Origin of the sequence: Collimonas humicola, assembly GCF_018304945.1 — a bacterium.
GTDB lineage: Bacteria > Pseudomonadota > Gammaproteobacteria > Burkholderiales > Burkholderiaceae_D > Collimonas > Collimonas humicola.
This window is the reverse complement of record NZ_JAGQEE010000007.1, coordinates 1-56,630: the sequence shown is the minus strand read 5'-3', so window position 1 is coordinate 56,630 and position 56,630 is coordinate 1. Positions and strand designations below refer to the sequence as shown.

The 56,630-nt window shown below is 59.8% G+C and carries 51 protein-coding genes and 1 tRNA gene; 18 read left to right on the top strand and 34 right to left on the bottom strand.

The features are described 5' to 3' along the window. Positions 1 to 28: 28 nt before the first annotated feature. The 6 genes from KHU30_RS19400 to KHU30_RS19375 form a co-directional block, all read right to left on the bottom strand. Positions 29 to 1,654, bottom strand: a complete 1,626-nt coding sequence (locus KHU30_RS19400) for a GMC family oxidoreductase (RefSeq protein ID WP_211444259.1) — start codon at positions 1,652 to 1,654, stop codon at positions 29 to 31. Continuing rightward, a complete protein-coding gene (locus KHU30_RS19395) occupies positions 1,654 to 2,898 on the bottom strand; it encodes a mandelate racemase/muconate lactonizing enzyme family protein (RefSeq protein ID WP_211444258.1) in 1,245 nt (414 codons plus the stop codon). Before KHU30_RS19395 ends, KHU30_RS19400 begins: the two co-directional genes overlap by 1 nt. Further along, entirely contained in the window at positions 2,895 to 4,193 is a 1,299-nt protein-coding gene (locus KHU30_RS19390; protein ID WP_211444257.1) for an MFS transporter, read from the bottom strand. The genes KHU30_RS19395 and KHU30_RS19390 overlap by 4 nt, the downstream gene beginning before the upstream one ends. Positions 4,194 to 4,243: 50 nt before the next feature. Next, a complete protein-coding gene (aldA, locus tag KHU30_RS19385) occupies positions 4,244 to 5,668 on the bottom strand; it encodes an aldehyde dehydrogenase (protein ID WP_211444256.1) in 1,425 nt (474 codons plus the stop codon). 66 nt (positions 5,669 to 5,734) lie between these two features. After that, complete coding sequence (gene fae / locus KHU30_RS19380; protein ID WP_211444255.1) at positions 5,735 to 6,238, bottom strand: formaldehyde-activating enzyme; 504 nt, start codon at positions 6,236 to 6,238, stop codon at positions 5,735 to 5,737. Between the two features lie 33 nt (positions 6,239 to 6,271). Next, on the bottom strand, positions 6,272 to 7,267 hold the full coding sequence (locus KHU30_RS19375) for an aldo/keto reductase (protein WP_211444254.1): 996 nt from the start codon (positions 7,265 to 7,267) through the stop codon (positions 6,272 to 6,274). Positions 7,268 to 7,553: 286 nt separating this feature from the next. Between KHU30_RS19375 and KHU30_RS19370 the strand changes: the two genes are divergently transcribed. From KHU30_RS19370 to KHU30_RS19355, 4 genes are all read left to right on the top strand, one after another. After that, positions 7,554 to 9,005: an NAD-dependent succinate-semialdehyde dehydrogenase gene (locus KHU30_RS19370; RefSeq protein WP_211444253.1), complete on the top strand. Its 1,452-nt coding sequence runs from the start codon at positions 7,554 to 7,556 to the stop codon at positions 9,003 to 9,005. 116 nt (positions 9,006 to 9,121) lie between these two features. Then, on the top strand, positions 9,122 to 10,150 hold the full coding sequence (locus tag KHU30_RS19365) for an ABC transporter substrate-binding protein (RefSeq protein WP_211444252.1): 1,029 nt from the start codon (positions 9,122 to 9,124) through the stop codon (positions 10,148 to 10,150). Positions 10,151 to 10,280: 130 nt separating this feature from the next. After that, complete coding sequence (locus KHU30_RS19360) at positions 10,281 to 11,153, top strand: ABC transporter permease (protein WP_211444251.1); 873 nt, start codon at positions 10,281 to 10,283, stop codon at positions 11,151 to 11,153. 3 nt (positions 11,154 to 11,156) lie between these two features. Continuing rightward, a complete protein-coding gene (locus KHU30_RS19355) occupies positions 11,157 to 12,005 on the top strand; it encodes a quaternary amine ABC transporter ATP-binding protein (RefSeq protein ID WP_211444250.1) in 849 nt (282 codons plus the stop codon). On the opposite strand, the gene KHU30_RS19350 is transcribed toward KHU30_RS19355, so the two are convergent. Next, the gene (locus tag KHU30_RS19350) at positions 12,002 to 12,967 is read right to left on the bottom strand and encodes a LysR substrate-binding domain-containing protein (protein ID WP_211444249.1); all 966 of its coding nucleotides are present in this window, start codon (positions 12,965 to 12,967) and stop codon (positions 12,002 to 12,004) included. The genes KHU30_RS19355 and KHU30_RS19350 overlap by 4 nt on opposite strands. Positions 12,968 to 13,253: 286 nt before the next feature. Here KHU30_RS19350 and KHU30_RS19345 point away from each other — a divergent pair, with 286 nt between their 5' ends. Beyond that, entirely contained in the window at positions 13,254 to 14,258 is a 1,005-nt protein-coding gene (locus KHU30_RS19345) for a porin (RefSeq protein ID WP_230427478.1), read from the top strand. Between the two features lie 224 nt (positions 14,259 to 14,482). Next, positions 14,483 to 15,199 carry an outer membrane lipoprotein gene (locus tag KHU30_RS19340; protein ID WP_211444248.1) on the top strand — a complete coding sequence of 239 codons (717 nt, stop codon included), beginning with the start codon at positions 14,483 to 14,485 and terminating at the stop codon, positions 15,197 to 15,199. 72 nt (positions 15,200 to 15,271) lie between these two features. Here KHU30_RS19340 and iscX read toward each other — a convergent pair whose 3' ends face one another. From iscX to iscR, 9 genes are all read right to left on the bottom strand, one after another. Continuing rightward, on the bottom strand, positions 15,272 to 15,466 hold the full coding sequence (gene iscX / locus KHU30_RS19335; protein ID WP_211444247.1) for a Fe-S cluster assembly protein IscX: 195 nt from the start codon (positions 15,464 to 15,466) through the stop codon (positions 15,272 to 15,274). A gap of 14 nt (positions 15,467 to 15,480) precedes the next feature. Beyond that, a complete protein-coding gene (fdx, locus tag KHU30_RS19330) occupies positions 15,481 to 15,819 on the bottom strand; it encodes an ISC system 2Fe-2S type ferredoxin (protein WP_211444246.1) in 339 nt (112 codons plus the stop codon). Between the two features lie 55 nt (positions 15,820 to 15,874). Beyond that, positions 15,875 to 17,740, bottom strand: a complete 1,866-nt coding sequence (hscA, locus tag KHU30_RS19325; protein ID WP_211444245.1) for a Fe-S protein assembly chaperone HscA — start codon at positions 17,738 to 17,740, stop codon at positions 15,875 to 15,877. A 58-nt stretch (positions 17,741 to 17,798) separates the two neighbouring features. Further along, positions 17,799 to 18,419 carry a LysE family translocator gene (locus tag KHU30_RS19320; protein WP_211444244.1) on the bottom strand — a complete coding sequence of 207 codons (621 nt, stop codon included), beginning with the start codon at positions 18,417 to 18,419 and terminating at the stop codon, positions 17,799 to 17,801. Positions 18,420 to 18,461: 42 nt separating this feature from the next. Then, positions 18,462 to 18,977, bottom strand: a complete 516-nt coding sequence (hscB, locus tag KHU30_RS19315; RefSeq protein WP_211444243.1) for a Fe-S protein assembly co-chaperone HscB — start codon at positions 18,975 to 18,977, stop codon at positions 18,462 to 18,464. 152 nt (positions 18,978 to 19,129) lie between these two features. Further along, a complete protein-coding gene (gene iscA / locus KHU30_RS19310) occupies positions 19,130 to 19,453 on the bottom strand; it encodes an iron-sulfur cluster assembly protein IscA (RefSeq protein WP_014007106.1) in 324 nt (107 codons plus the stop codon). A gap of 84 nt (positions 19,454 to 19,537) precedes the next feature. Continuing rightward, positions 19,538 to 19,936 carry a Fe-S cluster assembly scaffold IscU gene (gene iscU / locus KHU30_RS19305; protein ID WP_211444242.1) on the bottom strand — a complete coding sequence of 133 codons (399 nt, stop codon included), beginning with the start codon at positions 19,934 to 19,936 and terminating at the stop codon, positions 19,538 to 19,540. Positions 19,937 to 19,996: 60 nt separating this feature from the next. Next, complete coding sequence (locus tag KHU30_RS19300; protein WP_211444241.1) at positions 19,997 to 21,250, bottom strand: IscS subfamily cysteine desulfurase; 1,254 nt, start codon at positions 21,248 to 21,250, stop codon at positions 19,997 to 19,999. A 17-nt stretch (positions 21,251 to 21,267) separates the two neighbouring features. After that, positions 21,268 to 21,762, bottom strand: coding sequence for a Fe-S cluster assembly transcriptional regulator IscR (gene iscR, locus KHU30_RS19295; RefSeq protein WP_211444240.1), 495 nt, complete (start codon positions 21,760 to 21,762; stop codon positions 21,268 to 21,270). Between the two features lie 328 nt (positions 21,763 to 22,090). Here iscR and KHU30_RS19290 point away from each other — a divergent pair, with 328 nt between their 5' ends. Beyond that, entirely contained in the window at positions 22,091 to 22,864 is a 774-nt protein-coding gene (locus KHU30_RS19290; protein WP_211444239.1) for a TetR/AcrR family transcriptional regulator, read from the top strand. A 57-nt stretch (positions 22,865 to 22,921) separates the two neighbouring features. On the opposite strand, the gene KHU30_RS19285 is transcribed toward KHU30_RS19290, so the two are convergent. Both KHU30_RS19285 and uvrB read right to left on the bottom strand, forming a co-directional pair. Continuing rightward, a complete protein-coding gene (locus tag KHU30_RS19285; protein ID WP_211444238.1) occupies positions 22,922 to 23,713 on the bottom strand; it encodes a uracil-DNA glycosylase family protein in 792 nt (263 codons plus the stop codon). A 92-nt stretch (positions 23,714 to 23,805) separates the two neighbouring features. After that, the gene (gene uvrB, locus KHU30_RS19280; protein WP_230427477.1) at positions 23,806 to 25,887 is read right to left on the bottom strand and encodes an excinuclease ABC subunit UvrB; all 2,082 of its coding nucleotides are present in this window, start codon (positions 25,885 to 25,887) and stop codon (positions 23,806 to 23,808) included. A gap of 126 nt (positions 25,888 to 26,013) precedes the next feature. On the opposite strand from uvrB, the gene KHU30_RS19275 reads away from it, so the two are divergent. The 4 genes from KHU30_RS19275 to KHU30_RS19260 all read left to right on the top strand — a co-directional run bounded on the left by KHU30_RS19275 (position 26,014) and on the right by KHU30_RS19260 (position 28,897). Continuing rightward, positions 26,014 to 27,231, top strand: a complete 1,218-nt coding sequence (locus tag KHU30_RS19275; RefSeq protein WP_211444237.1) for an amino acid aminotransferase — start codon at positions 26,014 to 26,016, stop codon at positions 27,229 to 27,231. 109 nt (positions 27,232 to 27,340) lie between these two features. Then, positions 27,341 to 27,416 (top strand) — tRNA-Asn (locus KHU30_RS19270). 231 nt (positions 27,417 to 27,647) lie between these two features. Further along, the gene (locus tag KHU30_RS19265; protein WP_211444236.1) at positions 27,648 to 28,517 is read left to right on the top strand and encodes an AraC family transcriptional regulator; all 870 of its coding nucleotides are present in this window, start codon (positions 27,648 to 27,650) and stop codon (positions 28,515 to 28,517) included. 20 nt (positions 28,518 to 28,537) lie between these two features. After that, a complete protein-coding gene (locus tag KHU30_RS19260; protein WP_211444235.1) occupies positions 28,538 to 28,897 on the top strand; it encodes a nuclear transport factor 2 family protein in 360 nt (119 codons plus the stop codon). A gap of 92 nt (positions 28,898 to 28,989) precedes the next feature. On the opposite strand, the gene KHU30_RS19255 is transcribed toward KHU30_RS19260, so the two are convergent. Then, entirely contained in the window at positions 28,990 to 29,187 is a 198-nt protein-coding gene (locus tag KHU30_RS19255) for a hypothetical protein (RefSeq protein ID WP_211444234.1), read from the bottom strand. 178 nt (positions 29,188 to 29,365) lie between these two features. After that, complete coding sequence (locus tag KHU30_RS19250) at positions 29,366 to 30,223, bottom strand: hypothetical protein (protein WP_211444233.1); 858 nt, start codon at positions 30,221 to 30,223, stop codon at positions 29,366 to 29,368. A gap of 706 nt (positions 30,224 to 30,929) precedes the next feature. Here KHU30_RS19250 and KHU30_RS19245 point away from each other — a divergent pair. Both KHU30_RS19245 and KHU30_RS19240 read left to right on the top strand, forming a co-directional pair. After that, positions 30,930 to 31,223: a GYD domain-containing protein gene (locus KHU30_RS19245; RefSeq protein ID WP_211444232.1), complete on the top strand. Its 294-nt coding sequence runs from the start codon at positions 30,930 to 30,932 to the stop codon at positions 31,221 to 31,223. A 708-nt stretch (positions 31,224 to 31,931) separates the two neighbouring features. Continuing rightward, positions 31,932 to 32,681: an MgtC/SapB family protein gene (locus KHU30_RS19240; RefSeq protein WP_329956586.1), complete on the top strand. Its 750-nt coding sequence runs from the start codon at positions 31,932 to 31,934 to the stop codon at positions 32,679 to 32,681. Positions 32,682 to 32,732: 51 nt separating this feature from the next. Here KHU30_RS19240 and KHU30_RS19235 read toward each other — a convergent pair whose 3' ends face one another. From KHU30_RS19235 to KHU30_RS19225, 3 genes are all read right to left on the bottom strand, one after another. After that, positions 32,733 to 33,377 carry a dihydrofolate reductase family protein gene (locus KHU30_RS19235; protein WP_211444231.1) on the bottom strand — a complete coding sequence of 215 codons (645 nt, stop codon included), beginning with the start codon at positions 33,375 to 33,377 and terminating at the stop codon, positions 32,733 to 32,735. A gap of 215 nt (positions 33,378 to 33,592) precedes the next feature. Next, a complete protein-coding gene (locus KHU30_RS19230) occupies positions 33,593 to 35,422 on the bottom strand; it encodes an alkaline phosphatase family protein (protein ID WP_211444230.1) in 1,830 nt (609 codons plus the stop codon). A gap of 170 nt (positions 35,423 to 35,592) precedes the next feature. After that, complete coding sequence (locus tag KHU30_RS19225; protein ID WP_211444229.1) at positions 35,593 to 37,458, bottom strand: phospholipase C; 1,866 nt, start codon at positions 37,456 to 37,458, stop codon at positions 35,593 to 35,595. Between the two features lie 484 nt (positions 37,459 to 37,942). Here KHU30_RS19225 and KHU30_RS19220 point away from each other — a divergent pair, with 484 nt between their 5' ends. Next, positions 37,943 to 39,388, top strand: a complete 1,446-nt coding sequence (locus tag KHU30_RS19220) for a cytochrome-c peroxidase (protein ID WP_211444228.1) — start codon at positions 37,943 to 37,945, stop codon at positions 39,386 to 39,388. 6 nt (positions 39,389 to 39,394) lie between these two features. On the opposite strand, the gene KHU30_RS19215 is transcribed toward KHU30_RS19220, so the two are convergent. Together KHU30_RS19215 and KHU30_RS19210 are read right to left on the bottom strand one after the other, a co-directional pair. Beyond that, on the bottom strand, positions 39,395 to 39,784 hold the full coding sequence (locus KHU30_RS19215) for a RidA family protein (RefSeq protein ID WP_211444227.1): 390 nt from the start codon (positions 39,782 to 39,784) through the stop codon (positions 39,395 to 39,397). 77 nt (positions 39,785 to 39,861) lie between these two features. Then, positions 39,862 to 40,824, bottom strand: a complete 963-nt coding sequence (locus KHU30_RS19210) for a threo-3-hydroxy-L-aspartate ammonia-lyase (protein ID WP_211444483.1) — start codon at positions 40,822 to 40,824, stop codon at positions 39,862 to 39,864. A gap of 110 nt (positions 40,825 to 40,934) precedes the next feature. Between KHU30_RS19210 and KHU30_RS19205 the strand changes: the two genes are divergently transcribed. Then, positions 40,935 to 41,861, top strand: a complete 927-nt coding sequence (locus KHU30_RS19205; protein ID WP_211444226.1) for a LysR family transcriptional regulator — start codon at positions 40,935 to 40,937, stop codon at positions 41,859 to 41,861. A gap of 114 nt (positions 41,862 to 41,975) precedes the next feature. Here KHU30_RS19205 and KHU30_RS25585 read toward each other — a convergent pair whose 3' ends face one another. After that, the gene (locus KHU30_RS25585; protein ID WP_329956699.1) at positions 41,976 to 42,164 is read right to left on the bottom strand and encodes a helix-turn-helix domain-containing protein; all 189 of its coding nucleotides are present in this window, start codon (positions 42,162 to 42,164) and stop codon (positions 41,976 to 41,978) included. 210 nt (positions 42,165 to 42,374) lie between these two features. Here KHU30_RS25585 and KHU30_RS19195 point away from each other — a divergent pair, with 210 nt between their 5' ends. After that, positions 42,375 to 43,166 carry an oxygen-binding di-iron domain-containing protein gene (locus KHU30_RS19195; protein WP_211444225.1) on the top strand — a complete coding sequence of 264 codons (792 nt, stop codon included), beginning with the start codon at positions 42,375 to 42,377 and terminating at the stop codon, positions 43,164 to 43,166. Positions 43,167 to 43,244: 78 nt separating this feature from the next. Here KHU30_RS19195 and KHU30_RS19190 read toward each other — a convergent pair whose 3' ends face one another. The 8 genes from KHU30_RS19190 to KHU30_RS19155 all read right to left on the bottom strand — a co-directional run bounded on the left by KHU30_RS19190 (position 43,245) and on the right by KHU30_RS19155 (position 54,058). Further along, a complete protein-coding gene (locus tag KHU30_RS19190; RefSeq protein ID WP_230427476.1) occupies positions 43,245 to 44,363 on the bottom strand; it encodes an alpha/beta hydrolase in 1,119 nt (372 codons plus the stop codon). A gap of 446 nt (positions 44,364 to 44,809) precedes the next feature. Then, positions 44,810 to 46,048 carry a glutamate carboxypeptidase gene (locus KHU30_RS19185; RefSeq protein ID WP_211444223.1) on the bottom strand — a complete coding sequence of 413 codons (1,239 nt, stop codon included), beginning with the start codon at positions 46,046 to 46,048 and terminating at the stop codon, positions 44,810 to 44,812. Between the two features lie 89 nt (positions 46,049 to 46,137). Further along, entirely contained in the window at positions 46,138 to 46,350 is a 213-nt protein-coding gene (locus KHU30_RS19180) for a hypothetical protein (protein WP_211444222.1), read from the bottom strand. Positions 46,351 to 46,506: 156 nt separating this feature from the next. Beyond that, a complete protein-coding gene (locus tag KHU30_RS19175; protein WP_329956698.1) occupies positions 46,507 to 47,364 on the bottom strand; it encodes a hypothetical protein in 858 nt (285 codons plus the stop codon). A 197-nt stretch (positions 47,365 to 47,561) separates the two neighbouring features. After that, entirely contained in the window at positions 47,562 to 48,203 is a 642-nt protein-coding gene (locus KHU30_RS19170; protein WP_211444221.1) for a LysE family translocator, read from the bottom strand. Between the two features lie 117 nt (positions 48,204 to 48,320). Then, on the bottom strand, positions 48,321 to 49,724 hold the full coding sequence (locus KHU30_RS19165; protein WP_211444220.1) for an efflux transporter outer membrane subunit: 1,404 nt from the start codon (positions 49,722 to 49,724) through the stop codon (positions 48,321 to 48,323). Further along, entirely contained in the window at positions 49,724 to 52,867 is a 3,144-nt protein-coding gene (locus KHU30_RS19160) for an efflux RND transporter permease subunit (RefSeq protein WP_211444219.1), read from the bottom strand. The genes KHU30_RS19165 and KHU30_RS19160 overlap by 1 nt, the downstream gene beginning before the upstream one ends. A 9-nt stretch (positions 52,868 to 52,876) precedes the next feature. After that, a complete protein-coding gene (locus tag KHU30_RS19155) occupies positions 52,877 to 54,058 on the bottom strand; it encodes an efflux RND transporter periplasmic adaptor subunit (protein WP_211444218.1) in 1,182 nt (393 codons plus the stop codon). 189 nt (positions 54,059 to 54,247) lie between these two features. Here KHU30_RS19155 and KHU30_RS19150 point away from each other — a divergent pair, with 189 nt between their 5' ends. Then, positions 54,248 to 55,657: an ATP-binding protein gene (locus KHU30_RS19150; protein ID WP_329956697.1), complete on the top strand. Its 1,410-nt coding sequence runs from the start codon at positions 54,248 to 54,250 to the stop codon at positions 55,655 to 55,657. A 9-nt stretch (positions 55,658 to 55,666) separates the two neighbouring features. Beyond that, a complete protein-coding gene (locus KHU30_RS19145; RefSeq protein WP_211444217.1) occupies positions 55,667 to 56,383 on the top strand; it encodes a response regulator in 717 nt (238 codons plus the stop codon). The last annotated feature ends 247 nt before the right edge of the window (positions 56,384 to 56,630 follow it).

Genomic DNA, 56,630 nt, shown 5'->3' with positions numbered 1-56,630 from the left:
CGGAAAAATTAGGGGTAGAGTGGAATGCCTACATTCCACGCTGGCGATAATCGGTCAATATCTGCTCTGCACCCTTTTCCGCCACCATCATCACCGCCGCATGGATATTCCCCGAAGTGATGTTGGGGAAAACCGAGGCGTCGATCACGCGCAGGCCTTTGACGCCATGCACTTTCAGCGTGCTGGAGACCACCGACTTTTGCTGGTCCGGGCCCATCGCGCAAGAGCCGCACAGGTGGTAGATCGAACCCGCTTGCTCGCGGAAGAATTGCAGCATGCTGGCATCGTCGCTCACCGCCGCGGCAGGCGACATCTCTTCCACGATAATCTTCTTGAAAGCCGGCGCCTGGATCAGCTTGCGTATCAGGGCGCCGCCCTGGATTGCTTCGTCCTGATCCTTTTGCGTGCTCAGGTAGTTCGGCATGATCCTGGCCGGCACGACGACATCCTTGCTGGCGATTTCAATTGCGCCGCGGCTGCTGGGACGGCACGAATTGAAGAACAGCAGGAAACCGGAATAAGGATCCGGTTTCAGCTTTGCCAGCGGATTCTTGGGAATCTGGTAAGACAGCGGATTGAAGTACAGCTGCAGGTTGGGATGCGGCTCCTCAGCGCTGCCCTTGAAGAAACCGCCGGCCTGGTTGACGCTCATCGCCAGCGGGCCGCTGCGCCTGAACAAGTATTGGATGCCAGCCCTGGCCTGGCCCAGCAACGAACCCAGCTCGTCGTTGAGCGTCTTCTTGTTGGCCTTGAAATAGAACGACACGCACAGATGATCCTGCAGGTTCTTACCCACTCCCGGCAGATGCTGCACCAGCGGGATGCCGTGCGCGGCCAGCAGTTCTGCATCGGCCACGCCCGACAACTGCAGCAGCTTGGGCGAGTCCACCGCGCCAGCGGCCAGGATCACCTCCTTGTTGGCCTTGAACACACGGCGCAAGCCGTTCTGCATGACCGCAACGCCGGCCGCGCGCTTGTCCGGATCGAACAGGATCTGCTCGGCCTGGGCATGGCACTCCAGCGTCAGGTTGGGCCGCTTCAGCGCCGGATGCAGATAGGCGTAGCTGCTGGAATCGCGCTTGCCCTTGCGGATATTCGCTTCGTAGATGCCGGCGCCTTCGAAGCTGGCGCCGTTGAAATCATCGTTCAGCGGATAACCGAGCTCCCTGCACGCCTGCAGATAATCCTGGCAGATCGGATGGGCGCCGTGCTTCATCTGGGTAACGCCGATCAGGCCCTTGCTGTTGTGATAACTGGTGTCGCCGAGCGGATGGGCTTCCAGCTTCTTGAAGTAAGGCAGCACATCCCGATAGCCCCAGCCCGGGTTGCCCGCCGCTTCCCAGTCGTCGAAATCGCTGGCCTGGCCGCGCACGTAGATCATGGCGTTGATGTTGCCTGAGCCGCCCACCACCTTGCCGCGCGGCGCATACAGCCGGCGCCCGGCCATCTGCGCTTCCGGCTCGCTGTAGTACATCCAGTTGTAGTCGGGATTGTAGTAAGTGCGGGCGAAACCGACCGGTATCTTCAGCCACCAGGAATCGTCCCTGCCGCCGGCTTCCAGCAGCAGCACGCTGTACTTGCCGCATTCGCTCAGCCGGTTGGCCAGGATGCAGCCGGCCGAGCCGGCGCCGACGATGATGAAATCAAAAGCCATTATTTACTCTCTGCGCGCCAACGGTTTTTCCAGCTGTCCGAGGATTGATGCTTGACGTCGAACGGCTTGGGGTCCATGGAAATGTGCAGCTTGTCGCCGGTATACGGTGAGTTGGCCGCCACCACCTCCATGTTCAACTCTACCCCAAGGCCGGGTTCGGTCGACGGGATGATGAAGCCGTCCTCCCAGGCGATCGGCTTCTTCAGGATTTCGGAATGGAAGCCGTCCCAGTTGCGGATGCTTTCCTGGATCAGGAAATTCGGCGTGGCGGTCGCCAGCTGGATGCTGGCGGCGGCGCCGATCGGGCCGTTGTACAGATGCGGCGCGATCTGCGCGTAATACACTTCGGCGATGGCGGCAATTTTCTTGGCTTCCAGGATGCCGCCGACGCGGCCCAGGTTCATCTGCAGGATCGAAGCGCCGCCACGGTTCAGCAGGTCGAAGAACTCGTACTTGGTGGTGAGGCGTTCACCGGTGGCGATCGGAATGCTGGTCTTGCCCGCCACCACCGCCATGGCGTCGGACTGGCCCGGCGGCACCGGCTCTTCAAACCACAGCGGGTCGTATTTTTCCAGGCGCTTGGCCAGCCGCACGGCGGAAGCGGTCGACATCTGGCCGTGAGTGCCGAACAACAGATCGCATTTGCTGCCGACCGCGTCGCGGATCTTGCGGCAGAATTCTTCCGACTTGTCCATCACTTCCAGCGACAGATGGTGGCCGGAATAAGCACTGTATGGACCCGCGGGATCGAACTTCACCGCGGTAAAGCCCTGCTTCATCATGTCCACCGCGCATTCCGCCGCCAGGTCGACGTCGTCATAGTCGTACTCGCCCTTGCTGTTCTTCGGATACAGGTAGGTATAGGAACGCAGCCGTTCGTGCACGCGGCCGCCGATCAGTTCATAGACTGGCTTGTTGGCCGCCTTGCCGATGATGTCCCAGCAGGCCATTTCCAGGCCGCTGACGATGCCCATCATGGTCAGGTCGGGACGCTGGGTGAAACCGCTCGAATAGGCCGAACGGAAAAAACGCTCGATGTGGTGCGGATCATGGTCCAGCAGATGGCGTTCGAAAACATCGGCGATGGCCGGCACCATGACCTTGGGATGAAAGGTCGAGGCATATATCTCGCCGACGCCTTCAATGCCGCAGTCCGTCTTCAGCGTCACGAAAATCCAGTACATGCCGCCGAAATACGGCGGCGGCACGGCGACAATATGGGATTGCATTGATACTATTTTCATGGCTGCGCCCTTTCCTTCTTGGTAGATTTTTTAAAATAGAACACGCCGGCGGCGCCTAGCACGCCGCACAGGACGATATAGCCGTAATACACTTTGAAGCCGCCCAATCCCGGATACATGCCCAACAGTGCGGCATTGATCTTCGGCAGGAAGATATCCGGCAGGTAGCCGATCATGGACACCACGCCGATCGCCAAGCCAACCACAGATGCCGGCACCTGGCATTTGTCCAGCAGCGCCCAGTAGAGGCCACGTATGGTGTAAGTCATGGTGCCGATCAGCATCACGAGCGCAAGCAGCGCATAGGTATTGGCATGCTGCGGCAAGATCATCAGGCCGATCAGTCCTGCCGTTGCCAGCAGCATGGCGACTGCCAGCACGTTTTCATTGGAAAACCGGTTGCCCAGGAAGCCGCCGCCGATACCGCCTATCGGCCGCATCCATAATTTGATGACGGTGATGGTGCCGGCCGCCATGGCATCCATGCCGTGTCCCTGACGCAGGAAGGAGGAAAAAGAATAAGTTACCCAGAAAAGCTGATAGCCGGTAAAGATGACGAAGGCCATCAGCCACAACTGGGGAATGCCGAGCAGGATGCGCAGGCCGGCAAACAACCCGACTTTATCTTGCCTGGCGGCGCTCTCATCCGCAGCCTGGCCGCGCTTTTCCAGGAAAACAAAGATCAGCACCGCAATCAGCAGGCAGCCGGTCGAATACAGGCGAACGATAGGTTGCATCGCCTCCCGGCTGGAAGCCGACTGATGCGTCATGTAGGCAAAAATGCTGAGCGCTGCGGTGGCCAGCAAGGCTTCGATCAAACCACGGCCGCCATCGAGGATGCCGAAGAAGCGTCCCTGTTCCTCACGCTTTGCCAGCATCTTGACGCTCTTGATCAGCGCTGCCCAGAAGGTCAGTCCGGCGCCTATGCCCCAACCAGCGAAGATCAGCGGCAGGAACTGCCTGTCGGGAAAAGTGGCGAACCATAATCCCAGCACGCCGACCAGCGTCAGCGAAAACGGAATCAGGATGCGCACCGATATCTTGTCGGCCAGCCAGCCGCTGGGGGCGTAGGAAATCACATAGATCAAGCCCAGCATGGCATAGCTGTTTTCCAGTTCTTCCTTGCTGATGCGAAAGGCATCGAGAATGGTCAGTTCGTAATTCTGCCGCAGATACAGCATCGGATAGATGGTGCCTGCGGCGAGCAGCAACAACGCAAACTGAAAATAGCGCTTCAAGTCTTGCTTCTTCTGCAGCACGGGCGTACCTGCTGCTATTGCAAAGGTATCTATCATGTCTCCTCCGGTAGACCGGCGCGTTTCTGCGAACGCTGTGCCGGCAAAACTCAATACTTCACTACCACCAGGCGGGTCTGGGTGAACTCCAGCATGCCGTGCTTGCCGTCGTCGCCGCCGAGGCCGGAACGCTTCCAGCCGGCGTGATAGCCCTGGTAAGGATCGGCCGGAATCCGGTTGATGTAGAGCTCGCCGGCTTCGATGTTGTTGGCGACCTGCATCGCGGTCCGATAATCGGCGGTGTAGATGATCGAGGACAAGCCGAACTGATGATCGTTGGCCAGCTCCAGCGCCTGCTCGACGCTGTCGTACTCGATCACGCACAGCACAGGGCCGAACACTTCTTCCTGCACGATCTCCATCTCCTGGCGGCAGTTGCTAAGCAAAGTCGGCGGATAGAAAAAGCCCTTGCCGGCCGGGATTGCGCCGCCGGTTTCCAGCGTGGCGCCGGCGGCGATTGCCCGCTCCACCATGCCATGCGTATTGCTGCGCGCCGCCGCATTGATCAGCGGCCCCATGTGCGACGGCTGCTCGGCCCGGTTGCCGCATTGCCGCTTGCTGAATTTTTCCCTGAGCAACGCAATCAGCTTTGCCGCCACCTTGCGATTCACATACACGCGCTCCACCGCCGTGCAAAGCTGCCCGCAGTTGGTGGTCTTGGAAGCAGTGATTTCATTCGCCGCCAATTCCAGGTCGGCATCCGCTTCGACAATCACCGGCGTTTTCCCGCCCAGCTCCAGCGAAGACTTGGCGATATTCGCCTTGGAATATTCCAGCACCTGGCGGCCGGCGGCTACGCTGCCGGTCAGCGTGATCATGCCCACCTTGGGATGGGTGCAGACGCTGGCCGCCACCTCGTGCTGCATGCTGAGGATGTTGATCACGCCCGGCGGCAAGCCGGCATCCAGCACTGCCTGCGCAATTTCAAAAGCCGAGCACGGCGTGTTGTTGCTGGGACGGACCACCACCGTATTCCCCGCGATCAAGGCAGGAGCAACCTTGCGCAGCAAGGTGTAGACCGGATAGTTGAATGGAATCAGGCAAGCCACCACGCCGATCGGCTCACGCATCAGCAGCAGGTTTTCCGATGGCGAGTCGCTGGGAATGATTTCTCCCTCGATCCGGCGCGCCCATTCGGCGTGATAGCGAGTGATCTCGGCAGCGTAGATGGCTTCATTGCTGGCGTCCTCCAGGCTCTTGCCGGATTCGGCGGCCAGCGCCTGGCCGATCTCGCCGGCGCGCGCCACCAAAGCATCGGCCAGCTTGTGCAGATGCCTGGCGCGTTCCACGGCCGGCAATTTGCGCCATGATTTTTGGGCGACGGCGGCGGCATCGACCGCCGTCCGCGCCTGCTCCGGCGTGGCGGCGGCGACCTGGCCCACCAGTTGTTCGGTGGCAGGATCGCGCACGACGATGACTTCATCGCTGACTGCGTCCACAAACCGGTTGCCGACGAAATTCTTATAGGTGCGCATGACAGACTCTCTGAAAATGAAGGGACCGGCCCAAGATAGCAGCTTCTCGGACTGGTCCCTGGAACGCTATCTTTTCGGCGTATAGAAGGGATTGGAAATGCTGCCCAGCGCATCCGCCAGTTCCTTGCGGCTGGGCCAGCCCCTGGCCAGCGCCCGCTGCGCCGCCAGGTAGGCAGCTTCGCAATTGTTGGCATACACCTGGTCGGCGTCGTCGGCCAGCGGGTTGACCCACACTGCCGCCACGGCGATCCATTCGTCTTCCGCTTCCGGCGGCAGCACGCCGTCCAGCAGGGCCTTGGTGACGCCGTGGGCGACGCCGGCCTGGGCCGGGCCCCAGGTCATGTTTTCATGGTTCGGCGTGGTCAGCACGGCCTTGCCGATGAAAACGGTGGTGGGCTTGACCGGCATGTTGGGCTTGAGCACCGCCTGGAACGGGATATGTCCCGGCCCCGGGCTGCTGGCTGCGGTCACGGCAGCGGTTCCCATGGGACCGTTTTTCGGGCCGAGGAAGAGATTGATGTGTGCCGCATTCGGGCCGCTGCCGCAAAAACCTTCGCCAATCTTGATCATCTGGATTCCTTGTCTCGTTAAGTTGTTATGTATTCAGGATTTGTAACTGCGTGGACGACGTACTTCGTTGTAATCGTTGATCATGTCGCGCGGCCGGTAGGCCTGCTCCAGGTACTGGCGTTCCTCGGCGCTGAGCACGATTTCGCCGGCCTCCACCGCCAGGCGCAGCTGCTCCGGACTGTCGGCGCCGATGATGGGCACGGTCGAATTGCTGTTCTGCGCCACCCAGGCCATGGCGACCTGCCCGGGCTGCACTGCCCGGTCGGCGGCGATCTTGACCACGCGGTTGGCGATCTCGACGTCGATCTCGTCGCCGAAGAACTGCGACAGGAAGGGATCGTGCTCGGTGCGCGCGCTCTTTTGCACGCCGGTCAGGTAGCCGCGCGCCAGCGGGCTGAAAGTCGACACCGCGATGCCCTTGTCCTGGCAGTAAGGCATCATCTCGCGCTCTTCTTCCCGATACAGCAAGCTGTACTGGCATTGCATGTTGACGAATTCAGTCCAGTTGTTTTCACGCGCAATCGCATTCATCTCGGCGAATTGCCAGGCATACATGGTGCAGGCGCCGATATAGCGCGCCTTGCCGGACTTGACGATGTCGTGCAAGGCTTCCATGGTCTCGGCCAGCGGCGTGTGCGGATCGAAGGCGTGCAGCAGGTAAAGGTCGATGTAGTCGGTGCCGATGCGGCGCAGCGAACGGTCGATCGAGGCCATCAGGTGCTTGCGCGACGAGCCCTGGTCGTTGGCATCCTCGCTCATGGCGTAGAAGGCCTTGGTGGCCAGCACCAGGCTGTCGCGCTGCTTCAGCTTGAGCAGCGTGCGGCCGACCACTTCTTCGTTGGCGCCGTTGGAATACCAGTCGGCCATGTCGAAAAAATTGATGCCGAGATCGAGCGCGCTCTTCAGGATAGGCGCGGTCTTGTCTTCATCCAGCACCCAGCCCTTCCACTTCGATGAACCCATCGACATGGTGCCAAGGCAGAAACGCGAGACTTTGAGGCCGGTGCGGCCGAAGCGGACAGTTTGCATGAGAAGTGTTTTGAAATGGGTGGATGAGCAGCCATCGTAGGAGCAGGCAGCGGCTGCCGACAAACATCAAATACAGATTGCGTCATCTAAAAAACGCATAACAGTCCGCAGGCCCGGAACCGGCAAAACCCAGGCTGCGTTCACTGTCCGCTGCCTGGGCGCAAGCCATATCTTGCGCAACCGGCCATGCATCACAAATTTCGATAGCACCATCTAATTATTGTGCTGGGCGGGATTGTCCTTTGCGTCGAATATATGCACAGACCAAACGCTTTCCAGGAATCTTATGCAATTGCAAAATCCCCAGCTTCTCCGGCAACAGGCCCTGATCGGCAACGAATGGCAGGATGCAGACAGCCAGGCCCGCTTCGATGTCGCCAACCCCGCCAGCGGCGCAGTCATCGCCAGCGTGCCGGACATGGGCGCCGCCGAAACCCGGCGCGCCATCGCTGCCGCCGACGCTGCCTGGCCTGCCTGGCGCCAGCGTACCGCCAAGGAACGCAGCAACATCTTGCGCAAATGGTACGAACTGGTGATGTCCAGCCAGGAAGACCTGGCCCAGCTGATGACAGCCGAACAAGGCAAGCCGCTGGCCGAAGCCCGCGGCGAGGTCGCCTATGCCGCCTCCTTCATCGAATGGTTTGCCGAAGAAGCGCGGCGCAGCTATGGCGACGTGGTGCCGTCACCGGCCAATGACCGCCGCATCGTGGTGATCAAGCAGCCAGTCGGCGTGACCGCCGCCATCACGCCGTGGAATTTCCCGCTGGCGATGGTCACCCGCAAGGCCGCTCCGGCGCTGGCGGCGGGTTGCACCATGATTCTCAAGCCGGCCGAGCAAACTCCCTTGTCTGCCTTGGCGCTGGCCTACTTGGCGCAGCAGGCGGGCGTACCTGCCGGCGTGTTGAACGTGATCACCGGCGACGCCGTGCAGATCGGCGGTGTCCTGACTGCCAGCGACGTGGTGCGCAAGCTGTCGTTCACCGGCTCGACCGCGGTCGGCCGCCTGCTGGCGCGGCAATCGGCCGATACCCTGAAGAAACTATCGCTGGAGCTGGGCGGCAATGCGCCATTTATCGTGTTCGACGACGCCGACCTGGATGCCGCCGCCGATGGCGCGATGGCATCGAAATTCCGCAATACCGGGCAGACTTGCGTATGCGCCAACCGCATCCTGGTGCAAGCCGGCGTGTACGACGCCTTCGCCGCCGAGCTGACGGCGCGCGTGGCGGCCTTGAAAGTGGCTCCCGGCACTACGGACGGCGCCACCCAGGGGCCTTTGATCGACAGCGATGCCCTGCGCAAAGTGGAGGAACACGTAGGCGACGCCCTGGCCAAGGGCGCCCGGCTGGCCATCGGCGGCGCCCGCCATGCGCTCGGCGGCACCTTTTACCAGCCGACCGTGCTGCTGGACGCCACGCCAGAGATGCAGCTGGCGCAGGAAGAAACCTTCGGTCCGGTGGCCGGCCTGTTCCGTTTCGACAGCGAAGCAGAAGCGATCGCGCTGGCCAACGCTAGCGAGTTCGGCCTGTCCGCCTACTTCTACAGCCGCGACATGGCGCGCGTATGGCGCGTGGCCGAAGCGCTGGAAGTCGGCATGGTCGGCATCAACACCGGCGTCATCTCGCATGCGGAAGCGCCGTTCGGCGGCGTCAAGCAATCCGGGCTGGGCCGCGAAGGCGGCAAATACGGTATCGACGAATACCTGGAATTGAAGTACCTGTGCATGGGGGGTTTGTAAGACCATGCAAGCGCTGAAGCCAAAGCGCAGTCCAGCGCTTTGGCCAGGCAGCAACAACCAAGTCCACGGCTGGCGACAGATACAGTGGATATGATAAAAAACCAAAGGAGAACACTTTGCAAAACATCATCAACAAATGCGCCGGCGCCCTGCTGCTGACGCTGGCAGCCGGCGCGGCGCAAGCCACCGCCACTCCGCAATGGTGCACAGAAGGCAAGCCGGTCAAGTTCGCCGGCGTCACCTGGGAGAGCGCGCAGTTCTTCACCGAAATCGCCAATTTCATCGTCGCCAACGGTTACGGCTGCAAGACCGAGAGCGTCACCGGCAGCACCGCGGTGACCGAGACCGCGCTGGTGTCGAACGATTTGCAGGTCTGGGTCGAGCAATGGGACCGCACCAACGTCATCAAGAAGGGCCGTAGCGACGGCAAGATCGAACTGGTCGGCAATATCCTGGCCGGCGGCACCCGCGAAGGCTGGTTCGTGCCGGACTACGTAGTCAACGGCGATCCCAAGCGCGGCATCAAGGCGGTCGCTCCTGGCTTGAAATCGGTGGCCGACCTGCCGAAATACAAAGACCTGTTCAGCGACGATGAAGATCCGGCCAAGGGCCGCTTCCTCAACTGCCCTGCCGGCTGGGATTGCGAGCGCATCAACAACCAGAAATTCAAGGCGTACAAGCTGGCCGCCAGCTACACCAACTTCCGTCCCGGCACCGGCGGCGCGCTGGACGCCACCATTTCCTCGGCTTACGAGCGCGGCAAGCCTATCCTTTTCTACTACTGGTCGCCGGCCGGCCTGATGGGCAAGTATAAATTTGTCCAGCTGCAGGAGCCGGAATTCACGGAGAAATGCTGGAAGACCGTGCAGAACAGCACCACCGACGATGTCTGCGGCACCGGCACGCCGTCCTTCAAGCTGACCATCGGCGTCTCTACCCCGTTCATCAAGGGCGCGCCGGACATCATCGCCTTCTTCAGCAAGCTCTCGGTGCCGGCCGACATCGTCAACCATGCGATCACCGAAATGGGCGAGCGTAAGGTCGGCGGTTCCGTGCTGGCCAAGGAGTTTCTGCAAAAGAACAAAGCGCTGTGGACGCAGTGGGTGCCGGCCGACGTCGCGCAAAAAGTCGAAACCAAGCTGTAAGCAACTCCCCCTCAGGCCTGCTGCTGCGCTATGCTGGCAGCGGGCTTGATCCCGCCTCTGGCCATCTCATCGTATTCGCCGCACCCGCTCGCCATCGGCTTGCAACATCGTGCTTTCAGAAGGAATCAGCATGTCTGTCGAATTCTTTATCCCGATTTCATTTTCCGAAGTCTTAAATTCCGGTATCAGCAGCATCGTCCAGAAGTACGGCGACGGCCTGCATGACATTTCCACCTTCATGCTGCGCTACCTGATGGTGCCGCTGGAAAGTTTCCTGCAATCGATACCGCCCTGGCTGGTGCTGGCGGCGGTCGGCCTGATTAGCTATCACGCCCTGCGCCGGGTGCGCCTGAGCCTGGCTTTCGTGCTGGCGTTGTATTTCATCGGCTGCCTGGGCTTGTGGGAAAAGACCATACAGACGCTCAGCATCATGCTGGTCTCCATCATCATTTCGCTGGTCATCGGCATCCCCATCGGCATCATGATGGCGCGCAGCAAGCTGCTCTCGCGCCTGCTGCTGCCGCTGCTGGATGTGATGCAGACCTTTCCCATGTTCGTCTACATGCTGCCGGCGGTGATGCTGTTCAGCATCGGCAAGGTGCCTGCAGTGCTGGCCACCGTGATCTACGCGCTGCCGCCGCTGATACGCCTGACCGAGCTGGGCATCCGCCAGGTCGACCAGGAAACCCGCGACGCCGCCTGGTCCTTCGGCACCACCAAGTTCCAGCTGCTGATGTGGGTACAGCTGCCGCTGGCGCGCCCCAGCATCATGGCAGGCATCAACCAGACCACCATGCTGGCGCTGGCCATGGTGGTGGTGGCTTCGATGATCGGCGCGCGCGGCCTGGGCGAGGATATCCTGCAAGGGCTGACCAATCTCGATTTCGGCAAGGGCGCCCACGCCGGCGTAGCCGTCGTCATCCTGGCGATCGTGATCGACCGCATCACCCAGGCCTACGGCATGAACCGCCGCCAGCGCTCGCAACTGACCAAGCCGGAATAAATCATGAATCAAGCACACACGACTCCAAGCAAGATTTCAGTACGCAACATCTACAAAGTGTTTGGCGCAGATTGCGCAACCGCGCTGGACCTGCTGCGGCAGGACAAGAGCAAGGCGGAAGTCCTGCAGCAGACCGGCTGCAATGTCGGCCTGCGCGATATTTCACTGGAGATTCCGGAAGCGAAGATCTCCGTCATCATGGGCCTTTCCGGGTCCGGCAAGTCGACCCTGGTGCGGCATTTCAACCGCCTGATCGATCCGACCCGGGGCGAAATCCTGATCGACGGCGAAAACATCCTGACGCTCGATGCCGACGGCTTGCGCCAGCTGCGCCGCAACAAGATCAGCATGGTGTTCCAGAGTTTCGGCCTGCTGCCGCACTGGTCGGTGCTGGACAATACCGCCTTTGCCCTGCTGACGCGCGGCGTGAAAAAGAAAGAGGCGCATGAACGGGCCCAGGAGTGGCTGGAACGGGTCGGCCTGAAGGGCTATTCCAAGGCCTATCCGGACCAGCTGTCGGGCGGCATGCGCCAGCGGGTCGGCCTGGCGCGGGCGCTGGCGGCCGATACCGACATCATCCTGATGGACGAAGCCTTCAGCGCGCTCGATCCGCTGATACGCGCGGAAATGCAGGACCAGCTGCTGGTGCTGCAGGAGCGCTTCAACAAGACCATCGTCTTCATCACCCACGACCTGGATGAAGCGATCCATATCGGCGCCCAGATCGCCATCTTGCGCGACGGCGTATTGGTGCAGGTCGGCAGCGCCGACGACATTCTCAACCGCCCTGCCGACGATTACGTCAGGCGCTTCGTCGAACGGCGCTCCAGCGGCGGCAGCCAGCCGGCCTAGGCCTGCGCCGCGGCGGCAGGCAGGCCGGTGCGCCGCACCAGGTGCTGCAGCTCCAGCGAAGAATTGGCGAAGCGCTGGATCATCCAGGAGCGGAACGAGGCAATCGTTTCGTCCAGCAGATCGTCGGAATGGGTCAGCAGGTAGTAGCCGTAGCCGTCGTCGACCCAGGCGTCGAACGGCTGCACCAGCGCGCCGCTGCACAGCTCGTCCTGGAACAGCAAGGGATCGAGCAAGGCGATGCCGGTGCCGCTCATCGCATACTGCGCCGCCAGGTTGGCGGTCTCGAACACCAGGCCGCGATCTACCGATACCTTGGGCAATTCCGCCTGCCGCACGAAACGGTCCCACAGGCGATGCCGCGGCTGCCCTTCCAGGATCACGTGCACGATCTCGTTGCCGGCCACGAAGTCCGCCAGGCTGGCGGCGTTGGCCGCCTGCAGCAGGCAGGGATGGCATAGCGGCGTCAGCCGCACATGCCAGAGCAGGTCGGCGATCAGGTCGTTGACTTCAGGCTTGGAATACACCACCGCGATATCGCTGTTGATATCCGGCATGCCGACCTTGTTGGGGATCACCAGGTCCAGCATCACGTCCGGAAAGATATTCCTGAATTCGCGCAGGATCGGCACCGCCAGGTTATGCGCAAAGGTCGACGGCATCTGGATGTGCAGCACGCGGCGCGACTCGGCGCCGTCCTTGAGAATGTCTTTCAGCACATGCTCGATGCGGTCGAAGGACTTGTTCACCACCGGCAGCAGCGCCCGCCCTGCTTCAGTGAGCTCCAGGTGCTGGTGCTTGCGTTCAAACAGCTTCACGCCGAGCAAGGCTTCCAGCGTCAGGATATGGCGGCTGACGGCGCTCTGCGAGACGAACAGGCTGTTGGCCGCGGCGGTCACGCTCAGGTGCTTGCCGGCCGCCTCGAAAGCGCGCAATGCATTTAATGGCAGGCAGCGACGGTCCATGGGTATCTCCTGTGATGTAGTTATCTTGGCAGCGCGTTGTCTGTATTTCATGCACTGCTGTGCCTGACATTCTACTGGCAAATCCCTCCGGAATTCCTTTCTCTGCACACGCTGTGGACGGCGCGCCGCCGCCATCCGGCCGCTTGCCCATGCGCCTGTAGGACTTATCTGAATATGCGATGGGCCCATCTAATAATTGCGTTGGGAAACATCCGCGTTATCACAGAAGATAAGCCGGCTCGCAGCGTGCGCGCTCAAAAAACCTATAACGACACGGAGACAAAACATGATAAATCTGAATCGCGCCGGCAGCCGGCACATGCACTGCCGCGCGCTCACATTGGGACTTGTCCTGCTCGCGGCGGCGGCATCGCCGGCGCAGGCGCAAACCAGCGTGACCATGTATGGCAACCTGGATGTATCGATCGGCAAGGAAAGCGGCGGCGCTGTCGTCATGGGACGCGGCTACAACAACTGGCTGGGCTTCAAGGGCCAGGAAGACCTGGGAGACGGCCTGGCCGCCATTTTCAATCTGCAAACCCGCTTCATACCGGGCACCGGCGCCCAGGAACGCCCCACTACCTTCTTCCAGGGTGAAAGCACGGTCGGCCTCAAAAGCAGCGCCGGCAGCCTGCGCATCGGCCGCGCGGTGACGCCCTTGTGGAACAACATCTGGCTGTTCGAGCCCTGGTACAACAGCGGCTTCAACGGCTCGCTGGCCAGCTACCAGACCGGCAGCTACAGCAGCGACGGCATCAGCGACGCCGCCCTCGGCTACGCCAATTTCGCCCGCATCAGCAACGGCGTGTTCTACGATTCACCGGATTTTTCCGGCTTCCGCTTTGCAGTGGCCGGCGAGGTTGAAAGAAATCCGCTGGCTAAAACGCGCAATCTCGGCATTTCGCTCAACTACGGCAAAGGCGCGGCAGGCGCCATGGTGTCCTATGAGCGCAATGACAATAACGACAATATCTACTTCCTGGGCGGCTCCTACGGTTTCGGCGGGCTGGTGATCATGGGCTCCTATGCCCGCACCAAGCTGGTCGGGGTCAACGCGGCAGCAGCCGGCAGGAGCAGCGAACGGCTGACGGTGCTGGCGGCCACCTACGCCGTCGGCGCCGACACCATCAAGGCCGGCTACGGGCGCAACCAGGACAGCGGCAGCCACAAGGTCAGCGTGGGCTATAGTCATCCGCTGTCCAAGCGCACCAGTTTATACAGCGATCTGTACCGCGAAAAAATCAAGGCCAATGTCACCGGCTATGCGGTCGGCATGAGTCATACCTTCTAATCTCGCCTGGCGTTCCAGCCCGGGCCGGCACAGCCTGGCCCGTGGTTAAAACGCCGCATATGCCGATTTCCATCCGGCAACCCCATTTCCCCCAGTAAAATGTTTCCTTCAGGCGTAAAATCGTTACATAAGGATACATCTGACACATTATCAACCTAGTGTTCAGCCTGTGAAGCTTTGATAATGACATTACTCAACAAACAAAAGATTTTCTGGAGGTAATAATGGACAACCCGAAACCAAACAACCGCATTCACCCGCTGGTCGCTACCGCGGCCGTGGCAGTAACGCTGGCCAGCCTGGTTGGCGTGGCCGCGATGACCGGCTTGTTCCCTAGCTCGCAGTCGACGCCGGCCTCTGTCGCCGCGCTGGCGCCAGGCTCTGCCGACTACAACCAGCAGCAACAACAAGCGCAACAACAAGCGCAACAACAGCCTCAGCAGCAGCAGCAGCAGCAGCAGCCGATGAACAACGGCATGCAGCAAGGCGGCCAGAACGGCAATTACGCGCAGCCGCCGATGCAAGCCCAGCAGCCGCAACAGCAGCCCGTCCAGCGTCCTGAATATGCACAGGCGCCGCGCCAGTCCGCGCCGTCGCAGCCAGCCATCTGCCATAGCTGCGGCCAGGTTGAATCGATCCAGGCGATCCAGCACGCAGCCCCGCCTAGCGGCCTGGGCATTGCAGCCGGCGCGGTATTGGGCGGTGTGCTAGGCCACCAGGTCGGCCACGGCAACGGCAACACGCTGGCAACTGTCGCCGGTGCTGTCGGCGGCGGCTTTGCCGGCAACGAAGTGGAAAAACGCACCCGCACCAACACCACCTATCAGGTCGTGGTGCGCATGGAAGACGGCAAGGTCCGTACTTTCCCGCAATCCAGCCAGGGCTGGCGCGTCGGTGATCCGGTCCGGGTGGTCAACGGCCATCTGGAAGGCCGCGGCTAAAACCGCTGCCCCAAATAAAAACCCGCTGTCGCTATTGATGTAGCGACAGCGGGTTTTTTATCGGGCCGGCGTTTATCGGGCTTCTTCTATCCAGGCTGCTTGTATCGCTTCCAGGATTTTCTCGCCGGTATGCTTGGGATCATCGTCGAAATCGTCCAGCTCCAGCACCCAGTTGTGCAAATCGGTGAAGCGGATCTTTTCCGGATCGACGTCCGGGAATTTGTCGTACAGGGCTTCCGCAATCTGTTGCGAGTCTATCCATTTCATGGCGCTGCTCCCGCTTAGTGGTTTTCGCTGGCGTGGTTGATCGTGTACTTGGGAATCTCGACCACTAGGTCTTCCTCGCCGAGGATGGCCTGGCAGGACAGGCGCGAAGTCGCTTCCAGTCCCCATGCCATGTCCAGCAAGTCTTCTTCCTTGTCCTCCAGCTCGCCGAGCGAGGCAAAGCCTTCGCGCACCACGACGTGGCAGGTAGTGCAGGCGCAGGATTTTTCGCAGGCGTGCTCGATCTCGATGTCATGGTCGAGCAAGGCATCGCAGACCGACTGTCCGCGCGGGGCTTCAATCACAACGCCCTCTGGGCAATAGGTAGGATGGGGCAATACGACGATTTGGGGCACTTGGTTTACCTCGGGAATAAGTTGGGTCTGCTATCTGAAATTATTCTGCAATTATTTACGACACCTGGTCCAGCGTCTTGCCGGTCAATGCATCGTGGACGCTGCGGTCCATGCGGCGCGCGGCGAATTCCTCGGTGCCGTGCGCCAGCGCATCGACCGCCGCCTTGATGGCCACGTGGTCGCTGCCTTGCGCTTGTTCGCGGACAGCCGCGATCAAGGCTGCAATTGCGTCCTGCTCTGCCGCCGACAACAGCGCGGCATCGCTCTGCAAGGCCGATTCCGTGGCCAGCACGATGCGTTCGGCTTCCACCTGTTCTTCTTTCAAGGCGCGCACCTGCATGTCGACATCGGCTGAGGCAAACGACTCTTGCAGCATGCGGGCGATGTCGTCGTCAGCCAGGCCGTAAGACGGCTTGACGCTGATCGATGCTTCCACGCCGGAGCGCAGTTCGCGCGCCGATACCGACAGCAAGCCATCGGCGTCGACCTGGTAAGTCACCCGAATGCGTGCGGCGCCGGCCGCCATCGGCGGAATCCCGCGCAGCTCGAACTTGGCCAGCGAACGGCAATCGCTGACCAGCTCGCGTTCGCCTTGCAGGACCTGGATCGCCATTGCGGTCTGGCCATCCTTGAAAGTGGTGAATTCCTGGGCGCGGGCGCAGGGAATGGTCGAGTTGCGCGGAATGACCTTCTCCACCAGGCCGCCCATGGTTTCTATGCCCAGCGACAAAGGAATCACATCCAGCAGCAGCCAGTCGTCGCCGGGAGCGCGGTTGCCGGCCAGCAGATTGGCCTGGATCGCCGCGCCCAGCGCGACCACTTTGTCAGGATCGATATTCGCCAGCGGCGTAGTCTGGAAATAATCGCCGACTGCCTTGCGGATGCTGGGCATGCGCGTGGCGCCACCGACCAGCACGACGCCATCGACATCATCGACGCTCAGTTCGGCATCGCGCAACGCCTTGCGGGTTGGCGTCAAAGTCTTGACCACCAGATGCTGGGTGATCTCGTCGAATGTTTCAGAGGTCAGCACCAGGTGCACGCGCTCGCCGGAATTCAGGACGGCGTCGATGGTCACCTCGGCCTTGGTCGACAGCAGCTCCTTGGCTTCGCGCGCCTTGACCATCAGTATCCGGGTATCCTCATCGGACAAGGGCGCCAGCGCGGCTTCCTTGCTGATCCAGCAAATCAGCCTGTGGTCGAAATCATCGCCGCCCAGCGCCGAATCGCCGCCGGTGGCCAGCACTTCAAACACGCCCTTGGTGAGCTTCAGGATAGAGATATCGAAAGTGCCGCCGCCGAGGTCGTAGACCACGTAGACGCCTTCCGAGGCGTTGTCCAGGCCGTAGGCGATCGCCGCCGCCGTCGGTTCGTTCAGCAGGCGCAGCACGTTCAGGCCGGCCAGCTTGGCTGCGTCCTTGGTGGCCTGCCGCTGTGCATCGTCGAAATACGCCGGCACGGTGATCACGGCGCCGACCAGGTCGTCGCCCAGCGCGTCTTCCGCCTGCTGGCGCAGGGTCGCCAGGATTTCCGCCGAGATTTCCACCGGGCTCTTGACCCCTGCCACTGTCTTGAGCTGCACCATGCCAGGCACATCGAGGAAATCGTAAGGCAGGTTTTCGGCGTAGGCGATGTCCTTCAGGCCGCGTCCCATGAAACGCTTGACCGACAGGATGGTGTTCTTGGGATCGGTGGTCTGGGCTGCCTGCGCCTTGTAGCCGATGTGGGCATTGCCGTTCGGCAGATAGCGCACGATCGACGGCAGCAAAGGCCGGCCGGCTTCGTCGTTGAGCACTTCGGGAATGCTGTTGCGGACCGTCGCCACCAGCGAATTGGTGGTGCCCAAGTCTATCCCCACCGCCAGCCGATGCTGATGCGGTGCGGTGGACATGCCAGGTTCTGAGATTTGCAAAAGTGCCATAGGGGGTGTCTTGCTTTTCGTTGATTGCTGTTGATTGCTGTCGATTGCTGGCGATTGCTTATTGCGGCAAAGCGATGCGTATGCCGAGTCCGATAAACGCACCGCCCGCCAAACGGTTCATGATGGCCGCGGCCGATTTCTTGCGCTGGAAGAACGCGCCGACCATGCCGGAAAACAGAGCGACCACGCTAAAAATGGCCAGCGCCTGCAGGATGAATATTGCCGCCAGCAGCAGCATCTGCGCCGGAATATGGCCGGCGCCTGCATTCACGAACTGCGGCAGGAAGGCGATGAAGAACAGCGTGACTTTCGGATTCAGGATATTGGCGATCACGCTTTGCCAATAGATGCGCGACAGCTTCATCGGCGCCGCAGCAGCGCCGCTGTTGAGCTGGATGGCCGAGTGCGAACGCAGGGTGCGCACGCCGATATAGATCAGGTAGCCGGCGCCGGCATAGCGCAGCAGCGAATACGCCAGCGGCGAAGCCTTGATCAGCGCGGCGAAACCCAGCACCGCCAGCATGGTATGGAAAATCAGGCCCGAGCTGAAGCCCAGCGCCGACACCAGCCCGGCCTTGCGGCCCTGGGCGATGCCGCGCGTCAGCACATAGATATTGTCCGGCCCAGGCGCCAGGGTCAGTGTCATTGCAGCGATCAGGAACAACCAGATTTCGGGCATGCTATTACTCGGCGAAGGATGAAATTGAAATAAACGGATTAATCAGGATTCAAGGATGGCGAAGGCATTGCCGATTTCGTTGCCGAACTTGTCCAGGAACATCAGCTGCCGCACCAGTTGCGCCGCCTTCTCGAAATCGCCGGCATCCAGCAGTTTGCCGATCTCCAGCAGATCGGCCCTGCGGGCGGCGCGCAATTCGCGGTCCAGCTGCTCCAGCGCTGCCACGTTCTTGACGGCGCGCGCATCGTCCAGCGTTTCGCGCCACTCCATCTGCTGCATCAGGAAAGCCGCCGGCATGGCCGTGTTCGACTCCGCCTGCAGCGCGACGCCGTTCAGCTCGCACAGGTAGGCGGCGCGCTTGAACGGGCTTTTCAGGACCTGGTAGGCTTCATTGGCGCGCGTGGTCCATTGCATCGCCACGCGCTTTTCGGCGGCAGTGGCGTTGACGAAGCGGTCCGGATGCGTCTGGTTCTGCACCTCGTGGTAGGCCTGGTCCAGCGCCGTCATGTCCAGCGTGAAGTGTTGCGGCAGTTGGAACAGTTCGAAGTGATTTTGCATGGTTTTCAAGTAGCCTGGGCTGGCGTCGCCTGGCCCGAAGTGGCCGGCCATCTGCATGGGTCCGGCTATAAAACAAAAGCCTGTCGTACATCAACAGGCTTGGTCGTCCATCTAATCCAGCGTGATGCAACCCGGCGGCTAGTGCGCCGGCGTCAGATACGGAAACTCTCGCCGCAGCCGCACTCGTCCTTGACGTTCGGGTTATAGAACTTGAAGCCTTCGTTCAAGCCTTCGCGGGCAAAGTCGAGCTCGGTACCGTCGATATACGGCAAGCTCTTGGGATCGACAAACACCTGGATCCCGTGCGATTCGAACACGGCGTCTTCATCCGTCTTCTCATCCACGTATTCCAGCTTGTAAGCCAGCCCCGAGCAGCCGGTGGTGCGCACGCCGAAACGCAGGCCGATGCCCTTGCCGCGCCGCTCGATATAGCGGTTGATATGCTTCGCCGCTTTTTCCGTAAGTGTGATTGCCATATGCCGTCGATCTCTTTTCTGGTGTTCACTCGTTCCCTCGGCTGTCCTGTTCGGGACAGCCGAGGGAACGATAACAGCTGGTAATTACGCCGCTTGCTTCTGCTCGCCGTGCTTGGCCTTGTAATCATCGACCGCGGCCTTGATTGCATCTTCCGCCAGGATCGAGCAGTGGATCTTGACCGGCGGCAGCGCCAGTTCTTCGGCGATCTGGGTGTTCTTGATCGACATGGCTTGATCCAAGGTCTTGCCCTTGACCCATTCGGTCACCAGCGACGACGAAGCAATCGCCGAGCCGCAGCCGTAGGTCTTGAACTTGGCGTCCTGGATGATGCCGTCGGCTCCGACCTTGATCTGCAATTTCATGACGTCGCCGCAAGCAGGCGCACCGACCATGCCGGTGCCTACAGTCTCGTCGCCTTTTTCAAAGGCGCCGACATTGCGTGGATTCTCGTAGTGGTCCAAAACTTTTGCTGAGTAAGACATTTTGTTGCTCCTTGTATGATGCTGCGGCGCTGAAGACTCAACCAGCCGCAGAGAAATAGCTTAGTGCGCCGCCCATTGGATCGTACTGATATCGATCCCGTCTTTATACATATCCCACAGCGGCGACAGCTCACGCAGTTTCGCAACCTTGGTCTTGATCAGTTCAATCGTGAAATCGATGTCTTCTTCGGTCGTGAAACGGCCGATGGTGAAGCGGATCGAGCTGTGCGCCAATTCGTCGCTGCGGCCCAGCGCGCGCAATACGTACGACGGCTCCAGGCTGGCCGAGGTGCAGGCCGAGCCGGACGAGACCGCGATGTCCTTGATCGCCATGATCAGCGATTCGCCTTCAACATAGTTGAAGCTGACATTCAGGTTGTGCGGCACGCGGTGCGCCATGTCGCCGTTGACATACACTTCTTCGATCGTTTGCAGGCCGGCCGCCAGGCGGTCGCGCAGCGCCTTGATGCGGACGATTTCTTCATCCATTTCTTCACGGGCGATTTCAAAGGCCGCGCCCATGCCGACGATCTGGTGGGTAGGCAAAGTGCCCGAACGCAGGCCGCGCTCGTGGCCGCCGCCGTGCATCTGCGCTTCCAGGCGCACGCGCGGCTTGCGCCGCACATACAGGGCGCCGACGCCCTTCGGACCGTAAGTCTTGTGCGCTGTGAAAGTCATCAGGTCGACTTTCCATTTTTCCAGGTCGATCACGACCTTGCCGGTGGCTTGCGCCGCGTCGCAATGGAAAATGATGCCCTTCTGGCGGCACAGTTCGCCGATTTCTTCTATAGGCTGGATCACGCCGATTTCATTGTTCACCAACATGACCGAGATCAGGATGGTGTCCGGGCGGATCGCCGCTTCCAGCTGTTCCAGCGTGATCAGGCCGTTGTCCTGCGGTTGCAGGTAAGTCGCCTCGAAACCCTGGCGCTCCAGTTCGCGCACCACGTCCAGCACCGCCTTGTGTTCGGTCTTGACGGTGATGATGTGCTTGCCCTTGGTCTTGTAGAAATTGGCCGCGCCCTTGATCGCCAGGTTGTTGCCTTCGGTGGCGCCGGAAGTCCAGATGATCTCGCGCGAATCGGCGTTGACCAGCTTGGCGACCTGCTCGCGCGCGTCTTCGACGGCTTTTTCAGCGGACCAGCCATACATGTGGCTGCGCGAAGCCGGATTGCCGAACTGCTCGCGCAGGTAGGGAATCATCTTGTCGGCAACACGTGGATCGATCGGCGTGGTTGCCGAATAATCCATGTAAATCGGGAAGTGAGGCGCCTTCAATGTGTCTATCAGGCTTTTTTCCAAGGGTGCGTTCATACTATTTTGAGCTCCAATCAAGCAACCAGGTGGGACCGGTGCATCACCACCACATTTTGTTCCAGGGTCTTCTTTTGCTGCGCGTGCTGCTGCGCATGTTGTTGATCCACCAAATCCTTCAGCGACACCGAATCCAGATATTCGACCATCTTGGCGTTCAGGGTCGACCACAGATCGTGCGTCATGCAGCGGCTGCCGCCTTCGTGGTCCGGGCTATGGCAATTTTCCTTGCCGCCGCACTGGGTCGCATCCAGCGGCTCGTCGACCGCGATGATGATATCGGCCACAGTGACGTCTTCCGCCTTGCGCGCCAGGTTGTATCCGCCGCCTGGCCCACGTACGGATTCGACAATCTGGTGACGGCGCAACTTACCGAACAATTGTTCCAGATACGATAGGGAAATCTCTTGCCGCTCGCTGATGGCGGACAAGGTCACAGGACCCTTGCCCTGGCGCAATGCCAAATCGATCATCGCAGTTACCGCAAACCGGCCTTTTGTCGTCAGACGCATGTAATCTCCGCTCTTAAACCTATCTATCCGCGCCTTCCGTTCAGGAAAAGCGAAGTGTGACGACAGTATACCAAACTTGAGTGAATCCGTCAGGTATTACCCGATTCCCGGAATCCCGCGCCAGCCATGGCTTTCAAGGCGATTGCCATTTAATCAACCACGGAAATGCGGGGTATGCCGAAAAGCCCTGATTTCAGGGAAAAATGAGGCATTTCTTATAGAGCGGCAGCAGGGAAAAATCGTTTCCTGCAAAAAATTTATGCAAGGAAGCGACGCTTAAACCTATAATGTCGACCCTCCCGCACAGTACTCTTTCGACACGCTTAGCATGGCCATCCGCAAATCCAAGACACCGCAATCACCGACCCAGAGAGCCGACCAGAAGCGCGTCGACATCCTGAAGTCCGCCGGCAAGTGTTTCCGCAAGAACGGCTTCCACCAGACCTCGATGCAGGAAATCTGTACCGAAGTAGGCCTGGGACCAGGCGCGGTGTATCGCTATTTCACCAGCAAGGATGCCATCATCGCGGCCATGGCGGAGGATGAGCGGCGCCAGGCGCGCACCATGCTGTCGGAATTCCACGACACCGACGACCTGCCGCAAGCCTTGTCCGCCATCACCCGCGCTTTCGCCCAGCGTTACGCGGCGGTCAGCGACGCCGGCCTGATGACGGAAATCTATGCCGAAGGCTTGCGCAGCAAGCGCGTCGGCGCGGTGATCAAGAAGGCGGAGACGGAATGGGTGGACGGCCTGGCAGACATGCTGCGCACCGCCCAGGAACGCGGCCAGATCGACACTGCGCTCGATGCCCAGCAGGCGGCGCTGCTGCTGACCGCGATGTGGGACGGCATCGTGATTCGCCAGGCTTATACCCAGGAAGTGCCGGAAGGAATGCTGGCGCTGTTCGACGACATGCTCAAGCGCTGGCTGTCCACTGCCGCGGTGGGCAGCAAGCGGGTCAAGCCGGCGCCCGCCCCTGCACCGAAAAAGGCGCCTGCCGCTCCGCAGTTCGACTTTGCGCCGGAACCGGAAGCGGAGCCAGAGGCGGACAAGACCGCTGCCCAGGCCGAAACCGACCTGCGCCAGATGAGCCTGATTTAATTTAATTATTTAATGATTTAAGCCTGGGCCAGCCCGGGCTAGCATCGTGAAGCGCGCCTACTGCGCGCGCTTCAGCAACCGCATCGGCCCGAACAGGGCTTGCATGCCGACGTTGCCGATAAAGCTGAGATTGTAGGGATGCTCGGCGACCGCCTTCGGGAACTGCGCGGTGACCGCATAGGCATTCAGCTGCTCGGCGATTTTCCCCCACAGCACCAGCGTCGGCAGCGCCGCGCCACGACCTTCGGCAGCGGCCGCCAGACCCTGCAGCACCGCCTGCATGAAGGGCTGCCAGGCCTTGGCATCCTTCACCGGCGGCACGTCGGAGCGGAACACCAGCGACGCATTCAGCAACAGGAATCCTTGCCCCACCATGTTGTCCTGCAAGTCCGCCAGCAGCTGGATCGCCGGCGAGCCGGGCAGTTGCGCCTGCTGCGCCACGCCGGACATCGCATCCCCGGTGGTGCTTTCGATGGCCAGCTGGCCATCGGCCACCAGCAGCATCTTCATGAAATTGCGCAGCGAGGTAGCGCGGTTCACCTGCTTGGACAAACCCTTGTCGGACCACAGGGAGCCGACCGCGCCGTCCATGAAGCAGACGCCGGTGGCGCTGGCGGCGCGCGGATAGGGACCCTCGCCTACCAGCACATAACGGACCGCCTGCAGCGGCTGGGTGAAGGCGGCAAACATGCGGCCTTCGGTCGGCAGGTAGTCGGCCGCGGCCAGATCCTGCAAGTACGTCGGACTCGCTTGCGCCACGGCGCGCAGGCCGGTTTCCAGGATCGCGAGCCAGGAGGGATGCACGCCATTCAAGGCGGCGCGGATTGAAGCGGGTAGAAAATCAGTCATAAGCCATTAAAAAAATACAGTTTAAACACACAAAGCAACAAGTTGCTCCGCATGCGCGGGGCGACGCACCAACTCACTCAACAGCGCTGGCGTTACAGCGCAATATTGTCCGCGCCGGGCGCACCGAACAGTTGCTGCTTCAGCACATGCAGCTGGTCGCGCACCTGCGCGGCTTTTTCGAACTCCAGGTTCTTGGCGTGATCGACCATCTGCTTTTCCAGGCGCTTGATTTCCTTGCTCACCTGCTTCTCGCTCATCGCCTCGTACTTGGCCTGCTCCTGCGCCGCATTCAGCTCTTCGCGCGCTTCCTGCGGGCTGTAGACGCCATCGATCAATTCCTTGATCTGCTTGCTGATGCCGATCGGCGTGATGCCGTTGGCGGTATTGAAGGCAATCTGCTTGTTGCGGCGGCGCTCGGTTTCATCGATCGCGCGGCGCATCGAATCGGTCATGCGATCCGCATACAAGATAGCGGTGCCGTTGAGGTTACGGGCGGCACGGCCGATGGTCTGGATCAGGCTGCGCTCGGAACGCAGGAAGCCTTCCTTGTCGGCATCCAGGATCGCCACCAGCGACACTTCAGGAATATCCAGGCCTTCGCGCAGCAGGTTGATCCCCACCAGCACGTCGAACGTTCCAAGACGCAGATCGCGGATGATTTCGACCCGCTCCACGGTTTCGATATCGCTGTGCAGATAGCGCACCTTGATGCCGTTATCGCTCAGGAATTCGGTGAGCTGTTCGGCCATGCGCTTGGTCAGCGTCGTGACCAATATCCGTTCGTTCTTCTTGATGCGCGCATTGGCCTCGTTCATCAGGTCGTCCACCTGGCTGAGGGCCGGCCGCACTTCGATGGCAGGATCGATCAGGCCGGTCGGCCGCACCACCTGCTCCACCACCTGGTCGGCATGCTGGTTTTCATAGTCGGCAGGCGTAGCCGACACGAAAATCGTCTGCCGCATCTTGCCTTCGAATTCATCGAAACGCAGCGGCCGGTTGTCCAGCGCCGACGGCAGCCGGAAACCGTAGTCCACCAGGTTGGTCTTGCGCGAGCGGTCGCCGTTGTACATCGCGTTCAACTGGCCGATCAGCACGTGCGACTCATCCAGGAACATCAGCGCATCCGGCGGCAGGTAGTCGACCAGGGTCGGCGGCGGTTCGCCCGGCAAGGCGCCGCTCAGGTGCCGCGAATAGTTTTCGATGCCTTTGGTGAAGCCGATTTCCTGCATCATTTCCAGGTCGAAGCGAGTGCGCTGCTCGATGCGCTGCTCTTCGATCAACTTATTTTCCTTACGGAAAAACTCCAGGCGGTCGCGCAGCTCTTCCTTGATAGTGTCGATGGCGCGCAGCACGGTGGCGCGCGGCGTCACGTAGTGCGAGCCGGGATAAACCGTGAAGCGCGGAATCTTCTGGCGCACGCGGCCAGTCAGCGGATCGAACAGCTGCAGGTTGTCGATTTCATCGTCGAACATTTCGATGCGTACAGCCAGCTCGGCATGCTCCGCAGGAAACACATCGATGGTGTCGCCGCGCACGCGGAAGGTGCCGCGGCCGAAATCGATTTCATTGCGCGTGTACTGCATCTGGATCAAGCGCGCGATCACATCGCGCTGGCTGACCTTGTCCTTGGCGCGCAAGGTCAGGATCATCTGATGGTATTCGTTGGGATTACCGATACCGTAGATGGCCGACACCGTTGCCACAATGACCACATCGCGCCGTTCCATCAGCGATTTGGTGCACGACAGGCGCATCTGCTCGATATGCTCGTTGATCGAGGAATCTTTCTCGATGAACAAGTCGCGCTGCGGTACATACGCCTCCGGCTGGTAGTAATCGTAGTAGCTGACGAAATACTCCACCGCGTTGTGCGGGAAAAACTCGCGGAACTCGCTGTACAGCTGCGCCGCCAGCGTCTTGTTGGGCGCGAAGACGATGGCCGGCCGCCCCATGCGGGCGATCACGTTAGCCATCGTATAAGTCTTGCCAGAGCCGGTCACCCCCAGCAAAGTCTGGTAAAACAAGCCATCTCCCACGCCTTCGGCCAGCTTCTCGATGGCCGCAGGCTGGTCGCCGGCCGGCTGGAAGGGCTGGAACAATTTATAAGGCGAATTGGGAAAAGTGACGATCTTGGACTCGTCGACGGTACTGGGAACCTGTGATATGTCAGCCATGGGCCTCGACCTTTGGTAAAATAGACGGCAGTAAATCCGCGCCGATCAGCGATGTATTCGTGACCCGGCACAGCATTCAACCCGGCTACAAGAAACGCTTTGCAGCCAACTTTTTATGTTATCACGATGAACGCACCTCTTTCAGCCTCCCTCTTCACCGCCATCGAAATGGCGCCGCGCGATCCCATCCTCGGCATTACCGAAGGTTTCAATGCGGATCAGAATCCAGGCAAAACCAACCTCGGCGTCGGCGTCTACTACGATGATAACGGCAAGGTGCCGCTGCTGGAGTGCGTGCAAAAAGCGGAAGCGCAGCTGATCGAAAAACTGTCGCCGCGCACCTACCTGCCGATCGAAGGCCTGGCCGCTTACGACAAGGCTGTGCAAGAACTGGTATTCGGCGCCGACAGCGCCGTCGTGCAAGAGAAACGTGCTATCACCGTGCAGGCCATCGGCGGCACCGGCGCATTGAAACTGGGCGCCGATTTCCTCAAGCGCTTCGCCGCCGCCGACGCGCAAGTCTGGATCAGCGACCCAAGCTGGGAAAACCACCGCGCCCTGTTTGAATCGGCCGGCTTCACCGTCAACAACTATCCTTACTACGATCCAAGCACACGCGGCGTCAACTTCAGCGGCATGCTGGACGCGCTGAAGACCATGCCGAGCGGCTCGGTCGTCGTGCTGCACGCCTGCTGCCACAATCCGACCGGCGCCGATCTGAGCGACGCCGAGTGGACCCAGGTCATCGAAGTCGTCACCCAGCGCGGCCTGATTCCCTTCCTCGACATGGCCTACCAAGGCTTTGGCGACGGCATCGAAGCCGACGGCCAGGTAGTGCGCCGCTTCACCGAAGCCGGCGGCCCGCTGTTCGTCTCCAACTCGTTCTCGAAATCGTTCTCGCTGTATGGCGAACGCGTAGGCGCCCTGAGCATCGTCGCCGCCAGCAAGGAAGAAGCCGGCCGCGTGCTGTCGCAGCTCAAGCGCGTGGTGCGCACCAACTACTCCAATCCGCCTATCCACGGCGGCCAGGTAGTCGCCACCGCCCTGTCGTCGCCGGAGCTGCGCAAGCTGTGGGAAGAAGAACTGGCCGGCATGCGCGTCCGCATCCGCGAAATGCGCCACCTGCTGGTCAAGAAACTGAAAGAACAGGCCCCAGGCCACGACTTCGATTTCGTGACCAAGCAACGCGGCATGTTTTCCTACTCCGGCCTGACCAAGGCCCAGGTCGAACGCCTGCGCGACGAATTCTCGATCTACGCTGTCGACACAGGCCGTATCTGCGTCGCCGCGCTGAATTCAAAAAATATTGACAATGTTGTCGCCGCAATCGCAAAAGTCCTGTAATATTCGGGTCCCGAAGCAGTTGTAACAAACGCTTCGGGAGATGTAGAAAAGTTTAGAAAAAGCTTTGACAACGCAGCCGATTCAAGACTATAATTCTGCTTCTTTCAATTCCCTGATAGCTCAGTCGGTAGAGCGACGGACTGTTAATCCGCAGGTCCCTGGTTCGAGTCCAGGTCGGGGAGCCAAGATTCTAAGGGGCCACATGCAAATGTGGCCCCTTTTCTTTTGTCCCGAAAATCTGCAATTCCTCACGACAACGCTGACCCCAATCCGGCGGCCAACAGCAGCCAAGTCCGCCTCAGCTCCGCCCCGATATTCAAGGCTACACGCCAGCTGTCATGCAGCTCAAAATCGAGCACAAAATATCAAAACCCCGGATTTGAATCCTTTTATCATTGGTTCACTAAGGAGAACCAATGAACTACCTCGATCAAATCCAACGCGGCGTCGACTACATCGAAGCCAATCTTGAGCAGCCGATTTCCATCAGTGCCGTAGCAAGTGGAGCCGGGCTGAGCCAATGGCATTTCCAACGCATCTTTAAAGGATTGACAGGTGATACTGTCAAGGACTACATCCGCTCGCGAAGGCTGGGGAAAGCACTTGAGCAGTTGTTGAACAGCGACAAAAAAATCATCGACATCGCATTGGAAGCGGATTTTGAAAGCCAGGAAAGCTTTACACGGGCGTTCAAGTCCGCGTTTGACACGACGCCGGCCGAATATCGCAAAGCAGGAAAGAAACGCCCTTTCCCACAAAAGGTAAAGTTCGATCAAGACTACCTGGAACATATCAACAAGAGGATGAATACCGTCCCCGAGATTTACAAGCAAAAGGAAATGCACCTTGTCGGGTTAAGGACCAGCTTCTTTGGCACCGATTCAGAGAAAAACAATATCGGTGAAAAGCTCCCGCCTCTGTGGCAGCAATTCATTGCACGGCTATCTGAAATCAAACACACAGTTGGCGGCACTTGCTACGGCGTCGTCAGGCAGATCACAGAGAACAGCGATGAACTGGAATATTTTTGCGCGATTGAAGTGACCGCGCTCACAGATATTCCGGACGGGATGCTGGCGATCAAAATCCCCGTGTGCACCTATGCCAAATTCATGCACAACGGCGCCGTCAATTTGATCGACAACACCATCAACTATATTTACTCGACCTGGCTGCCGCGCAGCGGAAAAAGACATGCCAATACGACCGATCTGGAGTTCTATGGCGCGGACTACAACCCCAGCTCCGACGCGTCAGTCATGCACTACGCCATCCCGATAAATTGATCACGACAGGAACAACGGATATGAATGCAGATCTTGAGAAGACCTGGGAAAAATATACTTCTGCCTGGAAAATGACAAGCAAGGCGGAAAGACTGGCGACATTTTCAGAGGTGCTTGCCGACAACGCCGTTTATACGGACCCGCTGGTGCGCGCGACATCGTGGGATGAACTGATCAGCTACATGGAGAACTTGCATCAGCAGATTCCCTGCGCCCATTTTGTCACGACCTGTTTTATGTCGCACCATCAAAAAAGCGTCGCCAACTGGGAAATGAAAACGCAGGAGAATATAACGATCGGTACCGGGATCAGCTATGGCGAGTATGACGATCAAGGTCGGCTTGTCAGCATGAACGGATTTTTTGAGAGTAATTCTTGATCTTTAAATAGAGCTCTTTGCCGCTGCGAAGGTAGGCATCAAACTCAAATTCGGTAAAGGACCAGATTCTGCGCCGCCCAATTTTTACGAGATCATCGAGCTCCACTATGCTCAGCAGGCTTGCCGATTAACTGGATCTCGGGTCCGCCCATGACGGAAATAAGAAAATAATTTCCCCCTCCCGTTTCCTCCGGTATTCCGTTGGACCATTGATCGTCAGTACTATTTTTCGACTTGATGCGGTTCTCAAACGGCAACAGCATCTCTCGTGCATCGCTGATTTTACTCATGAGCCATATTCCAGCTCAAATGAGCCAAAATTTGGCACAAATAATTTAATAGAGTAGCGGACTCTTAATCCGGCGGCCGCTTGCAGGAGCCATCTACTAACAAATCGCAAATTGAAGTGCGTCATGTGTCATTGCAAGACTTGACCCAAGCCGTTGCAAGTTTTTTTGCGCTGTGCCACTAACGAAGGTGATCGCAAAACGCTTGCAGAGACTTAAATGGCGCAGCGGCGCGAACCCCTTTAGCTTTAAGCTGACTCTGTGCATATTCGGTGCACTTCGCTGCAAAGCCATCGCCAGTGACAAAGTAGTCGCAGTACGCCAACCCGAGTGTGCAGTGCATCAGGTCTGCTGCATCACCCCGATTTGGTTTTCTCGTAGAGTCCTGTCTTCGTTTATCCGCCATTGCACTTTCAGCCAATAGCGCAGGTGATGATCGATATAGCTTCTCTCGGTTCTGGTAACAATACCGCCCCATGTTGAGCCAGTCTTTAGGGACGATTGAGGTTCCGTCCGGCCATTGTTTTGGGAAAAGGGTGTTAAGGTGAGTGATGAAAATGGTTTCATCTAGTTCTTTCAGCCTTCGTCGATCCGCCTTCTGTAGCGTAGTCAGAACATTAACCAAATCGCTTTTAGCTTTTTCTATGCTCGCAAGGTCACCTAATTTCGCGGTTTGCATATAGTCCATCATCGAATAGTCGTCACGGACACGAATGTTGAAATCATCGAGTAGGATCGACGAAAACCTGACTTTAAAGGGAATGAACGGGAACATCCCCGCCCGAAAAAAATACAACCAGAGAAAGCTTCTCAACTCGTATCTTTGCAAAGTTTGCATCTCATGGATGTATATCGGCGTTAAGGACAAAATGAATTCTATTCGCCGAACCTTTTGTTCACGATCTTCGCCTTGCTCAATTTCAATCATATTCCAGCCAGAGATAACCAAGCGTATGTCGTGATTAGCAACGATTCCACGCAAGTTTTCCCAGTTGTCCTCATGAGTCAGGACATTGTGATCAATATAGAGAGTTTTCATCAGTTGCATCGTAGCTCAAGTTTTCTTGTCAGCGGTACACCCATAGTGGTGGAAGCATTCGCGTTAGTCGACATGACCCCGACTGCCGCAACAGCCAACAAAGCCACGACTGTCTTTTTCATTGCGATAGTCCTTCTGCTCTGAGATTGACTTCAACAAGTTGCCGCCCGTCAAAATATTACTGCAATTGCCGGCCATACAACCCGACATGCGAGCGAATCTGAAACGGATAGCCATCATTTGTTACGCGGCAAGGCAACAAGGACTTCAGGCACAACCAGCACATGGTCCATACTAATGGCGTCATGAATACCGTGCAGAGCAAGCACGGCATCCACCTCTATCACCACCTCCGTCTTACCAGGTCGTGATGGGAGGTGGCAAAGTCATTCATGGCTGCCAGTCCAGGTCGGCGAAACAACATCGTCCGCGTCAACAGTGATCGGCTCCTCTCAGTCGACCAGAATGGCGCAGCCGATCTTGGCGACCAGCACCGCCAGTTGCAACCTAAACTCGAACATTGACAGCTCAGCCGTGCAGGTGTATCAGTCAAAATTTAGGCGATTTTCCTTGTTGCCTGGGTCCGGGTTGGCCTTTTAGGCTCATGCACTAAACGCCATCTTGCATGGCAAGTTAATTGCCGAAAAAACTTATTCTGCGCGCCTCGGCAACGCGTAGTCTCCCCCAGCCGACTAGGAGACTCATCATGGCAACTTACATCGTTCTCTCGAATTTCACAGACCAGGGAATTCGCACCGTGAAAGACACCACTAAGCGAGCTGCTGCTGTCCGCGAAATGGCAAAGAAGTGCGGTATTGAAATGAAAGACATTTACTGGACGCTGGGGAATCACGATTTAGTGGTGACCTTCGACGCGCCCGACGACGCCACCTTCACTGCATTCGGGCTGTCCCTCGGTGCTGCTGGAAATGTCCGGACGCAAACACTTCGCGCATTTTCCGCAGACGAGATGAACGGGATTCTCAGCAAGATGCCGTGAAGAGTTCGACGGGACGTCCGCCCCTGCCGTCGGCTGCGTCGTGCCAATTCATGATGGCTCAAGCGGCTGCTTGCCTGGCTAGGCAAGAGTCGTCGTGAGGGCGCCTGATGCGATCAGCAACGGCTTGCTGGCCATGGTCTAGTTGCAGCGAAAGCCTGGGCGCACGGAGAACCGGAAAATTGAACCTGATATTGCCGGGTTGGCAGCAGGTACGTACCGCGTTGTACCCGCTTGGGGGTGCGTGCCGAACTACGTACCGAATGCAAACCAACCCGCCGATCCTCAGGCACAACCAGCACGGTGCAGGAACGATCATTGACGGACGTAGCAGCTTGACTGTGGTCGAGCTGCTTTTGCCCGACAAGGCGTTTTAGCTGTTCCTGTTCCTGGTCAAGGAACCTTACGGCATCGCAGGCGGTGTGTCAGCCGCAGGATCTTGCAGGCGATAGCGCATGCCTCCGGCATGAAGCATTGCCGCGCTCCGGAGCGGCGTGACATTGAGACATTCATCAAGCTAAGCCCTGGCATATGCTGTCGATGGGCAATTCGGCTGATAGAATCAAGGCTTGCACGCTTGCGCGGCGGCAGGAAAATTAGCCCGGGCAATTGGAGCCGTGAGCCAAAAGAAAGTCGAACTGTTAGCCGCGCGCATAAACTTGAACACGGTCTCTCCCCTTTTGGGAGTATAAAAAATCTAAAAGAAGATACATGAACATGCTTTCAGCCGATGCATTGGCCGCCTATTGGTCGGGCCCGGAAATAACCGCGAACGCCCTGATTTTTTGCAACCTGTTGGGCGCCCTGTTTTTAGGGATGCTGATCGGCTACGAGCGCGCCTATCACGGACGAGCTGCCGGCATGCGCACCTACGGCCTGGTGTGCATGGCATCGACGGCGCTCACCGTGTTCGTCGGTTATCCGGCGCTCTGGTATGGCGGCCATGCCGGCATGCCTCTCAATCCGGATCCGACCCGGGTAGTGCAAGGGGTAGTCACCGGCATCGGCTTTCTTGGCGCCGGCGTGATCATGAAAGAAGGCTTGAATATTCGTGGACTGACGACGGCAGCATCGATCTGGGCATCGGCGGCGGTTGGGGTCCTGGTCGGCGTCGGATTCTACATCGCCGCCATATCGCTCACGGTTCTATCCGCCGGCTGCATGGTCTGGGTGGCCAAGCTTGAATACTGGCTGCCTTCGCGTGCCGGCGTGGCCATCACGGTTGAGTTCGAAAAGGGCTTTGTCCCGCATGAGGATGCGTTGCACAAGATCGCCTCGGAGCACGGCTATGAGATCTCCAAGGATTCGTTGACCATCAGCTCCCGCGACAGGCATGCGAAATGGCACTTCATCGCCAACGCGATCGACAGCAAGAAAGGAACTTCCATGTCCGAACTGGCGCACATGATGAACTCCTACGAGGGTGTCGAACACTTTGAATTGACGCATTGCCGCAACTGAGCCGCCGGCCCGGTTCATTGCGCGCCTTGGCTGGCAATTGGTCCGGCGGCGTCAGGTCTTCGTCAGGGCGACGTGAACCGCATGCGGCGTAGGAACATATTCAGTGCATTGATAACCGAGTTTGGGCAGGTCGATATCGGCCAGAAGATGCTCTCCTGAACCAAGCAGTACCGGCGAGATCGCGAGGTGCAGCTCATCGACCAGCCCGGCGCGAAGATATTGCCGGATCGTGGCGACGCCGCCGCCGAGCCGGATGTCGCGGCTACCGGCAGCTTCGGCGGCTCGCTGGAGAGCGGCGTGGATGCCCTCTGTAACGAAATGGAAGGTCGTGCCGCCTTCCATCGCGAGCGACGGCCGGTGGTGATTGGTCAGCACAAAGACCTCGGTATGGTAAGGCGGATTGTCGCCCCACCAGCCCTTCCAGCTATCGTCGGGCCAGGCGCCCCGGACCGGGCCGAACATGTTGCGCCCCAGGATCCACGCGCCGATGTTGTCGAAGCCGCGCGCGGCAAAGTCGTCATCCACGCCCGTCGTGCCAACCTCTCTTCCAAACATCTGCTGAAAGGTCCGCGTGGCGAAGAACCATTCGTGCAGCGCCATGCCGCCGACACCCAGCGGGTGTTCGAGAGTCTGACCGGGGCCCGCGCCGTAGCCGTCGAGCGATATGGAGAAAGCGTGAACACGGAGCTTGGACATGGCTGGCAATCCTTTCCATTGGCGCCGATAGCCAGCACGGATCGGACCGGACCGGACAATGGCATTGACAACTGCTGCGAACTTTCAAAGTAATAATATATCACCGTACCACCATACACATATGCCGCTGCAAAACCTGTTCACAGCCTGGCCATGAACGAAAAAAAAGCACTTCGGTTTCCCGCAAGTGCTTTTCATCCTGCCATTAAAAAAGCTTACTGGCTGACTACAAACGTAGCCGGTCCCGCCAGTTTGGTATAACCCCCATTGTAAAAATACCAGGCCGTATAGGCGCCAGGCGCAAGCGACGCTGTGCTGAACGATGTCACGCCGCCTTCCGCCCCCACGTATTGCCACATCGTAGAGCTATTGGCGCCCGGGCTGTTGCCAGGCGCGTAGATGCCGACCCAGTTGGACGAATTGGCATTCGCCGGCGTGGTGCTGAAGTTGAAGGCGATGTTTTCCCCTTGCTGCACATTCGGCATGGCCGCGCTGAACGAAGAAGCCGCGGCCTTTGCGTTCGGCGTGAAAGCATCGTTGATCGGCTGGGCATAAGTATCGTTGGCGGTCAGCGGGCTGATTCCGAGCGCGCTTTCAATGGTGCGGCCGGCGCTGTAATGGTTATAGCTCGCCGTGCTGATGGCGCCGCTGCCGACCAGCCCCTGCGAACCGTAGGCGATGGCGCCGACATGGTTGGCGGCGCTGCCCGAGGATTCGTCCCATGTCAGTATCAGCAGCGAGCGCTCATTGGTCCATGCAGGCGATGCGAATATCGGCTGCAAGGTTTGCTTGAGCCACGCGTCCTGCACCTGCAGGCTGTTGGCGGAGCCGTTGCCTGATGCTTCGCCATCGGCGTTGTCGTCGGCGGCTATCCAGGAAAAATTCGGCGTGGTGGCTGCCGACTGCAGGTCGGTGCTGAGCTGGGTAGTATCGAACAGATGCGCCGCGCAGCGGGCCGGGTTGCCGGAGATGTTGGTGTAGTTGATGAACGGCGCATCGTCCGGCTGGTAATAGCTGTCGACATTGTTCTTGGTATTGCACGGGGTGCCCATGCCTTGTTCATAGGCTTTCCAGGTTTTGCCTATCGCTTCAAGGCGGTCGCCGATGTGGCTGGCGCCGACCTTGATGTTCGGAAAGTAGATGGCGCCGGTGACGAAGGTGTCGCCGCCCGAGACCGCCAGGTAGTTCTCATCGCTGGGATGGTAGACGCCGCTGTAATTGGTCAGCAAGGTGCCGCCTTGCGCCAGCGAGTTGATGAACGGGGCGTTGTTGGCGTCGCCTATCACTTGCGAGTAATCGGTGTTTTCCATCATCACGAAAAACACATGGTCGAAGGCCGGCACCGTTGATGCCGGTGCCGCCAGGGCAGGCGCAGGCACGGGAGTCGACAAGGTGAGCGACAGATTGTCGGCGTAGCCGACGTTGTAGGAACCGGAGGTGTTGATGAATTGCAGCTGCACCGCAATCGAGCGCGTGCCGGCCGGCACCGTCCCGCTGTTCGACTTGGCGATGAAGGCATTGGCATTGCCGCGCGCGCTGGCGGTGACGCCGGACAGTTCGCCCGGATTGCCCAGCACCTTGCCGGCAGCGTCGAGGAAGCTTGCGGTAACTACCGCCTGCCCCGCATACACGGTATATCCGCCCAGCCAGCCCGACAGGGAGTAAGTCACCGTGCCGGTATCGATCGCGCTGCTGGCGGAAGACACGTTGATGGTCTGCATCAGTGCGGAGTCGCCATAAGGACCGTCGGCGATGAAAGCATTGCCGGCGGCTGGCGAGGATGGCGTGGTGAAGCTTGCCGCCGAATAGCATACCAGCGTCGGATTGCCCAGCAACACCTGCCAGCCCGGCACGGTTTTAACCGCTTTCCAGTCGGTCGCGCAGACGCCGGTTTCGCCGCCGCCGTTGACGATCAGGTTGCCGCTGCCTGCGGCATGGACTGCGCCGGCAGAAGCCAGCAGCGCCACGCCGGCCGCACAGCCCAGCGCCGTTTTCAGGACGCGTACGGCAAACTGCGTCGAAAAACCAATTTTCTTCAAGCTCATCATATTCTCCAGTGATTGATCGCCCTTGCGCGCAGCCGGCAAAAAGCCCGTCCCTCGCCGCCATGGCAGGCAAGGAACGGGCAATCTACAGCCAGGCTTTGCGCGCCGTCCTGATCGGTCGCTCCCATGGCGGGATTCGGCCGATCAAGCTAGCTGGCGCTATGCCGTTATCAGATTTTTGAAGCAGTCGCGGTCACGGCGGTTTTGCTGGTCGTGCCGGAAGTTGGCTGACCTGTCGCCGGATCGAGGATCAGCGTCGATGTGTTCGGTGCGGCGCTCAGGTTCAGCATGTTGTTGAGCGTACCTGCAATCGCGTCATAGGAACCGGCGATGCGCTGGCCGGACAGCCAGTTGTCTTCGATGAAACGCAGGATCGAGGTCTGGTCGGTCAGCGTGTGGTCGACGTAGTTGGTCTTGGCATACGGCGAGATTACCAGCAGCGGCAGGCGCGGACCGTAGCCGCAGCGGCCTTGTGCGCCAGTCCTGCCGGAGACGCCGGACAGCGCAGTCGCAGTGCCTTGCAGCGAACCCGGACCATTGGTTTTGCATACGCCCGGACCGTTCAGCATGTCCGCCACGCCTGGCGCGGTCAAGCCGTTGCTGCTGAAAGCGGCGGCGGCCGTGGTGTTGGACGACGGATTCAGGATCGGGCTGGCCTGGTGATCGTAAAAGCCGTCCGAATCGTCATAGGCAATCACCACCAGCGTGTTGCTCCAGCCCGGTTGCTGCTGCAGGAAGTTGATGACCTTGGTGACGAAGGCTTGCTCGTCGATCGGATCGGAGTAGCCGGCGTGGCCGTCCTGGTAACCCGGTGCTTTCAGGAAGCTGACCGCAGGATAATTGCCGGCCGATACTGCATCGAAAAAGTCGTGGATGTCGTATTGGTGGTTGGCCGGATCCAGCGTCTTGCCGTCTGCCTGGAAGGTATTGCCGATGGCCGCTACGGCGCTGGGACGGGCATGCTTCAGGTTCTGCGTGCTGGCATAGTACTGGAACGGCTGGTGATGCGGGATGTAATCCTTCTTGGTGACGCCGGTAATTGCCGATGTGGTGGTGCGGTTGCAGCCGGTCGAGCCGTCCGCATTGGTCACGGTCAGGTCAAAGCCGCCCTGGAAAAAACCCCAGCTGACGTTCGCCGCGTTGAGCAGGTCGCCGACGTTCTTGCCGCTCAGCTGCGCTGCATCGCGCGTCATGCAGGCATCGTTCAAAGGCTGGGCATCGCCCGCCAGGTTGATGCCGCCCGCGCCGTCGTTCGACAGCTCGCCGTAGTAGCCGCCGCCGGCAGCATAATTATCAACCTGGCTGGCTGCCAGGTTGGTGGCGATGACGCCGTTGGTCTGGCCGGAAATCAGGTTGATCGCGCCCGGCGCCGACGGCCCGAACGTAGTGCCGAAGGAGTTATCGTTGAGCGCATAGTGCTGCGCATAATTCCACAGCGCCGTCACGGTATTGCCGTCGAAGTAGCCCATGGTCAGGCCGTTGGTGTTGAGCGGCGGCGTCAGCACTTGCGGCGCAGCCGAGTTGCCGGCGCCCAGCGAGGCCGGGAACAGGTCCATGGCGCCGCCGTTGAAGCCCATCTGCTCAGCCTGGTAATCGTGATCCTGATCGGCGATGACGACTTGCGAGCGGTCGAGGCGGAAAGGATTGATCGCGTTGACGCCGTTGCCGGCGTTCAGCGTGGTCGGGTTGGCTGTCAGCAGGCTCGGCACTCTGAGCGCCGCGAAACTCTTGGTGACATCCAGCGGCGTTTGCAGGTTATTCACGACCGGGGTATTGGCAGCGGCAGTGAATGCCGGCTCGCCGGCCGGATTGGCGGCGTTTGGATAAGTGCCGAAATAGTGGTCGAAGGAGACGTTTTCCTGGAAGATCACAACCACATGCTTGATAGGCGTGGCGGTTTTCGATGTCGCCGACGATACCGTGACGCCGGACGACGAGTCGCCGGAGTTGCAGCCGCCCAGCAGGCCGGCGGTGATAGCCAGCGCGAGCGCCGGCTTCGCGAAGCGATGCTCCGCAAGTGTTGAGTGCAGTTTCATTAAGGCTCCTGATGTAGTTTTTTGTGATGAATACGGTTGCGTTCGACTGGCATCCAGCGGCAGCAAGGTCGTCAGCCAATAACCCTGTTCCCTGGCGCAGGCAGCACGCCCCGCATTACTCTTTATTGATGATCAATTGCGATAGTCCGATAGTCCATCAGCGCGCTATGCAGCTTTCTCTCGCGCCGATATTTGTTGAAACGCCGCTTGCCGGATGCTGCCCGGCAGTCGAGAAATGACACAGTGTCAATTCCACTGAGAAACATTCGGAGCTGGATTGTAGGGTCGGCTTGTTACCGCATGATGACGTGCAGGTTTCCTCACCTGATGCATCGGCTCTAATGACAAAGCCCGCGATTTCATCAAGTTGAAATATTTCAGCGCTATTGTGTCGGGTTATTGTTTTCATCCAGATGCTCAGCCTGCGCTCGCAGGCACTGCCGGCTGCGCTGGAAATTTCACCGTTGCACATCCTTGAGCCTTTATGAAAATCCGGTTTCAGCCGCACCCTGCTCTCGCTGCCTCGGCGTCGCCACGCGCAGCCATCCTCGCGTTCGCAACGCTGGCGTTTCTCCTAAGCGCCTGTGACCGCCAGGACAAGGTCAGCGCTGCCGTTGCGCCCGCAGCGGCAGCAACACCGGCGCCGGCAACGGCTGCCCAGGCAGCACTGGCGCGCCTGAATGCCCCGGCGGCGCCGTTAAGCGCCGTGGCGGAGGTCGGACGAAAAATCTTCAACGATCAATCCCTGTCGGCATCCGGCAAGCTGTCCTGCGCGTCCTGCCACAACCCGGACAATGCCCATGCGCCGGCCAACGGCCTGGCGGTGCAGCTGGGCGGCATGCATCTGCAAGCCCAGGGGGGACGCGCGGTGCCGTCGCTGCGTTATCACGAGCACGCGCCGGCATTCTCCATCGGCCCGGACACCAAGCCCGATGAAGATGATAAAGGCGCCGTCCTGCAGGCAGCCGAGGCCAAGGCCGGTACAGCATCGCCCGCTCGGACGGTGGCGAAAGCAACGCTGCAGCCGGCGGCAGCCATGCAGGAAGTGGTGCCGCAAGGCGGCTTCGACTGGGACGGGCGGGCCACCAACCTGACTGACCAGGCCGGCGGCCCCTTGCTGGCGGCGAATGAAATGGCCAACAAGAGCGCCGCGCAACTGCTGGCAAAGCTCAAGGCCGCGCCCTATGCCAAGGACATGCTGCAATTGTTCGGTCCGGCTGTCTTCACCTCGTCCAGCCTGGCGCTGGGCGAAGCCTATTACGCGCTGGCGCTCTACCAGAAAGAGGATCGCAGCTTCCATCCTTACGACAGCAAGTACGACTACTACCTGGCAGAGCAGGTGCAGCTGAGCGAGCAGGAAATGCGCGGACTCAAGCTGTTCAAAGATCCGAAGAAAGGAAACTGCGCCACCTGCCACATCGAAAAACCCTCGCGCGACGGCCACTTCCCGCCGGTATTCACCGACTATCAGTTTGAAGCGCTGGCGGCGCCGCGCAACAAAGCCATCCTGGCCAACCGCGATCCCAAATATTTCGACCTCGGCATGTGCGGTCCGTGGCGCAAGGATGCGGCCAAGCAGCTGAACTACTGCGGTTACTTCAAGACGCCCACCTTGCGCAACGCCGCCACCCGCCAGGTGTATTTCCACAATGGCGTGTTCCATTCGCTGGAAGAGGTCGTGCATTTTTACGTCGAGCGCGAAACCAAGCCGGAAAAATGGTACCCGCGCGGCAAGGACGGCAAGCTGAACAAGTACGACGATCTGCCTGCGGCGTATCACGCCAATGTCGATGTGACCGATGCGCCGTTCGACAACAAGGCCGGTGCGCCGCCGGCGCTGACGGATGATGAGATCAAGGATGTGGTGGCGTTCCTGAAGACGCTGAATGACGGTTATCGGCCAGAGGGCAAGACAATCGTCGGCAAATGAGGCGCCCTAACGGCGACGCTCCTCGGGAATAAATGCCACGACCTGCAATTCGATGGCAAAGCCATGGTGCAGCGCGGGGACCGGCACGATGGCGCGCGCAGGCGTGTGCGCGCCAAAAGCGCGGCTATATACTTCGTTAAACGCAGGCCAGTTTTCCACGCCCACCATGTAAGCGGTGACCTGAACCACGTCCGCATAAGTGCCGCCCGCAGCTTCTATGACCTTTTGGCATTGATCAAGAACCGCTTGGGCCTGTGCCTTGAAATCATGTTTTTCGGGATCGATCAGATCGCGCGCGGGTAGCATTCCGGACAGGAAAACAAAGCCGCTCTGCTCTACCGCTTGCGCATAGTGGCCAAGCGGCGCTGGTGATTCGGCGGTGTGAATGATTTTCATGGATGTCTCCATACAAAACTTTGAATAGCCGGTCGACCTGTGCCTGGCCGAGACTCGGTGCTAATACAGATAACTGATCAGGCGATAAATTTGGCAAAGGACTGCAAGTCCACATTGCCGCCGCTAACGATGATCCCCACCTTTTTTCCTGCAATCGGATAGACGCGCTGAAGCGCCGCCGCAGCCGCCAGGCATCCGGTCGGCTCAACCACGATCTTCATCCTTTCGGCAAAGAATTTCATGGTCTCGATCAGTTGTGCATCAGAGACGGTAACGATGTCGTGTACATGACGCCGTATCACATCGAAATTATGATTGCCGATGTGGGTCACCTTGGCGCCGTCCGCAATGGTGTCCGGCACTTCGATGTGTACTATTTCGCCCTTGCGGAACGACTGCTGGCCATCATTCCCAGCTTCCGGCTCAACGCCAATGACCCGGCAATTCTTGCTCATGCCCGACGCTGCCAGCGCAGATCCTGCCAGCAGGCCGCCGCCGCCGAGACAGACCAGGAGCACATCCAGCTCGCCCACATCCTCGAACAATTCCAAAGCAGCGGTCCCTTGCCCGCAAATCACGTCTGGATGATCATAGGGAGGAATCAGCGTCATGCTTCTTTCTTGCGCAAGCTTGCGGCCGATCTCTTCACGGTTTTCGGTATACCGGTTATAAGTCAAGACTTCTGCGCCATAGCCCTTGGTTGCCTGGATCTTCAACTCTGGCGCATCCTCTGGCATGATGATGACCGCGCGGATGTTGAGAAGGCTGGCGGCCAGGGCAATTGCCTGGGCGTGATTGCCCGAGGAATAGGACAGCACGCCATGGCGGCGCTGCTGTTCGGAGAATTGGGACAAGGCGTTGTATGCGCCGCGAAACTTGAAAGCGCCGACGCGCTGCAGGTTTTCGCATTTGAAGAACAGTTCGGCGCCAGCGATCTGGTTGGCTGTGCGCGACGTCAGGACAGGCGTGCGATGGGCGACATGCTTGATCCGTTGCGCTGCCTGTTGCACGTCGCTGGCGTATAGTTGGCTGGTTTCCATCATGTCGTGCTCTCTTCCGTCGATATAAACAAGATGTGCAAAGTGTAAGACCAAACATCCAATGTCTGTTGCAACACCATGTTGCAGAAAATCACATCAGGAGCCGGTAAATGCAAGGCAGAACGCTATGGGAACTCAAGGTATTCTGTGCCGTCGTCGAAAAGCACAGTTTCGTTACGGCGGCGCGCGTCATGGGCATCTCCCCCAGCTCCGCTACGAGAACCGTGCAGGCGCTGGAGACGCAACTCGGCGTGCAATTGCTGCAACGCTCGCACAAGCTGCTCAGCCTGTCTGCCGCCGGCGAGCTTTACTACGAATCTGCGAAAAAAATGCTGGAAGTGCAAGCTGAAGCAGAAAATGAAATCGCCGGCCTGCAATCGGGCGCGACCGGATCAATCCGGTTTTCGGCGCCCGAAATCTTCAGCCGCTTTTTCCTGCCGGAGCAGATCGCCACGCTTGCGCAGGATTTTCCTGATATCCGCATCGATGTCCTCTATACCGACATCATGGTCGACCCGATCCAGGAAAACCTGGATTTCTCAATCCGCGGCGCCTATCCGCTATCCAGCGAACTGATCGGCTATCCCCTGTGGGACTATGACCGGATTCTGTGCGCCAGCCCGGCATATATCGCAAAGCACGGCGCACCGGATGAACCGGAGGATCTGAGCAGGCACGCCATCGTGCTGCATACCGCACCGCGCATCTTGAAAGACTGGTACTTCAAGTCGGCTGCGCGCACCTTACGGATGCATATGCCGGCGACCCACCGCGTCAGCAGCGGCACCGGCTTGTACGGGTTGATCCGTGCGGGAATGGGAATAGGACGGCTGGCGGCCTGGGTAGCAAAACCGGCAATCGAAAGCGGCGAACTGGTGCATCTTTGCCCTGCCTATCGCATGGTTTCGTCGTCAGGGAAAAATCCGCAAATGCACGCGGTATATGGCGCCAAGGGATTGCCGCGCCGCGCCAAGATGCTGTTGGAAGTACTTCGGACGAAAGGGCTTGAGCTGGGGTTTGAGACGATGATGAAGTAAACCTTCCATCCATTACGCTTTGTGTTGCGACTCTTCAAGCAAGATATCGGGATGACGCAAGGCGATATTCAGCAATGTTCTTGCGGCGCCGGATGGGCTTCTGCTGCCTTGCTCTCATTTCTGCAGCGTACGAACAAATACACCTATCAGCGCCGCAAACCGGGATTGCGATAGACCGGATTGACTCCGGACCTTGGCAATAGGCGACACGACAACTGCCATGGAACGCGCCGCCTTGCCGGCTTTCATCTCTTCCACCGATTTGAGAAAGTCCGCTTGGAGTTGCTCCAGCCCGCTATCCATGATCAATCTCCTCTTTCATAAAAAACCCATCCCTACGAGCCAGAATCCTTATGTCGTAATTACTTCTTTGTATCCAATCACCGCAGTCGCACCCGCCTGAATCAAGTTCCTCTATTTGGATAAAAGCTGTCGATTCTTTGATATTTATCAAGGAATGACAACCGCACTCCGTACTACGCTCATCGATCATTCATTCCACTAGAAAAATCAATGGCAATCGAGCTCTTCAATAACGGCCAGCATGTCTGCGTCATGTTTTCCGACCTGGTCGAAGAAGATGAAGGAGAAGTCGTCCAGACCAACCAGTTCTTCATCTACGACCACGGCCAGGGCGCCCTGATCGATCCTGGCGGCCAGATGACCTACAACGAGCTGTTCATCGCGCTGAGCCGCTTCTTCCCGCCGAAGGAACTGAAATACATCCTGGCCTCGCATGCCGATCCGGACATCGTCGCCTCGGTCGGCCGCTGGCTGACCGGTTCGGAATGCCAGGTGGTCATCTCCAAGCTCTGGTCGCGTTTCATTCCGCACTTTTGCCCGGCGGGGAAAACCGCCGGCCGCATCATTTCCATCCCGGACGACGGCTTCCGGATCCAGATCGGCCGGAGCGAGGTGCTGGCGCTGCCGGCGCACTTCCTGCACTCGGAAGGAAATTTCCAGTTCTACGATCCGGTCAGCAAGATCCTGTTCTCGGGCGACCTGGGGGCATCGATGGTCAGCAATATCGATGCGGCCCAGCCGGTGACCGACTTTCCAGCCCACTTGCGCAGCATGCAATCGTTCCATCGCCGTTATATGAGCGGCAACCGCGCCTGCCGCCTATGGGCGGCGATGGTGAGGCAGCTGGATATCCAGTGCATCGTGCCGCAGCACGGCTGCATGTTCCAGGGGCCGGAGATGGTGGCCCGCTTCATCGACTGGGTCGAACATCTGGAATGCGGCATCGACCTGCTGGGCGAGCAGCACTACAGCTTGCCCAGGAACTGGCTGTTGCCAGAGTAAGGCCGGGTCCGGTATTTCCTTTTCCAGGCAGGCCAGCCTTGCCTTACGTCTGACCAGAAAAATTCGCTGCGGCGACGCTCAAGGCGATGATTTTGGCAGTTCGACAGCGTTGTCCGTTGCGAGCGGCCGCACATAGGTCAGCAAGCTCAGCAGCATCTTCCCGGGCTCTTCGAACTGCACCAGATGCGAGGAGTGCTCGAACCAGATTCCCTTCTTGTAAGGCGCATCCACTTTCTTCAGCCACTCCTCGGTTGGCTGGGATGGCGTGGTGTAGTCGTGCCGCCCCATGAACATGATGACCGGTATCGGGAATTTGACTACCGGCTTGAGATCGACTTCGAGAAACTCGGGCAGCACGGCCCCCAGCGTCAGCATATTGCCCTGGTCAATGGCCGCGGTCGCTTTCTGGTCGTACTCCGGCGACAGCAGCGGTGCATTGAAGTAGTAGCCGAAGTCGCTCCGGTAAGCCGCCAGGCCGCCGTAGTGCTGCGCCCATTTACGCGCAATGATGATGCGTTCGCGGGTGATCGGCTGGGTGCCGGGATAGGGAGCGATGGCTTCCATTTCCTTCACGGCAGCCTGGTTGCCCTCTTTCCGCGCCTGCGCCAGGCCGAATTCGAAGCTGATGCGCTCGTTCTCGCGCACGTTGATCGCCTGGCCGATGCCGACATAGGCGTAGAACAGGTCGGGCCGCGCCAGTGCGGCTTTCATGCCGACGATGGTGCCCCAGCTGTGGCCGGCCAGGATCACCTTTTTCTTTCCATATTTTTTGCTGACATATTGGGCGATGTCGATGGCGTCATTCACATACTGGTCGATGTGCAGGCTGCCGCGCACAGCGTCTGGATCGGCTTCGAGGAAGGATTTTCCGGAAGCGCGCTGGTCGTAGTTGACGACGGTGAAGTATTCCTCGATCGGGCGCTGGTACATCCACATCGTAGGCGCGCTGGGCGATGCCGGACCGCCGTGGATGAAAAGGATGATGGGATTGTCGCGGTCCTGCCCCCGCACAAACAGCCATTGATCGACGCCGCCGATCTTCACTTTGTAGTTCTCTTGCACGCCCTGGGGATTGACGATCTTTCCCAGGTCGGCGACGATTTCACGGCCTTCTGGTTCTTTGCCCATGCTGCCGGCGGCGGCTGTCGCCAGAATCAGAAACGGTATCAATAATTTTGCGATTTTTTTCCCAAACATGTTCATAGTCCCTGTCGCTCCAGATTGGTGGTCAATGGTATTTTTTTCGGGTCATGTCGTTTGCGCGGTGCCCGCAGCACCGCTAACAGACTAAGCGGCATGGTAAATAAGGGATCAGGGACAGTCAATCGGCGCTATTCCGGCCTGCTGTTTTCCATGGATGAACTGCTTGGGGAGGCGACGGATTGCATTTTTTAGGCGCGCGAAAGCGATCTCGGCGGGGAGGATCAAACAAGGTATTCCTGACGGCCCCAGCGCATCAGGCTGCAATAAGGCCGGATATAGAACTGCAACCCATCCTGTTCATCGGCACATACGAAAACCTTGCAAATCGGAGGTGTTCATATGGACGCGGCATGTACTTCGTGGCCCGCTAACTTGGTGTGTTAAGCGCGACGAAAAACAGGGTTACGGCTTTGACAATCCTATAGCCAGCCTCTCACCGCCTATTCGCTATCCGGCTTCGCCAAAGTTTCCAGCAAGCGCGTCGTGAGATAAAGCCGTGGCGCCACGCTGTCGAGGTCAGCCCATTCATCGGACGAGTGGATACGGTCGCCGACAATGCCCATGCCATCCAGCACCACCGGCTTGCCGCTCTTGGGGTTGTAGGCGAAGCCGGCATCGGTGCCATACCGCATGCCGACCGGGACGATGGTCTTGCCCAGCTCTCGATAAATGCGATCGGCGACGGCGGCCAAGCGATCGCTGGCCGGATTCTTGCTGAACGGCGGCCGGCCGTATTCGACCTTGACGCTGACCTCGGTGCCGGGGATGAGTTTCTTCTGCACGATCTTGTCGGCATCGGCTTGTACCCGGGCGATTTCGCTCAGGTCGGACATGCGCATGTCGGCGATGGCGCTGGCCTTGTCGGGAATGATGTTGGCCCTGTCGCCGGCCTGTATGACGGTCCAGCTGACGGTGGTGCCCTTCGCTGCATCGCCCAGGTCTTTCAATTGCACGATCTGGTTGGAGATTTCAACCGCGGCGTTGCGGCCTTTTTCCGGCGCCGAGCCGGCGTGCGAGGCCAGGCCTTTGACGCTCAGGTTGACGTGGGCGATGCCGTTGGTGGAGACGGTCACGCGCTCGGCTTCAGGCGGTTCATAGATCAGCACGTAGTCCTGGTCGGCAGACAGCTTGCGTATCATTTCCCGAGAACCCGCGGAACCCTTTTCTTCATCCGGATTGAACAGCACGGTGAGGGTCTTGTAGCCATCGATGCCGCGCTCGCGCGCCAGGTCGACCGCATACAGCACGATCAGGGCGCCGCCCTTGGCGTCGGCAACGCCGGGACCAAAGGCCTTGCTGCCCTCGACCCTGAACGGCCGCTTGGCGGCTTCGCCCACGCCGAACACGGTGTCAAAGTGAATCATCAGCATGATGTTTTTCGTGCCCTTGCCTTGCAGGACGCCGAGCACCATTTTGCCGGCCGAGGGCGGCGCGGCGACAATCTCGACCTTGGCGCCGAGATCCTTGAGGCGCTGTGCAAGGAAAGTCTCGACCTGTCCCAGGCCCTTGGCGTCGTCGGTGCCGGAATCGATGTTCACCAGGGTGGCGAGGTCGCGCACGAAATCCGGCTTCTTCTTGTTGGCGGCGGCCATCAGTGCATTGTCTGTTTGCGCGAAGCCGGTCGTGCAGATGAAGCATGACGCTGCCGCCAGCAATGTAAGCATGGCATTTTTTCTCATGGTGTCTCCAATATTATTTTATTGACGTGACCGAAAGTGCGATAGCTTGTCCGGCGGAAGGCCGCGCCAGTCGCTGGCGCACAGAGGCGCTAACCCATGCCGCGCCCGCCGTCCTTGGCCGTGGCCATCTCGAACAGGTCGAATACGTCTTCGTAGAGGAAGGACTTTTTTACTGGCGGGGCATACTCCGCCGGACTGCCGTAGGCGAGGATTTTTTGTTCGCAGTCGTGTTTGGTCCTGGCAATGATGGCGTCGGTCTTGTCGCCTTCCAGGTTTGCGGCTACCCAATATGTCAGCTTCATAGTCTCCCCTGCTTCGGTTCAAATTTCGCCGTGCTGCCGACGCGTCGCCAATTCACGGCGGCACGCAGACATGAAATCGCGCTTGCGCCTTACAGTGACATATTTTCCCGGATTTGTCTTTGATGCTTCTTGTCCGAACCCGGAATTCCCGGCTGCTCACTGCACCTCGTAAGCCTTCATGCTTTCCGACCAGCGCAAGGTCTGGCGCCACTTGCCGCGCTGTTCGCGCAACTGGAGATCATGGAAGCCATCGCTCATGCCTGGCAGGACACTGAGTGAGTTGCTGCCGTAATAAATGTCGTGGCTGCGGGTGCCGTCCTTATGCCAGTCGCCGGCGATCATCTTGTTGAACAGCATAGGTTGGGCAAACACAACCCGCAGCGACTTGCCGTCGATGTGGAACAGGTACAAGGCTTCGAACGAAGCCCCGCCGCCGGCATAGCCTTCGAACCATCCGGCCCGCACACCGAAGGCGTAGTCGCCCTCGCGCAGCAAGTAGGGAGCGAGATCGAAGCGCTGCCAGTTGTCCGGCAGGCCGGTTGCCGGCCCCTTGCCGTCTTCCGAACCAATCGCTTGCGGGGTGTCGATATTGGTCGACCCCCAGTCGGTAGGCACTGCGACGGCTTCCTCAGTCCTGGCGATAAGACGCGGTTCCGCCTCGCCACTGCGCTCGAAGACGCCAAACCGGATTTCATTGTCCTGGCCGTCGCGGAAACCGTCGCAGGACGATGCCTGATACTGCAGGGCCTGCGCCGCTTGTGCGGGTGAAGCCGCCAGGCATACCACCGCCACATACCAGCCCGGCCGCTGCGGCCACGGCTTGGCGCCGGCCAGCACCACACGCGCCGGGTCGCTCCCAGGCGCCAGTTGCGCTGCCAACAAGCTCTTGCTGAAACCCGGCGGCAACCGGACCCCGAAACCGTCCGGCGCCGGCGCACCGCTCATTTCGCGGTCGAAGGCGGCGCGCGCATCGCGGTTCTTGATCGCACCGCGCACCTGATCGATGGACCGCACTGTAGTATCGGCATTCGCATGCGCGAGCGGCAGCAAAGAAACGGCGGCACATAGCAACAGGTGTTTGAAATGGGAATTCATAGGTATGAGATATCGGCTCCAATAGTGACGAGCGTCATTCTATCAGTTCAATAATTGGCCAAATGCAGGCAGCATCCTGCGGCAAGCCAGGCGTCCTCCTCGCCTGGAGCTCGTGTTTATACCGCCTGCCGCCGCAACGTCAGCAACAGTGAAGCAAAGCCAATGAAAGCGGCGCCGACGAAGCGGCTGAGCCATTTGGCGAACAAGGGCTTGACCAGCATGCCGCGAGCGCGCGAAGCGATGAAAGCGTAGCTCAGGTGGGTGCTGTAGGAGATCGTCATGAAGATCGTCATCAGGATCAGGAACTGCGGCAGCAAGGCGGTCTTGGCGCTGATGAATTGGGGGAACAGCGCGGTGAAGAACAGCACGGCCTTGGGATTGGTGGCCGCTGTCAGGAATGCTTCGCCATACAGCTGGCGGCGCTTCGGCGGGACTTCTTCCTTGCCCGCTTCAGCTTCGACGGCCAGCACGGCGCCGCGGCCGAACAAATGGCGCACGCCGATATAGAACAGGTAGCCGGCGCCGATCAGCTTGACCACGCCGAACACCAGCGCGGACGACTTGAGCAGGACGCCAAGGCCGAGTATCGCCGCGGTCGACAGGCAAAACACACCGGAGATATTGCCCAGGCCGGACCACATCACCGAGCGCGGGCCGTAGGTCGCGCCGTTGCGCAGGCTGAGCAGGATGGACGGTCCGGGGCTCAGGATGGACAGGGCCGCCATCGCGGTGAAGGTAAGGATAGTCTGGGTATTCATCGCACGGGCTTTCGGGTTCGGAATAGTCGACAATTCGTAGGCCGATCCGGCCCGGTTCAATGAAGAACCGCGCACCTCGCATCGACATGGAAGCCTATCACGATCTCATCCGGTGCGTCAGGAGCTGCTCCAGCCTCCTCCCATCACCTTGTAGAGATTGATCCGGTTGTTCTGTTCCAGCAGGCGCAAGGAAATCAGGCTTTGCCGTGCGCCATACCAGCTACGTTCCGCCACCAGCGAATTCAGATAGCTGTCGATGCCGCTGCGGTAGCGCGCCTCCGACAGGCGATAGCTCCTGGCCGAAGCGTCGGCCAGGCGTTGCTGAGCGCCCAGGCGCTGAGACAGCGTGGCACGCTCGGCCAGCGCGTCGGCGACCTCCCTGAAGGCGACCTGGATCGCCTTTTCATAATTGGCGATCTCGATTTCCTTGCTCACCTTTGCGGCATCAAGGCTGGCGCGATTGCGGCCGGCATTGAAAATCGGAATATTGATCGACGGCAGGAAGCTCCAGGCGCCGCTGCCCGGCTTGAACAAGCCGGCCAGGCTGCTGCTGGCGGCGCCGCCGCCGGCCGTCAGCGTAATGCTGGGGAAAAATGCCGCGCGCGCCGCGCCGATGTCGGCGTTGGCGGCAATCAGGCTTTGTTCGGCCGCCAGCACATCAGGTCTTTGCAGCAGCAGGTCCGACGATAGCTCCGCAGGCGTCGCCAGCAGCTCTGCCGACGCTTGCGGGACACTGTCCGGCAGCAAGTGCGCCGGCACGGCGGTGCCGGCCAGCAGGTTGAGCGCATTCAAATCCTGCTGCACGCGACTGGTGAATTCACCCAGATCCACCTGCGCTGCTTCGACGCTGGCTTGCGCCGTCGACAAGTCCAGGCCGGAAGTAGAACCGATTGCGTGGCTGCGCTGGCTCAGGTCGTAAGAAATCTGCTGGCTCTTCAAGGTATCCCTGGCCAGCAGCAGGCGTTCATTGTCAGCCGCCAGCGTCAGCCAGGCGCCGGCGACTTCCGCCACCAGGCTGATCTGCACGCTGCGCTGCATTTCCACATTGAACTGATAGGACGCCTGCGCAGCTGTGCTGAGGTTTTTCAGCCGCCCGAAAAAATCCAGCTCGTAGGAACTGAAGCCCAGCTGCACGTTCTGGTTGCGCGAGATAGTCGCGGCGCTGCCGCTGGCACGGTCGGCCGGCGTGCGTGCGATGTTGCTGCCGGCTGCGACGCCGAGCGACGGATATCTGGATGCATCCTGGATCCGGTATCGGGCGCGCGCTTTTTCGATGCTCAGGACAGCGACCCGCAAGTCGCGGTTGTTCGCCAGCGCCAGCGCGATGACTTCACGCAGGCGGGCATCCATGATGAAGCTGCGCCAGTCAAGCGCATCGGCGGCGTCCTGCGTCGTCCCTTGGCTTGCATGATGCGACCATGCGGACGGCACCGGCGCGGCCGGCCGCGCATAGTCGGGCGCCAGGTTGACGCAACCGCCGAGCAGGATCGCAAGGCCAGCTATCCATGTAGTATTGCGCATCACTCACCTGCCTTTTGCGGCTCTGCCGCTGCTACTGCGCCGCGGCGCTGTTGCACCAGGCGGCAGATCAGATAGTAAAACAAGGGGGTAAAGAAAATTCCCAGCAGCGTCGCCGAAATCGTCCCGCCCAGGACACCGGTGCCGATAGCCCGCCGGCTGGCCGATCCGGCGCCGCTGGCGAGCGCCAGCGGCAGCACGCCGAACATGAATGCCAGCGAAGTCATCAGGATAGGCCGCAGGCGCAGAAGCACCGCTTCCAGCGTCGCCTCCAGCAGCGACTTGCCAGACTCGTGCAACTGCTTGGCGAATTCAACGATCAGGATCGCGTTCTTGCAAGACAGGCCGACCGTGGCCAGCAGACCGACCTGGAAATAGACATCGTTGGACAAGCCGCTGGCCGAGGTCAGCAGCACGGTGCCGATGATCCCCAGCGGCACGATCAGGATCACCGCGAACGGCACCGACCAGCTTTCGTACAACGCCGCCAGGCACAGGAATACGAACAGGATGGAAGCTGCATACAGGAGCGGCGCCTGCGAGCCTGAAAGGCGTTCCTGGTAGGACTGGCCAGTCCATTCATAGCCTATCCCGGGCGGCATCTGCGCCATGATGCGCTCCACTTCCTGCATCGCCGCGCCGGAACTGACGCCTGGCGCCGGCTCGCCGACGATCTCGAAGGAAGAAACGCCGTTGTAACGTTCCAGCAAGGAAGGTCCATAGCTCCAGCTGGCGCTGGTAAAAGCGGAAAACGGCACCATCTGGTTGGCGGAATTGCGCACATGCCATAGCCCGAGGTCATCCGTCTGCATCCGGAACGGCGCATCGCCCTGCACATAGACGCGTTTGACGCGGCCGTTGTTGAGGAAATCGTTGACGTAGGCGCCGCCCATCGCGGTCGACATGGTGGAATTGATGTCCGCCGTGCTCAAGCTCAGCGCGCCGGCTTTGCTGTCGTCGATATCGACGCGGAACTGCGGCCCGTCGTCGAGGCCTGTGGTGCGCACATTGGCCAGCTTGTCGCTCTTGCGGGCCAAGGCGACAAACTCGTCGCGCGCCTGCATCAGCGCCTCATGACCGACGCCGCCGACATCCTTCATCTGCACATCGAAACCGGAACTCTGGCCGAGGCCGCGCACCGCCGGCGGCAGGGTCACGAAAATCCTGGCGTCGCGTATCTTTGCCAGATCCCGGTTGGCGCGGCGCGCAATCTCGGCCGCGCCCTGGGATTTTTCCTTGCGCTGCCCCCAATCCTGCAGCTTGATGAAGGCGCGGCCGACGTTCTGGTTATTGCCGCCCGAGCCGGAACCGGTAATCGAGAGCAAGGCGTCGATTACCTCCGGCTGCTTCAGGAAATACTGCTGCACGGTGCGCATGACCTGCGTGGTCTGCCCCTCGGTGGCGCCCGCCGGCAGCTGGACCTGGGCATTCAGCACACCTTGGTCTTCATCCGGCAGGAAAGAGGTCGGCAGGCGCATCAGGCACACCGCCATCGCTGCCACAATCAGCGCATAGGTCAGCAGGCTGCGGCGGCCGCGCCCCAGCACGCCAGCGACGCCGGACTGGTAACGCCTTGCATTGCGTTCAAACGTGCGATTGAACCAGCCGAAGAAGCCTTTCCGCGCAGCCTGGCCGTGGACATGCGGCTTGAGCATGGTGGCGCACAGCGCCGGCGTCAGGGTCAAGGCGACCAGCACCGACAAGCTCATGGCGGAAACTATGGTGACGGAAAACTGGCGATAGATCACGCCGGTCGAGCCGCCAAAGAACGCCATCGGAATGAATACTCCGGACAGCACCAGCGCGATGCCGACCAGCGCGCCGCTGACCTCGGACATCGCTTTACGGGTCGCTTCCTTCGCGCTCAGCGCCTGCTCCGCCATCAGCCGTTCGACGTTTTCCACCACTACGATAGCGTCATCCACAAGCAGCCCGATCGCCAGCACCATGCCGAACATGGTCAGGGTATTGATCGAGTAGCCGAACAGCGACAGCACGCCGAAGGTGCCGAGCAAGACCACCGGCACCGTGATCGCCGGGATGAAGGTGGCCCGCAGATTCTGCAGGAACAGGTACATGATCAGCACCACCAGCACGATCGCCTCCAGCAAGGTCTTGACCACTTCCTTGATGGAGACCCGCACGAACGGCGTGGTGTCGTAACCGACGGTGCTGCTCAGTTTCAACGCCGGCGGAAAATACGGCTCCAGCTCCTGCATCTTGGCCAGCACAGCCTTGGAAGTCTCCAGGGCGTTGGCGCCGGACGCCAGCTGCACCGCCAGCGCCGCGGAATGCCTGCCGTTCTGCTGGGCCTTGACATCGTAGCTTTCGGCGCCGATTTCCACCCGCGCCACGTCCTGCAACCGCACCACCGCGCCGTCGCTGGCGGATTTCACCACGATCTGGCGAAACTGCTCCGGCGTGCTCAGCTTGCTGCGGGCGGTAATGGTGGCGTTCAGCTGCTGGCTCTGGATGGCTGGCAATCCGCCCAGCTGGCCGGCCGAGATTTCCGCATTCTGCGCTTCCAGCGCACGGCTGACATCGGACGGCATCAGCGCGTATTTATACAGCTTGGCGGGATCGAGCCAGATGCGCATCGCGTAGTTGGTGCCGTAAGCCGTGACGTCGCCGACGCCCTCCACCCGGCTGATCTGGTCAATCAGCGTGCTGCTGATGAAGTCGCCGATATCCACTCCCGTGACCTTGGGATCGTCCGAGACCAGCGATACGATCATCAGGGTGTCGCTGGCGGCCTTGGTCACCGTCACGCCGGTGCTCTGGACTGCCTGCGGCAGCCGGGAGCTGGCTTGCTGCAGCTTGTTCTGCACCTGCATCTGCGCCACATCCGGATTGGTGCCGGCCTTGAAATTCAGGGTGATGTTGCTCCTGCCGGCAGAACTGCTGGAGGCCGCCATGTATTCCAGGTTGTCCAGGCCTTTCATTTGCTGCTCGATCACCTGCGTGACAGAATCTTCCAGCGTCTTGGCCGATGCGCCGGCATAGTTGGCGCGGATGTTGACCTTAGGCGGAGCGATGTCGGGATACTGTTCCAGCGACAGCGAGACGATAGAGATCACGCCGGCCAGCATGATGACAATGGCCAGGACCCATGCAAAGATGGGCCGGTTGATGAAGAAGTGCGCCATGATCCTCCCTTAACGCGCGCTGATCCGCGGCGTCTGCTGCATCTGCGGCGGCGCGCTCATATCGACGGCGCGTACGCTATCGCCAATCCTGATTTTTTGCAGGCCGTCGACGATCACCCTGTCGCCCGCCTGCAAGCCATCGCTCACCCACCAGCGGTTGCCGATGGCGCGCCCCACCGTCAGTGCGCGCCGCTCGACTTTGCCGGCATCGTTCAGGATCAGGGCCGTGGCTGCGCCCAAGGGGTCGCGCGTGACGGCCTTCTGCGGCACCAAGATGGCGGCCTGGTCGACCGCTTCCTCCAGCTGAGCCCGCACATACATGCCCGGCAGCAGCATGCCGTCCGGATTCGGGAATTCGGCGCGCAAAGTGATCATGCCGGTGCCGGTGTTGACGCTCAGGCCGCTGAACTTGAGCTTGCCCGGCTGCGCATAGACGCTGCCGTCTTCCAGCACCAGCCGCACCGGCGCTTCGTCGCGGCCGACTGCCTTGATGTTGCCGCTGGCCAGTTCGCGCCGCAAGCGCAGGACGTCGACGCTAGCCTGCGTCACATCGACATAGATCGGATCGATTTTTTGTATGGTGGTCAAGGCGACGCTCTGTTGCGCCACCACCAGCGCCCCCGGCGTGACTGTCGAGGTTTCGATGCGGCCCGAGATCGGCGCCGCGATGCGGGTGAACTCAAGATTGATGGCCGCCGTCTTCAGCGCCGCGCGCGCCACTTCCAGCGCGGCCTGATTTTCGCTCAGCACGCTTTGCGCATCGTCGTTATCCTGCTTGCTGACCGCATCTATCTTGTTCAGCTCCATGTAACGCTGCGCTCTCAGTTTCGAGGCGCGCAATGTCGCTTCTGCTTTCGACAGCGAAGCCCTGGCGCTGTCAAAAGCAGCCTGGTAGGCGGCTGGATCGATCTGGTACAAGGCTTGCCCTTGCTTGACATCCGCCCCTTCGGTAAACAAGCGACGCTGGATAATGCCGCTGATCTGCGGCCGTATATCTGCGCTCAGATAGGCGACAGTGCGTCCAGGCAACTCGATCGACACCGACTGCGGCTCCGGCTGCACGGTTACAGTGCCGACTTCGGCCGCGGCTTTCGGCGCCGGCACGTCGATGGATTTTGAGCAGGCGCCCAGCACGGCAGCGGCCAGCAACGGCGACAGCATCAGCTTCAACAGGGATTTTCCAGGTAGCATGGCGGGGTCGCAGCCGCCCACTCAACTTGCGCCGAGGCATGGCTACGATCTAAGAATTCATCGGATCTGCCATGGTAAGGACAAAATGTGGAGAAATATTGAGGAAGCAGATAGTCCTGAAAATCTTCCCAAGACTTCACTTCCTTGCTACCCTAAGCCGCAAATCGACCAGCCGCCAAGGACCCTGCCGTGCGCCTCATCCTGCCCGGAACCAGCATCCGACTAAAACTTTTCTACGCCATGCTGGCCATGGCGGTAGCTGTGATTGTCGCCATGAGCGTGGTGGCGCGCCTCAGTTTCACCCATGATTTCCTGGGCTACCTGAATGAGCAGGCGCAAGAGCGGATGGAAGAACTGACGCCGCACCTTGAGCAGTCATACCGTGAACACGGCAGCTGGCAATTCATGAGGGACAATCCCGGCGCCTGGCATTACCTGTTGCGCACCACTCGCCCTGAGCTCGATTCCGATACGCCGTCATCCCGCTTTGCACCATCCGGTTCCGACCTGACCGGCGCCCATCTGCGTTTTACGCTGCTCGACGCGGACCGCAAGTTCGTGGCCGGCTTTCGCGACATGCAGGCAGATGCCTTGCCGCGCCCCCTGATGCGCGACGGCGCCATCATCGGCTGGGTGGCGCTGACGCCGTTCGAGAGCGTGATCACGGCAATCGACCAGCGCTTCCAGCACAAGCAGCTGCTGGCGCACCTGCTGATCGGCCTGGTGTCGATTTTATTTACCGGTTTCATTGCCATCAAGATCGCCAGCGTCTTGCTGTCGCCGCTGACCCGCCTGGCCAAGGCCACGCACCGGCTGGCCGGCGGCGACTACAGCACCCGGGTTGAAGTGGCGACGCAAGATGAAATCGGCCGCCTGTCCGCCGATTTCAACCAGCTGGCGCTGACGCTGGAACGCAATGAAAAAATGCGGCGCGACTTCATGGCCGACGTCTCGCATGAACTGCGCACGCCCCTGGGCATACTGAACGGCCAGCTGGAAGCGATGGAGGACGGCTTGCTGGACACCAGCATGGAAACTGTCAAGTCCTTGCAATCGGAAGTGGCCGCGCTCAACAAACTTGTCAACGATCTATATGAATTATCGCTGGCCGATGCCGGCGCGCTGACTTATCGCAAGGCCGATATCGATATCGGCGCGCTGCTGCGTGCCAGCTTGCAGTCTTACGAAGACATCTATCGCGAACATCGCCTGGCTGTCGCCATCGACCTGCCGGAGCAGCCGATGCTGGTGCATGCCGACGCTGGCCGCCTGCAGCAATTATTCAAGAATATCCTGGAAAATACCCTGCGTTATACCGACGGTGGCGGCCGCCTGAACATTACAGGCAAGCGCGAACAGCAGCGCTGGCTGCTGCAGTTCGACGACAGCGCGCCCGGCACCACGGCGGCAACGCTGCCACGCTTGTTCGAACGCTTCTTCCGCGCCGACGCCTCGCGCAACCGGGCCCATGGCGGCGCCGGGCTCGGACTGGCGATCTGCCAGCACATCGTCGAAGCGCATGAAGGCAGCATCAACGCCGACGCTTCCGCGCTCGGCGGCCTGCACCTGAGCATACGGCTGCCCGCCAGCCTGGCCTGAATATTCACCATGCCGACAGATCACTTCACGTTTTCCGCCCCGCTTTCCGCCGATATCCTGATCGTCGAGGATGAGCCGAAAATGGCTGGACTGCTGCAAACCTACCTGACCGCCGCCGGCTATACCTCGCGCTGGATCAGCGACGGCCGCGAGGCCCTGCCGCAGGTGCGCGGCAGGATGCCGGACCTGATCCTGCTCGATATCATGCTGCCGGGCTGCGACGGCTGGCAGATCTGCCGCCAACTGCGGGAATTCAGCGATGTTCCTATCCTGATGCTGAGCGCCAGGATCGGCGAGGAAGACCGGCTGCAAGGCCTGGAACTGGGCGCCGACGACTACATCTGCAAGACGCCTTTCAGTCCGCGCGAGATCGTGGCGCGGGTCAAGGCGATGCTGCGCCGCCGTCGCCGCGACACCCCTGCCGCGCCCTCAGCCTTGCACATCGACGCGGAGTTGCATAGCGCCAGCATCAATGGCGTCACGCTCAGCCTGACGCCGCAGGAATACCGGCTGCTGAAAGCGTTGGCAGCGACGCCGGGAAGGGTATTCTCGCGCGACCAGCTGCTGGACAAGCTGCATGACGACTACCGTCCGGTGACCGACCGCGCAGTCGACAGCCATATCAAGAACCTGCGCCGCAAGCTGGAGCCCTTTTTCGACGGCCGCAATGTCATCCACGCCATCTACGGCGTGGGTTACAAGTTTGAAATCGTCGAAAGCCATTGAGAATTTCGTAAAGCGCAACAAAACCGTAACCTGGTTTTCGTCGCGCCTAACACGCGTAGCTAACTGGGGTCAGAGTGAACTTTCTGCGTGCTTTTTGCAGAAACTTCACTCTGACCCCACTTAGCGGGCTACGGAGTACATGCCGCCTCGTTAGAAAACAAATCCATGTAGCGCGTTCTATCTTTCTCCGAATCCGTCATGTGGGGTCAGAGTCGACTTTCGCGAAAAAGCATCGCGAAAGTCGACT

What these genes read in the sequence shown, in the direction of transcription:
- iscU (WP_211444242.1), bottom strand. Translation starts at nt 19,936, where the DNA reads ATGTCTTACTCAGCAAAAGTTTTGGACCACTACGAGAATCCACGCAAT.
- KHU30_RS19375 (WP_211444254.1), bottom strand. Translation starts at nt 7,267, where the DNA reads ATGCAAACTGTCCGCTTCGGCCGCACCGGCCTCAAAGTCTCGCGTTTC.
- KHU30_RS19285 (WP_211444238.1), bottom strand. Translation starts at nt 23,713, where the DNA reads ATGACTGATTTTCTACCCGCTTCAATCCGCGCCGCCTTGAATGGCGTG.
- hscB (WP_211444243.1), bottom strand. Translation starts at nt 18,977, where the DNA reads ATGCAAAATCACTTCGAACTGTTCCAACTGCCGCAACACTTCACGCTG.
- iscX (WP_211444247.1), bottom strand. Translation starts at nt 15,466, where the DNA reads ATGAAATGGATAGACTCGCAACAGATTGCGGAAGCCCTGTACGACAAA.
- KHU30_RS19395 (WP_211444258.1), bottom strand. Translation starts at nt 2,898, where the DNA reads ATGAAAATAGTATCAATGCAATCCCATATTGTCGCCGTGCCGCCGCCG.
- KHU30_RS19390 (WP_211444257.1), bottom strand. Translation starts at nt 4,193, where the DNA reads ATGATAGATACCTTTGCAATAGCAGCAGGTACGCCCGTGCTGCAGAAG.
- KHU30_RS19210 (WP_211444483.1), bottom strand. Translation starts at nt 40,824, where the DNA reads ATGGAAACCAGCCAACTATACGCCAGCGACGTGCAACAGGCAGCGCAA.
- hscA (WP_211444245.1), bottom strand. Translation starts at nt 17,740, where the DNA reads ATGGCACTTTTGCAAATCTCAGAACCTGGCATGTCCACCGCACCGCAT.
- aldA (WP_211444256.1), bottom strand. Translation starts at nt 5,668, where the DNA reads ATGCGCACCTATAAGAATTTCGTCGGCAACCGGTTTGTGGACGCAGTC.
- KHU30_RS19320 (WP_211444244.1), bottom strand. Translation starts at nt 18,419, where the DNA reads ATGCCCGAAATCTGGTTGTTCCTGATCGCTGCAATGACACTGACCCTG.
- uvrB (WP_230427477.1), bottom strand. Translation starts at nt 25,887, where the DNA reads ATGGCTGACATATCACAGGTTCCCAGTACCGTCGACGAGTCCAAGATC.
- KHU30_RS19370 (WP_211444253.1), top strand. Translation starts at nt 7,554, where the DNA reads ATGCAATTGCAAAATCCCCAGCTTCTCCGGCAACAGGCCCTGATCGGC.
- KHU30_RS19400 (WP_211444259.1), bottom strand. Translation starts at nt 1,654, where the DNA reads ATGGCTTTTGATTTCATCATCGTCGGCGCCGGCTCGGCCGGCTGCATC.
- KHU30_RS19355 (WP_211444250.1), top strand. Translation starts at nt 11,157, where the DNA reads ATGAATCAAGCACACACGACTCCAAGCAAGATTTCAGTACGCAACATC.
- KHU30_RS19350 (WP_211444249.1), bottom strand. Translation starts at nt 12,967, where the DNA reads ATGGACCGTCGCTGCCTGCCATTAAATGCATTGCGCGCTTTCGAGGCG.
- KHU30_RS19340 (WP_211444248.1), top strand. Translation starts at nt 14,483, where the DNA reads ATGGACAACCCGAAACCAAACAACCGCATTCACCCGCTGGTCGCTACC.
- KHU30_RS19145 (WP_211444217.1), top strand. Translation starts at nt 55,667, where the DNA reads ATGCCGACAGATCACTTCACGTTTTCCGCCCCGCTTTCCGCCGATATC.
- KHU30_RS19255 (WP_211444234.1), bottom strand. Translation starts at nt 29,187, where the DNA reads ATGAGTAAAATCAGCGATGCACGAGAGATGCTGTTGCCGTTTGAGAAC.
- KHU30_RS19275 (WP_211444237.1), top strand. Translation starts at nt 26,014, where the DNA reads ATGAACGCACCTCTTTCAGCCTCCCTCTTCACCGCCATCGAAATGGCG.
- KHU30_RS19215 (WP_211444227.1), bottom strand. Translation starts at nt 39,784, where the DNA reads ATGAAAATCATTCACACCGCCGAATCACCAGCGCCGCTTGGCCACTAT.
- fae (WP_211444255.1), bottom strand. Translation starts at nt 6,238, where the DNA reads ATGATCAAGATTGGCGAAGGTTTTTGCGGCAGCGGCCCGAATGCGGCA.
- KHU30_RS19185 (WP_211444223.1), bottom strand. Translation starts at nt 46,048, where the DNA reads ATGAGAAAAAATGCCATGCTTACATTGCTGGCGGCAGCGTCATGCTTC.
- KHU30_RS19225 (WP_211444229.1), bottom strand. Translation starts at nt 37,458, where the DNA reads ATGAAACTGCACTCAACACTTGCGGAGCATCGCTTCGCGAAGCCGGCG.
- KHU30_RS19250 (WP_211444233.1), bottom strand. Translation starts at nt 30,223, where the DNA reads ATGAAAACTCTCTATATTGATCACAATGTCCTGACTCATGAGGACAAC.
- KHU30_RS19165 (WP_211444220.1), bottom strand. Translation starts at nt 49,724, where the DNA reads ATGCGCAATACTACATGGATAGCTGGCCTTGCGATCCTGCTCGGCGGT.
- KHU30_RS19345 (WP_230427478.1), top strand. Translation starts at nt 13,254, where the DNA reads ATGATAAATCTGAATCGCGCCGGCAGCCGGCACATGCACTGCCGCGCG.
- KHU30_RS19240 (WP_329956586.1), top strand. Translation starts at nt 31,932, where the DNA reads ATGAACATGCTTTCAGCCGATGCATTGGCCGCCTATTGGTCGGGCCCG.
- KHU30_RS19265 (WP_211444236.1), top strand. Translation starts at nt 27,648, where the DNA reads ATGAACTACCTCGATCAAATCCAACGCGGCGTCGACTACATCGAAGCC.
- KHU30_RS19205 (WP_211444226.1), top strand. Translation starts at nt 40,935, where the DNA reads ATGCAAGGCAGAACGCTATGGGAACTCAAGGTATTCTGTGCCGTCGTC.
- KHU30_RS19235 (WP_211444231.1), bottom strand. Translation starts at nt 33,377, where the DNA reads ATGTCCAAGCTCCGTGTTCACGCTTTCTCCATATCGCTCGACGGCTAC.
- KHU30_RS19290 (WP_211444239.1), top strand. Translation starts at nt 22,091, where the DNA reads ATGGCCATCCGCAAATCCAAGACACCGCAATCACCGACCCAGAGAGCC.
- iscR (WP_211444240.1), bottom strand. Translation starts at nt 21,762, where the DNA reads ATGCGTCTGACGACAAAAGGCCGGTTTGCGGTAACTGCGATGATCGAT.
- KHU30_RS19160 (WP_211444219.1), bottom strand. Translation starts at nt 52,867, where the DNA reads ATGGCGCACTTCTTCATCAACCGGCCCATCTTTGCATGGGTCCTGGCC.
- KHU30_RS19245 (WP_211444232.1), top strand. Translation starts at nt 30,930, where the DNA reads ATGGCAACTTACATCGTTCTCTCGAATTTCACAGACCAGGGAATTCGC.
- KHU30_RS19180 (WP_211444222.1), bottom strand. Translation starts at nt 46,350, where the DNA reads ATGAAGCTGACATATTGGGTAGCCGCAAACCTGGAAGGCGACAAGACC.
- KHU30_RS19190 (WP_230427476.1), bottom strand. Translation starts at nt 44,363, where the DNA reads ATGTTTGGGAAAAAAATCGCAAAATTATTGATACCGTTTCTGATTCTG.
- KHU30_RS19300 (WP_211444241.1), bottom strand. Translation starts at nt 21,250, where the DNA reads ATGAACGCACCCTTGGAAAAAAGCCTGATAGACACATTGAAGGCGCCT.
- KHU30_RS19155 (WP_211444218.1), bottom strand. Translation starts at nt 54,058, where the DNA reads ATGCTACCTGGAAAATCCCTGTTGAAGCTGATGCTGTCGCCGTTGCTG.
- KHU30_RS19230 (WP_211444230.1), bottom strand. Translation starts at nt 35,422, where the DNA reads ATGAGCTTGAAGAAAATTGGTTTTTCGACGCAGTTTGCCGTACGCGTC.
- KHU30_RS19260 (WP_211444235.1), top strand. Translation starts at nt 28,538, where the DNA reads ATGAATGCAGATCTTGAGAAGACCTGGGAAAAATATACTTCTGCCTGG.
- KHU30_RS19360 (WP_211444251.1), top strand. Translation starts at nt 10,281, where the DNA reads ATGTCTGTCGAATTCTTTATCCCGATTTCATTTTCCGAAGTCTTAAAT.
- KHU30_RS19220 (WP_211444228.1), top strand. Translation starts at nt 37,943, where the DNA reads ATGAAAATCCGGTTTCAGCCGCACCCTGCTCTCGCTGCCTCGGCGTCG.
- KHU30_RS19170 (WP_211444221.1), bottom strand. Translation starts at nt 48,203, where the DNA reads ATGAATACCCAGACTATCCTTACCTTCACCGCGATGGCGGCCCTGTCC.
- iscA (WP_014007106.1), bottom strand. Translation starts at nt 19,453, where the DNA reads ATGGCAATCACACTTACGGAAAAAGCGGCGAAGCATATCAACCGCTAT.
- KHU30_RS25585 (WP_329956699.1), bottom strand. Translation starts at nt 42,164, where the DNA reads ATGGATAGCGGGCTGGAGCAACTCCAAGCGGACTTTCTCAAATCGGTG.
- KHU30_RS19195 (WP_211444225.1), top strand. Translation starts at nt 42,375, where the DNA reads ATGGCAATCGAGCTCTTCAATAACGGCCAGCATGTCTGCGTCATGTTT.